General features: G+C 71.7%; 52 protein-coding genes and 1 pseudogene (2 of these 53 cut by a window edge). 28 read left to right on the top strand and 25 right to left on the bottom strand.

Annotated features, from left to right (window positions below; genetic code table 11):
- Both ACFVST_RS11420 and ACFVST_RS11415 read left to right on the top strand, forming a co-directional pair.
- Nucleotides 1–578: the 3' portion of a DeoR/GlpR family DNA-binding transcription regulator gene (locus ACFVST_RS11420; protein WP_390149229.1), read on the top strand. It extends 226 nt beyond the left edge of the window; the window shows 578 of its 804 coding nt (coding positions 227–804); its start codon lies beyond the left edge, outside the window; its stop codon occupies nt 576–578.
- A gap of 114 nt (nt 579–692) precedes the next feature.
- Entirely contained in the window at nt 693–2,171 is a 1,479-nt protein-coding gene (locus ACFVST_RS11415; RefSeq protein ID WP_390149227.1) for an FGGY-family carbohydrate kinase, read from the top strand.
- 25 nt (nt 2,172–2,196) lie between these two features.
- Here ACFVST_RS11415 and ACFVST_RS11410 read toward each other — a convergent pair whose 3' ends face one another.
- The 4 genes from ACFVST_RS11410 to ACFVST_RS11395 are packed head-to-tail and all read right to left on the bottom strand — an operon-like array spanning nt 2,197 to nt 6,151.
- Nucleotides 2,197–2,895 (bottom strand): glycerophosphodiester phosphodiesterase, encoded by a 699-nt coding sequence (locus ACFVST_RS11410; protein ID WP_390149225.1) that lies wholly within the window; start codon nt 2,893–2,895, stop codon nt 2,197–2,199.
- Between the two features lie 39 nt (nt 2,896–2,934).
- On the bottom strand, nt 2,935–4,296 hold the full coding sequence (locus tag ACFVST_RS11405; RefSeq protein WP_390149223.1) for an ABC transporter substrate-binding protein: 1,362 nt from the start codon (nt 4,294–4,296) through the stop codon (nt 2,935–2,937).
- Nucleotides 4,293–5,189 carry a carbohydrate ABC transporter permease gene (locus tag ACFVST_RS11400; RefSeq protein WP_390149221.1) on the bottom strand — a complete coding sequence of 299 codons (897 nt, stop codon included), beginning with the start codon at nt 5,187–5,189 and terminating at the stop codon, nt 4,293–4,295. The genes ACFVST_RS11405 and ACFVST_RS11400 overlap by 4 nt, the downstream gene beginning before the upstream one ends.
- A complete protein-coding gene (locus tag ACFVST_RS11395) occupies nt 5,186–6,151 on the bottom strand; it encodes a carbohydrate ABC transporter permease (RefSeq protein WP_390149220.1) in 966 nt (321 codons plus the stop codon). The genes ACFVST_RS11400 and ACFVST_RS11395 overlap by 4 nt, the downstream gene beginning before the upstream one ends.
- Before the next feature lie 349 nt (nt 6,152–6,500).
- Here ACFVST_RS11395 and ACFVST_RS11390 point away from each other — a divergent pair, with 349 nt between their 5' ends.
- Nucleotides 6,501–6,950, top strand: a complete 450-nt coding sequence (locus ACFVST_RS11390) for an SRPBCC family protein (protein WP_390149218.1) — start codon at nt 6,501–6,503, stop codon at nt 6,948–6,950.
- Between the two features lie 124 nt (nt 6,951–7,074).
- Here the strand turns inward: ACFVST_RS11390 and ACFVST_RS11385 are convergent, their stop codons facing one another.
- On the bottom strand, nt 7,075–8,541 hold the full coding sequence (locus ACFVST_RS11385; RefSeq protein ID WP_390149216.1) for an NCS2 family permease: 1,467 nt from the start codon (nt 8,539–8,541) through the stop codon (nt 7,075–7,077).
- A gap of 1,456 nt (nt 8,542–9,997) precedes the next feature.
- Here ACFVST_RS11385 and ACFVST_RS11380 point away from each other — a divergent pair.
- Both ACFVST_RS11380 and ACFVST_RS11375 read left to right on the top strand, forming a co-directional pair.
- Complete coding sequence (locus ACFVST_RS11380) at nt 9,998–11,704, top strand: PucR family transcriptional regulator (protein WP_390149215.1); 1,707 nt, start codon at nt 9,998–10,000, stop codon at nt 11,702–11,704.
- Nucleotides 11,705–11,862: 158 nt separating this feature from the next.
- A complete protein-coding gene (locus ACFVST_RS11375; protein WP_390149213.1) occupies nt 11,863–12,642 on the top strand; it encodes a hypothetical protein in 780 nt (259 codons plus the stop codon).
- Between the two features lie 67 nt (nt 12,643–12,709).
- Here ACFVST_RS11375 and ACFVST_RS11370 read toward each other — a convergent pair whose 3' ends face one another.
- Nucleotides 12,710–13,429 (bottom strand): GntR family transcriptional regulator, encoded by a 720-nt coding sequence (locus ACFVST_RS11370; protein ID WP_390149211.1) that lies wholly within the window; start codon nt 13,427–13,429, stop codon nt 12,710–12,712.
- A 185-nt stretch (nt 13,430–13,614) separates the two neighbouring features.
- Between ACFVST_RS11370 and ACFVST_RS11365 the strand changes: the two genes are divergently transcribed.
- Both ACFVST_RS11365 and ACFVST_RS11360 read left to right on the top strand, forming a co-directional pair.
- Complete coding sequence (locus ACFVST_RS11365; RefSeq protein ID WP_390149209.1) at nt 13,615–14,484, top strand: (2Fe-2S)-binding protein; 870 nt, start codon at nt 13,615–13,617, stop codon at nt 14,482–14,484.
- Nucleotides 14,485–14,688: 204 nt separating this feature from the next.
- Complete coding sequence (locus ACFVST_RS11360) at nt 14,689–15,807, top strand: DUF2637 domain-containing protein (protein WP_390149208.1); 1,119 nt, start codon at nt 14,689–14,691, stop codon at nt 15,805–15,807.
- A gap of 34 nt (nt 15,808–15,841) precedes the next feature.
- Here ACFVST_RS11360 and ACFVST_RS11355 read toward each other — a convergent pair whose 3' ends face one another.
- From ACFVST_RS11355 to ACFVST_RS11345, 3 genes are all read right to left on the bottom strand, one after another.
- Nucleotides 15,842–16,264 carry an ATP-binding protein gene (locus ACFVST_RS11355; RefSeq protein ID WP_390149268.1) on the bottom strand — a complete coding sequence of 141 codons (423 nt, stop codon included), beginning with the start codon at nt 16,262–16,264 and terminating at the stop codon, nt 15,842–15,844.
- A gap of 180 nt (nt 16,265–16,444) precedes the next feature.
- Nucleotides 16,445–18,187 (bottom strand): pyruvate dehydrogenase, encoded by a 1,743-nt coding sequence (locus ACFVST_RS11350; RefSeq protein ID WP_390149206.1) that lies wholly within the window; start codon nt 18,185–18,187, stop codon nt 16,445–16,447.
- Nucleotides 18,188–18,305: 118 nt separating this feature from the next.
- Complete coding sequence (locus ACFVST_RS11345; protein ID WP_390149204.1) at nt 18,306–20,009, bottom strand: protein phosphatase 2C domain-containing protein; 1,704 nt, start codon at nt 20,007–20,009, stop codon at nt 18,306–18,308.
- Between the two features lie 435 nt (nt 20,010–20,444).
- Between ACFVST_RS11345 and ACFVST_RS11340 the strand changes: the two genes are divergently transcribed.
- On the top strand, nt 20,445–21,452 hold the full coding sequence (locus ACFVST_RS11340) for a helix-turn-helix domain-containing protein (protein ID WP_390149202.1): 1,008 nt from the start codon (nt 20,445–20,447) through the stop codon (nt 21,450–21,452).
- Between the two features lie 70 nt (nt 21,453–21,522).
- Nucleotides 21,523–22,005: a DUF456 domain-containing protein gene (locus ACFVST_RS11335; RefSeq protein ID WP_390149201.1), complete on the top strand. Its 483-nt coding sequence runs from the start codon at nt 21,523–21,525 to the stop codon at nt 22,003–22,005.
- An 85-nt stretch (nt 22,006–22,090) separates the two neighbouring features.
- Here the strand turns inward: ACFVST_RS11335 and rsgA are convergent, their stop codons facing one another.
- The gene (gene rsgA, locus ACFVST_RS11330; RefSeq protein WP_390149199.1) at nt 22,091–23,122 is read right to left on the bottom strand and encodes a ribosome small subunit-dependent GTPase A; all 1,032 of its coding nucleotides are present in this window, start codon (nt 23,120–23,122) and stop codon (nt 22,091–22,093) included.
- A gap of 602 nt (nt 23,123–23,724) precedes the next feature.
- Here rsgA and ACFVST_RS11325 point away from each other — a divergent pair.
- Nucleotides 23,725–24,357, top strand: a complete 633-nt coding sequence (locus tag ACFVST_RS11325) for a carbonic anhydrase (RefSeq protein ID WP_390149198.1) — start codon at nt 23,725–23,727, stop codon at nt 24,355–24,357.
- Nucleotides 24,358–24,683: 326 nt separating this feature from the next.
- On the opposite strand, the gene ACFVST_RS11320 is transcribed toward ACFVST_RS11325, so the two are convergent.
- From ACFVST_RS11320 to ACFVST_RS11300, 5 genes are all read right to left on the bottom strand, one after another.
- Complete coding sequence (locus ACFVST_RS11320) at nt 24,684–25,034, bottom strand: hypothetical protein (protein ID WP_390149196.1); 351 nt, start codon at nt 25,032–25,034, stop codon at nt 24,684–24,686.
- A 128-nt stretch (nt 25,035–25,162) separates the two neighbouring features.
- Nucleotides 25,163–25,615 carry a hypothetical protein gene (locus tag ACFVST_RS11315; protein ID WP_390149194.1) on the bottom strand — a complete coding sequence of 151 codons (453 nt, stop codon included), beginning with the start codon at nt 25,613–25,615 and terminating at the stop codon, nt 25,163–25,165.
- A 243-nt stretch (nt 25,616–25,858) separates the two neighbouring features.
- Nucleotides 25,859–26,347, bottom strand: a complete 489-nt coding sequence (locus tag ACFVST_RS11310; protein WP_390149192.1) for a DUF1269 domain-containing protein — start codon at nt 26,345–26,347, stop codon at nt 25,859–25,861.
- A 105-nt stretch (nt 26,348–26,452) separates the two neighbouring features.
- Nucleotides 26,453–27,640, bottom strand: coding sequence for a cytochrome P450 (locus ACFVST_RS11305; protein WP_390149190.1), 1,188 nt, complete (start codon nt 27,638–27,640; stop codon nt 26,453–26,455).
- 288 nt (nt 27,641–27,928) lie between these two features.
- The gene (locus ACFVST_RS11300; RefSeq protein WP_390149189.1) at nt 27,929–29,275 is read right to left on the bottom strand and encodes a radical SAM protein; all 1,347 of its coding nucleotides are present in this window, start codon (nt 29,273–29,275) and stop codon (nt 27,929–27,931) included.
- Nucleotides 29,276–29,425: 150 nt separating this feature from the next.
- Between ACFVST_RS11300 and ACFVST_RS11295 the strand changes: the two genes are divergently transcribed.
- Complete coding sequence (locus ACFVST_RS11295; protein ID WP_390149187.1) at nt 29,426–29,824, top strand: VOC family protein; 399 nt, start codon at nt 29,426–29,428, stop codon at nt 29,822–29,824.
- Here the strand turns inward: ACFVST_RS11295 and ACFVST_RS11290 are convergent.
- Complete coding sequence (locus ACFVST_RS11290; protein ID WP_390149186.1) at nt 29,821–30,561, bottom strand: helix-turn-helix domain-containing protein; 741 nt, start codon at nt 30,559–30,561, stop codon at nt 29,821–29,823. The two genes, ACFVST_RS11295 and ACFVST_RS11290, sit on opposite strands and share 4 nt — an antisense overlap.
- A gap of 51 nt (nt 30,562–30,612) precedes the next feature.
- Nucleotides 30,613–32,067 (bottom strand): YihY/virulence factor BrkB family protein, encoded by a 1,455-nt coding sequence (locus ACFVST_RS11285; RefSeq protein WP_390149184.1) that lies wholly within the window; start codon nt 32,065–32,067, stop codon nt 30,613–30,615.
- 17 nt (nt 32,068–32,084) lie between these two features.
- On the opposite strand from ACFVST_RS11285, the gene ACFVST_RS11280 reads away from it, so the two are divergent.
- The 16 genes from ACFVST_RS11280 (at nt 32,085) to ACFVST_RS11205 (ending at nt 47,271) form a co-directional block, all read left to right on the top strand.
- Nucleotides 32,085–33,734: an acyl-CoA dehydrogenase family protein gene (locus tag ACFVST_RS11280; RefSeq protein ID WP_390149182.1), complete on the top strand. Its 1,650-nt coding sequence runs from the start codon at nt 32,085–32,087 to the stop codon at nt 33,732–33,734.
- A gap of 235 nt (nt 33,735–33,969) precedes the next feature.
- On the top strand, nt 33,970–35,283 hold the full coding sequence (locus ACFVST_RS11275) for a GAF domain-containing protein (protein ID WP_390149180.1): 1,314 nt from the start codon (nt 33,970–33,972) through the stop codon (nt 35,281–35,283).
- Nucleotides 35,280–35,846 carry a GNAT family N-acetyltransferase gene (locus ACFVST_RS11270; RefSeq protein WP_390149178.1) on the top strand — a complete coding sequence of 189 codons (567 nt, stop codon included), beginning with the start codon at nt 35,280–35,282 and terminating at the stop codon, nt 35,844–35,846. Before ACFVST_RS11275 ends, ACFVST_RS11270 begins: the two co-directional genes overlap by 4 nt.
- Nucleotides 35,847–35,936: 90 nt before the next feature.
- Nucleotides 35,937–36,089: a putative leader peptide gene (locus ACFVST_RS11265; RefSeq protein WP_390149176.1), complete on the top strand. Its 153-nt coding sequence runs from the start codon at nt 35,937–35,939 to the stop codon at nt 36,087–36,089.
- A gap of 158 nt (nt 36,090–36,247) precedes the next feature.
- On the top strand, nt 36,248–37,945 hold the full coding sequence (locus tag ACFVST_RS11260) for a nitrite/sulfite reductase (protein ID WP_390149174.1): 1,698 nt from the start codon (nt 36,248–36,250) through the stop codon (nt 37,943–37,945).
- Nucleotides 37,942–38,121 carry a hypothetical protein gene (locus tag ACFVST_RS11255; protein ID WP_390149172.1) on the top strand — a complete coding sequence of 60 codons (180 nt, stop codon included), beginning with the start codon at nt 37,942–37,944 and terminating at the stop codon, nt 38,119–38,121. Before ACFVST_RS11260 ends, ACFVST_RS11255 begins: the two co-directional genes overlap by 4 nt.
- On the top strand, nt 38,118–38,825 hold the full coding sequence (locus tag ACFVST_RS11250; RefSeq protein ID WP_390149170.1) for a phosphoadenylyl-sulfate reductase: 708 nt from the start codon (nt 38,118–38,120) through the stop codon (nt 38,823–38,825). Before ACFVST_RS11255 ends, ACFVST_RS11250 begins: the two co-directional genes overlap by 4 nt.
- Before the next feature lies 1 nt (nt 38,826).
- Nucleotides 38,827–39,411, top strand: a complete 585-nt coding sequence (cysC, locus tag ACFVST_RS11245) for an adenylyl-sulfate kinase (protein ID WP_390149168.1) — start codon at nt 38,827–38,829, stop codon at nt 39,409–39,411.
- A complete protein-coding gene (cysD, locus tag ACFVST_RS11240; protein WP_390149166.1) occupies nt 39,408–40,343 on the top strand; it encodes a sulfate adenylyltransferase subunit CysD in 936 nt (311 codons plus the stop codon). Before cysC ends, cysD begins: the two co-directional genes overlap by 4 nt.
- 2 nt (nt 40,344–40,345) lie before the next feature.
- Complete coding sequence (locus ACFVST_RS11235; RefSeq protein ID WP_390149165.1) at nt 40,346–41,695, top strand: sulfate adenylyltransferase subunit 1; 1,350 nt, start codon at nt 40,346–40,348, stop codon at nt 41,693–41,695.
- Nucleotides 41,696–41,928: 233 nt separating this feature from the next.
- On the top strand, nt 41,929–43,041 hold the full coding sequence (locus tag ACFVST_RS11230) for an aliphatic sulfonate ABC transporter substrate-binding protein (RefSeq protein ID WP_390149163.1): 1,113 nt from the start codon (nt 41,929–41,931) through the stop codon (nt 43,039–43,041).
- Between the two features lie 59 nt (nt 43,042–43,100).
- Nucleotides 43,101–43,889 carry an ABC transporter ATP-binding protein gene (locus ACFVST_RS11225; protein ID WP_390149266.1) on the top strand — a complete coding sequence of 263 codons (789 nt, stop codon included), beginning with the start codon at nt 43,101–43,103 and terminating at the stop codon, nt 43,887–43,889.
- Complete coding sequence (locus ACFVST_RS11220) at nt 43,876–44,793, top strand: ABC transporter permease (RefSeq protein WP_390149161.1); 918 nt, start codon at nt 43,876–43,878, stop codon at nt 44,791–44,793. Before ACFVST_RS11225 ends, ACFVST_RS11220 begins: the two co-directional genes overlap by 14 nt.
- A 50-nt stretch (nt 44,794–44,843) precedes the next feature.
- Nucleotides 44,844–45,590 (top strand): sirohydrochlorin chelatase, encoded by a 747-nt coding sequence (locus tag ACFVST_RS11215; protein ID WP_390149159.1) that lies wholly within the window; start codon nt 44,844–44,846, stop codon nt 45,588–45,590.
- Between the two features lie 51 nt (nt 45,591–45,641).
- Nucleotides 45,642–46,364 carry a hypothetical protein gene (locus ACFVST_RS11210; protein WP_390149157.1) on the top strand — a complete coding sequence of 241 codons (723 nt, stop codon included), beginning with the start codon at nt 45,642–45,644 and terminating at the stop codon, nt 46,362–46,364.
- An 88-nt stretch (nt 46,365–46,452) separates the two neighbouring features.
- On the top strand, nt 46,453–47,271 hold the full coding sequence (locus tag ACFVST_RS11205; RefSeq protein ID WP_390149155.1) for a hypothetical protein: 819 nt from the start codon (nt 46,453–46,455) through the stop codon (nt 47,269–47,271).
- Nucleotides 47,272–47,299: 28 nt separating this feature from the next.
- Here the strand turns inward: ACFVST_RS11205 and ACFVST_RS11200 are convergent, their stop codons facing one another.
- The 3 genes from ACFVST_RS11200 to ACFVST_RS11190 all read right to left on the bottom strand — a co-directional run bounded on the left by ACFVST_RS11200 (nt 47,300) and on the right by ACFVST_RS11190 (nt 50,238).
- A complete protein-coding gene (locus ACFVST_RS11200) occupies nt 47,300–48,094 on the bottom strand; it encodes an SDR family NAD(P)-dependent oxidoreductase (protein ID WP_390149153.1) in 795 nt (264 codons plus the stop codon).
- 55 nt (nt 48,095–48,149) lie between these two features.
- Nucleotides 48,150–48,974 carry an aldo/keto reductase gene (locus tag ACFVST_RS11195; RefSeq protein ID WP_390149151.1) on the bottom strand — a complete coding sequence of 275 codons (825 nt, stop codon included), beginning with the start codon at nt 48,972–48,974 and terminating at the stop codon, nt 48,150–48,152.
- Between the two features lie 130 nt (nt 48,975–49,104).
- Nucleotides 49,105–50,238 (bottom strand): MFS transporter, encoded by a 1,134-nt coding sequence (locus ACFVST_RS11190; protein WP_390149149.1) that lies wholly within the window; start codon nt 50,236–50,238, stop codon nt 49,105–49,107.
- A gap of 205 nt (nt 50,239–50,443) precedes the next feature.
- Between ACFVST_RS11190 and ACFVST_RS11185 the strand changes: the two genes are divergently transcribed.
- A complete protein-coding gene (locus tag ACFVST_RS11185) occupies nt 50,444–50,911 on the top strand; it encodes a MarR family winged helix-turn-helix transcriptional regulator (protein ID WP_390149147.1) in 468 nt (155 codons plus the stop codon).
- Nucleotides 50,912–51,077: 166 nt separating this feature from the next.
- Here the strand turns inward: ACFVST_RS11185 and ACFVST_RS11180 are convergent, their stop codons facing one another.
- The 5 genes and pseudogenes from ACFVST_RS11180 to mgt form a co-directional block, all read right to left on the bottom strand.
- Nucleotides 51,078–52,115, bottom strand: coding sequence for a ketopantoate reductase family protein (locus ACFVST_RS11180; RefSeq protein WP_390149145.1), 1,038 nt, complete (start codon nt 52,113–52,115; stop codon nt 51,078–51,080).
- A 35-nt stretch (nt 52,116–52,150) separates the two neighbouring features.
- On the bottom strand, nt 52,151–52,552 hold the full coding sequence (locus ACFVST_RS11175) for a DUF4440 domain-containing protein (protein WP_390149143.1): 402 nt from the start codon (nt 52,550–52,552) through the stop codon (nt 52,151–52,153).
- Nucleotides 52,545–53,117, bottom strand: a complete 573-nt coding sequence (locus ACFVST_RS11170) for a DUF1697 domain-containing protein (protein WP_390149141.1) — start codon at nt 53,115–53,117, stop codon at nt 52,545–52,547. The genes ACFVST_RS11175 and ACFVST_RS11170 overlap by 8 nt, the downstream gene beginning before the upstream one ends.
- Before the next feature lie 268 nt (nt 53,118–53,385).
- Nucleotides 53,386–54,582, bottom strand: a pseudogene (locus ACFVST_RS11165) (S8 family peptidase); the annotation flags it as partial.
- A 530-nt stretch (nt 54,583–55,112) separates the two neighbouring features.
- Nucleotides 55,113–55,862, bottom strand: partial view of a macrolide-inactivating glycosyltransferase gene (mgt, locus tag ACFVST_RS11160; protein WP_390149139.1) — the 3' portion only. It continues 450 nt past the right edge of the window; the window shows 750 of its 1,200 coding nt (coding positions 451–1,200); the start codon falls outside the window, past its right edge; it ends in the stop codon at nt 55,113–55,115.

Genomic DNA, 55,862 nt, shown 5'->3' with positions numbered 1-55,862 from the left:
ATCTCGACTACCGTCTCGGCGCCCACACCGCCGCCAAGGAGGCCATCGCGGCCGAGGCGCGGACCCTGGTGGAGCCCGGGATGTCGGTCCTGCTGGACGACTCCACGACCGCGCTGGCCCTGGCGAGACTGCTGGTGGGGCAGGCCCCGCTGACGGTGGTGAGCAACGCCCGCCGGGTGGTCGACGTCTTCGCCGGGGTCGACGGGATCCGGCTGATCGCCCTGGGCGGCGAGTACTCGCACACCCATGACTCGTTCCTCGGGGTGCCCTGTGTGGAGGCGGTGGAGGCGCTCTCGGTGGACCTGGTGCTGGTGTCGACCTCCGCCATGGACGCCCGGATGACGTACCACCAGGAGCAGGACGTGGTGCTGGTGAAGCGGGCGATGCTGGCCTCCGGGACCCGGCGGGCGCTGCTCATGGACCGCTCCAAGCTGGCCCGCACGGCCCTGCACCGGCTGGCCCCGCTGGCCGACTTCGACCACCTGGTGGTGGACGGCGGCGTCGACCCCGAGCTGCTCGTCGAGTTGGAGGAGCGGACGGACGTACGGGTCGCCGCCCCCGTGGCGCCCGGCCGCTGACACCGGGCCGCAGGGCCGGTCCTTCCGCGTGAAGTCCCGTGTTAATTTCACATCCTTGATGTGTGCAGGCCTCCTTGGTGGGGGTGCGTCCTCGGTGCGCGGGTGAGGTGTGAGATGCCGACAGGGAGCAGTGGGACGGACACCGGCGCCGGGCGGGAGCTGGTCGCGGGCGTGGATGTGGCGACCGCCGCGGTACGGGTGGTCTGCGCCGACGCCCGGGGGCGGGTGCGTTCCGAGGGGCGGGCGCCGCTGCCGCCGCCGGAGCGCGGCCCGGACGGGCGCAGCGAGCAGGACGCACGCACCTGGTGGCCCGCCGTGTCGGCCGCCCTCCGGCAGGCCACCGGCGCCCTGCCCGGCCGGGGCCGCGAGGTGCGCGCGGTCGCCGTCAGCGCCACCTCCGGCACCCTCGTCCCCCTCGGCGCCGACGACCAGCCACTGGGCCCCGCCCTGATGTACGACGACCGCTCCGCCGCCGACCTCAACGCGCGGGCCCAGCGGGCCGGGGAGCCGCGGTGGCGCGCCCTCGGCCTGCACGTCGGCCCCACTGCCGCCCTCGGCCGCCTCGCCCGCTGTGTGCACGACCACCGAGGGCGGCTCCAACTCGTCGCGCACACAGCCGAGTTGGTGGGCCGAAGGCTGACTGGCGGCCCCGTCCCCGCGGACTGGAGCCACACCCTGAAGACGGGCTACGACCCGCGGGCCGGCACCTGGGCGTACGAGGTCTTCGCCGCGCTCGACGTGCCGGAGCGGCTGCTGCCGCCGGTACGGGCACCCGGCACGGAGGCCGGCACGGTGTGTGCCGCGGCGGCCGCGGAGACCGGCCTGCCGCCCGGCTGCTCGGTGCGGCTCGGGATGACCGACGGCTGCGCGGGCCAGTTGGCCACCGGCGCGGTACGCCCCGGCCAGTTCGTCGGGGTGCTCGGCACGACCTATGTACTCAAGGGCGTGGCAAGGGAGTTGCTGCTCGATCCGGCGGGCGCGCTGTACAGCCACCGGCATCCGGACGGCTGGTGGCTGCCCGGCGGGGCGTCCAGCACCGGCGGCGAGGCGGTGTCCACCGCCGACCGCGGGGAGCTGGCCCGGCTGGACGAGGCGGCCCAACGCCGCGGCCCCGCACGGCAGTTGTGCTATCCGCTGCGCCGGGCGGGCGAGCGGTTCCCCTTCGTACACCCGCAGGCCCACGGGTTCGCGCAGGGGCCGGCGGGGGATGCGGTGGACCGGCATCGAGCGGTGCTGGAGGGGGTGGCGTTCGTGGAGCGGCTGGCGCTGGAGCGGGTGGTGCGGCTCGGCGGGCGGGTGGCGGGGCCGCTGTTCGCGGCGGGCGGCGGGGCCCGCAGCGCGGTGTGGTCGGCGGTGCGGGCCACCGTACTGGGGCGTGAACTGCGGGTGGTGGAACGGGCGGAGACCGCGTTCGGGGCGGCGCTGCTGGCCGCCTGCGGCACCCTGCACCCCGGGGTGACGGAGGCGGCCGCGGCGATGGCGGGCACCGGCCGCACCGTGGAACCGGTGGCCCGGGAGCGGGCGGCGCTGGACGAGTCGTACGGGCGCTTCGTGGCGGAGCTGCGGCGGCGGGGGTGGCTCACCGGGGAGTGAGTGAGGGCCGGGCCGCCCAACTGCCTTATGCGGCGGGCCAGTCGGCGATCGCGGCCGGGAAGTCGGTGGTGACTGCGTCGGCGCCGATCCGGACACACCGCAGATAGCGCTCGGGGTCGGCGGCCGGCCAGGCGTCCACCTTCAGGCCTGCCTGACGGCACTCCTCCACCAGCTCCGCGGTAAGCTCCGGCTTCAACTCCGGACACACCCAACTCGCCTTCAGATCCTGCGCGTTGGCGATCATCTCCGGGCCTGGGTGGTGGGTGATGACACCGCGCGGGATGTGCGGCAGCAGCCGGGCCGCGGCCTCCACCGCCGTCAGGCTGAACGAGGTCAGCACCACTCCCGGCCCGAGCGGCTCCTCGCGGTCCCGGTCGGCGAGGGCCTGCACCGCCTCCAGTGCCTTGATCTCGACCTGCACCAGGTCCGGGCAGACCGCCATCGCCGCGTCGAAGGTGGGAACGGACTCGCCCTGACCGGCGTCCAGGGCCTGGATCTCCGCGAGGGTGAGGGCGGCGATCTCACCGGTGCCGTCGGTGGTGCGGTCCACCTTCGCGTCATGGATGACGACGAGATGGCCGTCCGAGGAGACCCGTACATCGAGTTCGACGCCGTCCGCGCCGTCCCGGGCCGCGCGGCGGAAGGAGCGCAGGGTGTTCTCGGGTTCATCGGCCCGTGCCCCCCGGTGGGCGTACACCGTGGGGCGCGTGACGGGGTGGTTCACAGATGCTCCTCGCTCGTGGTGTGCACAGACCTCTGGCGCTCAGAGGTGGGCCTCGATGGTGGCCCGGTAGTGGTCGACGTTCTTGCGCAACTGCTCCGCCGTCTCCGAAAAGGCCTCGTGGGCCGGGGTGTTGGCGGTCCAGATGCGCTGAAGGGCAGTGTAGATACGGACGTTGGCGTTGGGGATCATCATCCGGACCTGGTCGCAGTGCCGGGTGTGCTCCAACTGCCGTACCGCGGTGGTGAAGTTGGGGTCGGCGCGCATCAGCCGGGCCAGTACGGGTTCCTTGACGGCCGCCGGATTGACGGGCAGGTATCCGGTCTCCACCGACCACCGGGCCGCGTTGTCGGGCCGCGCCAGGAAGCGTACGAAGCGGGCCGCGGCCTCCTTGCGTTCCGCGGGCACACGGCGGAACATGCCGAGGCCGCCGCCCCCGGTGTTCACCGCGAACCGCTTCTGCCGGGGCAGGAATCCGGTGCCCAGCTCCCAGCCGTTGGCCTTCGCCATCTCACTGATCTTCTGCAAGGCGCCGGTGGAGGTGACGAGGGTGGCGACGAGCTGGTTGCCGATGTCGACGGTGGGCTCGTCGGCCATGTACGCGACGCGGTCGCGGAAGATCAGCCGCCGCTGCCACTCCCCCGCCTCCACCGCGCCTCCCCGGTCGAGGGTGACGTCCAGCCCCTTGGAGTACGCCCCGCCGAACTGCCAGGCGCTGCACTGGAATTGCCAGTCCCCGTCGGTCTTCTGGTACGCCTCCAGGCCGACCCGCTTGCCGTGCAGCCGCAGCCGGGTGATGCGGTGCGACCAGTCGTACAGCTCGTCCCAGGACTCGGGGGCGCGGACCGGGACGCCGGCCTTCTTGAAGAGGCTGCGGTTGTAGTAGAAGAGCGGCGTGGAGCGGGCCAGGGGGAGCCACCAGGTGCGGCCCCTGAGGCGGCCCTCGCCGAGGAGTTTCGGGTGGTAGGTGGCGTCGAGTTCACCGGGCCGGAAGTAGTCGTCCCAGGGCTCCAGCGCGTCCCCGAAGCAGAACTTGAACCACTTGACGTCGGACAGTACGCACAGGTCGGGGGCCTGCGCGCCGAGCAGGCTGATCACCGCCTTCTGCGCGCACTGGTCGTAGGTGCCCTGGAACTGCACCTCCACATACACCTCGCGCTGCTCCCGGTTGAAGGCGTCGGCGAGCTTCTGGAGGGCGGTGCCGGGGATGTCGGCGAAGGTGGACCACAGGACGACCCGGGTGCGGCCGCGGTAGCGGGCAGGCAGGCCGCCACCGGGCTGGGAGACGGCGCCGGTGGTACGTCCGCAGGCGGTGAGCGCGGCACCGCCGGCGAGGGCGGCGGTGCCGGTCAGCAGGGTGCGCCGGGCGGGTGGGGTGTGCCGCGGTCCGGCCGTCGGGGTCATTTCCCGGCTCCCTGGGTCAGTCCGGCGATGATGTACCGCTGGGCGAGGAAGAAGACGACGAGCACCGGCACGATCACCATCACGGTGCCGGCCAGGATCGCGCCCCAATTGGCGTATGTCTCCTGGTCTCTGAGGAAGAGCAGTCCGATGGGCAGGGTGCGCATGTCGTCGCTGCTGGTGATGATCAGCGGCCAGATGAAGTCGTTCCACTTGGTGACCAGCACCACCAGCGCGACGGTGATCACCATGGGCCGGGACATCGGCAGCACGATACGGGTGAGGATGCGCAGATGCCCGGCGCCGTCGATGCGGGCGGCGTCCATCACCTCGGCGGGCAGGGTCAGCATGTGCTGGCGCAGCAGGAAGGTGCCGAAGACGGAGCCGAGGCCGGGCGCGATCAGCCCGGCCCAGGTGTTGACCCAGCCGAGTTGGGCGACGGTGAGGAAGTTGGGCAGCAGGGTCACATGGCCGGGCACCATCATCGCGCCCAGCAGGAAGAGGAACAGCCACTTCTTGCCGGGGAACGGCAGGAAGACGAAGGCGTAGGCGCAGAGCAGCGCGGCGGCCAGCTCGATGACGGTGCCGACCACGGACACCACCAGGGAGTTGAGGAAGAAGTGCCCGAACGGTGCCGCGCGCCAGGCGTCGGCGAAGTTCGACCAGCGCAGCTCGGTGGGGATCCAGTGCGGCGGATAGCTGTAGATCTGCGGGTTGGTCTTGAGCGCCGAGGTGATCAGCCAGTACAGGGGGCCGCCCGCGATCAGCGCCACGAGCACCAGCAGCAGGTAGAGGCCGAGGCGGCGGGCACGGGCGGCGAGGGTACGGCGGGGGCGGTGCGGGCGGGGAGCCGGGGTGCGGTGGGGGTGGGCGGCCGGGGCGTCGAGTGCGGTCACTGGTAGTGCACCTTTCGCTCTAGGAAACGCGCCTGGAGGCCGGTGATGAGCAGCAGCACCACGAACATGACGAGCGCGGAGGCGGCGGCGCGGCCCGCGTCGAAGGTGCGGAAGCCTTGGTCGTAGATGAACCAGCTCAGGATGGAGGTGGAGGTGCCGGGGCCGCCGCCGGTCATCATGGCGATCACGTCGAAGGCCTGGAAGGTGCTGATGGTGCAGGTCACCAGGAGGAAGAAGGTGACCGGCGAGAGCAGCGGCAGGGTGACCGACCGGAGCCGCGTCCAGGGCCCCGCGCCGTCCAGCGCCGCCGCCTCGTACACCTCGCGCGGCAGCGACTGGAGCCCCGCCAGATACACCACCGCGACGAACCCGGTGTTCTTCCACAGGTAGACCAGGATCAGCCCGGTGAGCGCCCACCGGGAGTCGGTCATCATCGCCGGCGCGGTCAGCCCGAGCGGCGCCAACAGGGGCCGTAACAAACCGTAGTTGGGGTCGAAGACGAACAGCCAGAGGGTGCCGATCGCGGCGCCGGAGAGTACGTACGGGGCGAAGGTGAGGGTGCGGACGGCGCTCTGGCCGCGCAGCCGCTGGTTCAGCAGGAGCGCGGTGCCGAGGCCGAGGACGAGTCCCCCGGCGACCACACCGACGACGAAGAGGACGGTGGTCCAGAGGGTGCCGAGGAACTCGGGGTCGGTGAGCAGGCTCCGGTAGTTGTCCAGGCCGACCAGGTGGCGGACCGGGGAGATCATGTCCCAGTCGGTGAGGCTGAGATAGCCGTTGTAGACCACCGGCCAGTAGGCGAAGACCAGCAGGAAGAAGAAGTTGGGGGCGACGAAGGCGGCGAAGAGGAGCCGGTCGCGGCGACGGCGCCGGGCGCGGAGCCGGCTACCGGACGCGGAGCTGCCGTCCGGACCGAGCCGGGGGGCCGCGGCGCCGTCCTGCTGCACATCGGTGGCGGTCAAGGCAGCGGGTCCTTTCCGTCGTGTGGAGATGGACCGTGCGGCGCCCCGGTCGGGTGCGTCCTGGCTCAACAGATAACAACAACAAGCACGAGAAGAGAACAGTCTTGCGTGTGATGAATTGGCCCGGCTGTGCGGGCTGGGTGGGGTGCGGATTGGCTTGAATCACTCTGAACCCGCTTGCTGGGCTGTGCTGTTGACTTCTCGGGGTGGGCTCGGCAACTCCTCACATGCCGATGTGATGTCCGGATCTCGTCGCCTGGCGGTGGGGGCGGAGGTACGGCGGGCGGCGGGGCTCGGGATGGGGCGGGCGCCGGTGCGGAGGGTGTTGGTGGCTGCCTAGGATCGGGGCATGGCGATCTTCCGGTTGCGGCGGGATGTGGCGGTGCCGGTCGCGGAGGCCTGGCGCCGGATGACGGACTGGCCGCGGCACGGCACCGCGGTCCCTCTCACCCGGGTCACCGTCGGCACCCCGCCGCCCACCGCGCCCGGTACCCGCGTCACGGCCCGTACCGGCGTCGGACGGCTCGGTTTCGCGGACCCGATGGAGGTCACCGTCTGGGAGCCACCGGAACCGGACCGCCCGGACCGGCCGGCGCGCTGCCGGCTGGAGAAGCGGGGCGCGTTCGTACTCGGCTGGGCGGAGATCGCGGTGACCGCACACGGCACCGGGGCCCGAGTCGAGTGGCACGAGGAACTGCGGGCACGGGGCCTCCCCCGCTGGGCGGACCCCCTGCTGGCCGCCTCGGGCCGACTGGTCTTCGGCCGGGCCGCCCGCATCCTCCTCCGCGCCGGGGGCTGAAGTACCGGGGCGGGTACGGGAGTTGGCGGGCGTGGGCGGGCAGGCCCGAGCCCGCGTGCTTCGGCGGTGGTCGGCCCCCGTAGGGCGACCGCCGGCAGCACGCGGGCTCGGTGGAGGTACCTGCTCAGTGGACGCCGAGCCAGCCCTCCACCGGGTTGAGCGCGAAGTACACCAGGAAGATCAGCGCCAGCACCCACATGAAGGCACCGATCTCACGGACCTTGCCCTGGGCGACCCGGATCGCGGTGTACGAGATCACACCGGCCGCGACACCGGGTGTGATCGAGTAGGTGAACGGCATGATCACCACGGTGAGGAAGACCGGGATGGCGGTGGCGCGGTCGCCCCAGTCGACATGCCGGGCGTTCATCATCATCATCGCGCCGATCACCACCAGCGCCGCCGAGGCGACCTCCTGCGGCACGATCGCGGTGATCGGGGTGAAGAAGAGGCAGAACACGAAGAGGACCCCGGTGACGACCGAGGCGAACCCGGTCCGCGCCCCCTCGCCGACACCGGTGGCCGACTCGACGAAGACGGACTGCCCGGAGCCCCCGGCGACGCCGCCGACCACACCGCCCGCGCCGTCGATGAACAGCGCCTTCGACAGTCCCGGCATCCGGCCCTGCTCATCGGCGAGTTTCGCCTCGGTGCCGACCCCGATGATGGTGGCCATCGCGTCGAAGAACCCGGCCAGCACCAGCGTGAAGACGATCATGGTGACGGTCATCACGCCGACGTCGCCCCAACCGCTGAACGACACATGCCCGAAGAGCGAGAAGTCCGGCATCGAGACGGGACTGCCGTGCAGTTCGGGCGCACCGTTCACCCACTGCTTGGCGTCGATCACGCCGGTCGCGTTGAGGGCGGCCGAGACGACGGTGCCGGAGATGATGCCGATGAGGATGGCGCCGGGCACATTGCGGGCCTGGAGCATGAAGATCAGGAGCAGGGTGGCGGCGAACAGCAGCACCGGCCAGCCCGCCAACTCCCCACCGGGGCCCAGCACCACGGGACCGCCGCCGGGATTGGGGTTGCGCCCGACGAAACCGGCCTTGACCAGTCCGATGAAGGCGATGAACAGGCCGATGCCCATGGTGATGCCGTGCTTGAGCGCCAGCGGGATCGCGTTCATGATCATTTCGCGGAGGCCGGTGACCACCAGCAGCATGATGACCACGCCGTAGGCGACACACATACCCATCGCCTGCGGCCAGGTCATCTGCGGTGCGACCTGCGCGGCCACCACCCCGGACACCGAGAGCCCGGCGGCCAGCGCCAGCGGCACCTTGCCGACGAAGCCCATCAGCAGAGTGGTGAAGGCCGCGCCCAGAGCGGTCGCGGTGATGAGCGCCTTCTGCCCGAGCGTGTCCCCCGCCACGTCCTTCCCCGACAGGATCACGGGGTTGAGCAGCAGGATGTACGCCATCGCCATGAAGGTGGTGATGCCGCCGCGCACCTCACGCGGAACGGTGGATCCTCGCCGGGAGATGTGGAAGTACCGGTCGAGCCAGGACCGCCCGGCGGGCTGACGCGAGCCGTTGCCGGCGTCCTCCGCGGTGGTCCTCGGCTCCACTGACGACTGGGTCATGGTTGCCTGCTCCCAAGGTTCATAGGGGCGCCCGCGAAGCACTGCCGCGGGATTTGGGATGGTGTGGGCTGCACGACCCGGGGGACGGCCCGAGACGGTTCGCTACTACTTGCGGTGCGGGCCTTGTCGGCCGTCTTGGCGGTGGTGGGGGTTTTGGCGGTGGCGGTGGGAGGGGGTGTTGGCGCATTGGCGGTGGTGGGGGTGTTGGCGCATTGGCGGTGGTGGGTGTCTTGGTGGTGGGTGTCTTGGTGGTGGTGGGTGTCAGGTCGGGGGCGACTGTCGGGTATCGGCTGCTGTTGTTCGTTGCGTGGCCCGACGGAGAGAGCAGTGCTCACGGGCGGGAGCGGTGTTCACGAACGGGAGCGGTGCTCGCGGTTGTGGGCAGCGCTCTCGGGGCGGAGCGGCGCCCACGGACGGGAGCGGTGCTCTCGGGTGAGAACGGTGCTCGCAAGGTCGGAGCGGTGCTCACAGAAGTGATCGGTGCTCGCCGAAGTGAGCAGCGCTCTCCTGCGTGATCGGTGGTCACAGTCCTGAGCGGTGCTCACACTGCTGAGCGGTGCTCACGATCAAGAGCAGTGCTCACCGCCCCTCGGACCCGACGCCCGGCATCCCGCACCCCGCATCTCGCACCCCGCTGCCGCCCCGGCCCACGCGCCTGCTCCGGGCGGACCCGGCCCACATCAAACGCACGCCGCCGACCGGGTCCAAGTCGCCGACGCACCACGCGCCGAACTCCCGTGCCGTGGCTGGGTGTTGGTCGGCCGGTGGCCCCAGAGGCCGCCCTTGTGCGGGGCCGCCGTCAGGAACCGCGCCGCCTCCCAGGCTCGGTCAGGGGCGAGGGTGGGGACGGAGGCGGGGGCGCCGGAGCCCACGCCGGACCGCGCGGCGGCGGGTAGCCGGGCGCGCCGCAAGGCCGAAGCCCCATTGGGACGCGGGAAGTCCATGCTCGGCTCTCTTCCTCGTCGCTCTCGTAGCTCTCGTCGCTGCTGCGGGACCGGCCGGGATGTGGGGCCGGGGTGTGGGGCCGGATTGTGGGGCCGGGGCGCCGGTCCGGGCGGTGCGGTGGGTGCAGGTGGGCTCGGCGGGTGCCGGTGCGGGCCGGCTGTGCGGGGCGCCTAGTCGTCACCGCCGGGGGGTGGTCCGGGTGGAGGTGGTCTCGGCGCTCGTTCATGTGCTGTTCACATGCGGTGCGGTCAGTAGACAGGGGGCCGCGGGGCCGGGGTCAGTCACCGAAACCATGAAGGAGTTGGCTGGCCAGATGTTCCATCTTGTAGATTCATATGAAGGCTGACCCTCATCAGGCCTTGTGGGCTCCTCCTCCACAGCACTCCTCTGCACTCCACAGCGCCCACTGCACCAAGGCACCACCGCCGTACGGCGAGTACCGCGCGGCGCGACCACTTCACGGGACGACTGACTGCGTCACGGCAGTACAAGAGAACGGGGGCGACGACACATGCGGCTGCGCGCACTGCTGGACATGGACTCGCTGGGCCTGAGCCTGCTCGGCGGGGAGGACGAACTGGACCGCACGGTGCGCGGGGTGATGACCACCGACCTGCGGGACCCGAGCCGCTATCTGGCCGGCGGTGAGCTGGTGCTGACCGGGCTGGCCTGGCGGCGGGACGCGGCCGACTCCGAGCCCTTCGCGCGGATCCTCGCCGCGTCCGGGGTGGCGGGCCTCGCGGCGGGCGAGGCGGAGTTGGGTTCCGTCCCGGACGATCTGGTCGAGGCGTGTGCACGGCACCGGTTGCCGCTGTTCTCGGTGCACACCTCGGTGGCGTTCGCGACCATCACCGAGCATGTGGTGCGGCAGGTGTCCGGGGAGCGGGCCGGGGATCTGGCCGCCGTCGTGGACCGGCACCGGCGGCTGATGACCTCCGGCCCGTCCGGCGGCGGCCCCGGTGCCGTACTCGATCTGCTCGGGTCGGATCTCGATCTGCGGGCCTGGGTGCTGTCGCCCACCGGTCGTACCGTCGCCTCCGCCACCGGTTCCGGTGCCCCCGAGCTGCCGCGGCCGACCGCGGCCCGGTTGGCCGCCGAGCATCTGGCCGCGGCCCGCACCGGCCGCCGCGGCCCGCACCGGGTGACCGTCGCCGGCACCGCCTACTCCCTCTTCCCGGTGCGCGGGAGCGGGACGCGGCCGCCGAAGGCCGCCGAAGGCGCAGCGGGCGCAGCGGGCGCCGAGGCGCGGGCCACCGTCCTGTCCGGCTGGCTGCTGGCGGTGGAGGCGGACGCCGGGGACTGGCCCGCGGAGCGGCTGGATCTGCTGCACGGTGTCACCCAGCTCATCGCGGTGGAGCGGGACCGGCGGGACGCGGCGCGTACCGTGCGCCGCCGTCTGGCGCAGGAGGTGCTGGAGCTGGTGCAGGCGGGTGCGGCGCCCACCGAGATCGCGGCCCGGCTGCGGGTCGCCGCTCCGGTGCTGCTGCCGGGTCTCGGCGCCGCTCCGCACTGGCAGGTGGTGGTGGCCGGGTTGGAGTGGGGGGACGCTTCGGTGGACGGCGGGCGGACCGCGCAGTCCGTACTGGAGGAGGTGCTGGTGGCGCCGGGGGCGGGCGATGACGGGCTGGATCGGATCGCGGTGGCGCACACCGGGGGTGAGGCGGTGGCGCTGGTGCCGCTGCCCGGTCTGGCCGGTGACGGGCAGGAGGCCGCTCCGGAGCCGGAGTTGCAGGCGGAGAGCCTGCTGGAGTCGGTGCGCGGGCCGCTCTCCGCGGGCCTCGCGGAGGACGGGCGGCTCACTCTGGGGGTGAGTGCCGCGGTGCACTCCGCGGAGGGCCTGCGCGGCGCCCTGGAGGAGGCGCGGCACGCCCGCCGGGTGGCGGCGGCGCGCCCCGGCCGGGTGTGCGCGGCGGGCCATCAGGAGCTGGCGTCGCACGTCCTGCTGCTGCCCTTCGTCCCCGACGACGTGCGGCGGGCGTTCACGGCGCGGCTGCTGGATCCGCTGCGTGCCTACGACAAGCGGCACCGGGCCGAGTTGATCCCCACCCTGGAGGCGTTCCTGGACAGCGACGGTTCCTGGACGCGCTGCGCGGGCCGTCTCCATCTGCATGTCAACACGCTGCGGTACCGGGTGGGCCGGATCGAGCAACTGACCGGCCGGGATCTCTCCCGGCTGGAGGACAAACTGGACTTCTTCCTTGCGCTGCGCATGAGTTGACCCAGGTTGCCCGCCTCGGACGGTCCGGCGGCACGCCCGGGGCGGGTGGCTTGGACAGGACTTTGTGAAATACTTCACCCATCCTCTTGGCCCGGCCCGCCCATTCGTGCTGAGATTCCCGCACTACTCAATGGCGAAGAGTGTTAGGGGAGGCCAACGTGGCGCATACCGCCATGTCTGGGACCGGAACGACTAACGGGGACGATCCACTCCAGACCGCGGTATGGCGGCTGCGCTCCCGGGCCTGCTGGAACGACGCGGCCGCGCTGCTCCAGGAACGCGCGGCGCACGAGGCGGGCGCGGCGCTCCAGCGGGTGGCGCTCCTCGTGGAGCGCTGCCTCTACACCGAGCAGGGCTGGGCGGAGGCGGAGGACGCGCTGCGTACGGCGGAGGCTCTGGCCCAGGACGACGACGAGCGGGGTGCGGCGGCCTGCGAACGGGGCCATCTCGCCTATGCGGCCACGCTGTTGCGGGTGCGGGACCGGTCCGACGAGGCCCGGTCCGCGTTGGGGCGGGCCGCCGCGCTGATCGCGCCGGGTGCCGCGGGCCGCGCCCTGCTGGATTTCCGGCGGGGGCAGGTCGCGGAGAACGTCACCGGTTCCCCGCAGGCCGCGCGGGCCGCGTACCGCAGGGCGCACGAGGGGGCCGCGGCGCAGGGGGACGCGCTGCTGCTGTCCTGCACCTGGCGGCAGTTGGCGGGTCTGGCGCTGCGGGACGGCGAGCAGGCGGAGGCCCGTCGTGGTTTCGCCGAATCACTGCGTATCCGCGAGGAGTTGGGCTTTCTGGTGGGTACGGCTCCGGCGCTCGCCTCGCTGGCGGAGACCGAGTCGGAGCCGGAGGCGAACCGGTTGCGTACCGAGGCGGCCCGTCTCTTCCGTCTGCTCGGCGGTGTCCCGACGTGGCTGGCTCCCCGGTTGAGTACCGTTCCGGCGGCCTGATCCGGCTCGCGGGGTGGTGAACTGGCCGTTCCCGCCGGGGTGTTGGTCCCCGGCGGGTGGCGCGGGTTCAGCGGCCTGCCGAGCCCGCCAGATGGCCCCGCAGCAGGGACTCCACGGCTTCGATGTCGCCCGCCTCCAGCGCGTCCAGCAGTGCGGCGTGCTCCCCCGCGTCCGCGAGCAGCGCGGATCTGGGGCAGGTGCGGGGGCCGCTCACCAGGGGCCACTGGGCGCGGCGGTGCAAGTCGTCGGCGGTGCGCACCAGTTGGCAGTTGCCGGCGAGTTGGAGCAGGGCGCGGTGGAAGGCGCGGTCGCACTCGGCGTATCCGGCGCGGTCTCCGGCCGCCGCGATCCGCACCGTGTTCTCGGCGAGCGGACGCAGTTCGGCCCAGTGCCCGGCGGGCAGCGTACGGGCCAGTTTCAGCACCACGGGCACTTCGAGCAGGGCGCGTACCTCGGCGAGTTCGGCGAGTTCGGGGACGGTGTGGGTGGCGACCCGGAAACCGCGGTTGGGGACCACCTCCACGGCGCCGTCCAGGGCGAGTTGCTGCATGGCCTCGCGGACGGGGGTGGCGGACACTCCGAGGCGGTCGGCGAGGGCGGGGGCCGAGTACACCTCGCCGGGGCTGAGTTCGCCGCCCACCAGGGCGCCCCGCAGCGCGGCCAGCACCTGCCCGCGTATCGAGGAGCGCCGCACCGCGGGGTGGACGTCGGGGGGTGGCCCGGCGGCCGGTTGGGCCGGGATGCTTCCCGCGGGCGGTCCGGCGTCGTGAAGGGTGGGCTGCTCCACTGGCGCTCTCCTCTTGCGCTCGGCCTGGTCGGGGCCTGCCGGGCGGCCCTTCGGCGAGCCCCCCGGCACGGGTGGGTACAGCACCACCCGTCAGCACCATAGGGCGGCTTGCGGCCGACTCAAACTCCGAGCACATCAGCTAAGGTAAGGCTTACCTGCAATCGATCAGATGCGGCGGTGCCCGTATGTCGGCTCCCACCCTGGTCACCGGTGCCGAAACCACTGGTGGCGCCCGGTCCGAGTCACCTGTCACGGCGGCCTACGCCCGCCTGGGCGAGGTGTTCCCGGGGCTGCGGGTGGACGAGTTGCGGCCGGGCGAACCGGACCCGGTCGGCGAGGGCTGGGTGAGCGCGGCCCAACTGGCCGCCGCCGGACCCGAGTTGGACGCTTTCCTCGACTGGGACGACGCACAGGTCCGCCGGGACTACGGGCAGGCGGCCCGCCCCGACGTGGTCGCGAGTTTCGCGTTGCACCGGTACGCCTGGCCGGCCTGCCTGCTGTTCACGGTGCCCTGGTTCCTGACCCGCCGGGTGCCGCGACTGCTCCCGGCCGAGGTGTCGTACCACCGGACGGCGGGCAGGATGGCGGTGCGGGTGGGGGACTTCGCCTGTCTGCCGGACGATCCGGCGGCGGGCCGGCCGGGGGCCCGGGTGGTGGCCGGTGAGGAGGAGCTGCGGGCCGAGGTGCGGTCGGCGGTGGCCGGGCATCTGGAGCCGGTACTGGCCGGTTTCGGCCCCCGGATGCGGCGCCGGGGCCGGGCCCTGTGGGGTATGGCCACGGACGAGATCGTCGAGGGCCTCTGGTATGTGGGGCATCTGCTGGGTGAGGAGCAGCGGGCGATGGCCGCTCTGGAGGGGCTGCTGCCGGGCGCCACCCGTCCGTATGTGGGCTCGGCCGGTTTCCGCGAGCTGACCGGTCCGGCCGGTCAGGTACTCACCACTCGGGACCGGGCGAGTTGCTGCATGTTCTACACGCTGCGCCCCGAGGACACCTGCGTCACCTGCCCCCGCACCTGCGACCCGGACCGGGTGGCCCGGCTGACCGCCACCGGCTGACCCATCTTCGAACGCAACTCCCTTTCCCCGTGCGGAAGTTCGACTTCTGCGGGCTCGACGTCCCTCCTGCGGCGCTCCTTTGCGTCGTCTTGCGGCGAAAGGCCGGGCGGGCGGCTCGCGTTGGGCCACGATGTGGCGCGAAACGCCCGTATGAGGCACACGCCCACCGGGGCAGGCACCCGCACCCGAGGCAGGGGACCCACGATGAGAATGACCGATATATCGCTTGACTGGCTGCTGCCGGGCGCGGTCCTGATCCTGGCGATGCTGGCGGCGGTCGCGGTCCTGGCCCGGGGCAGGCGCGGCGGGGAGAGTGGCGCGGACGACTCGTGGGAGCGCAGTGAGGAGCGCCGCCGCCGCAAGGAGGCCGTCTACGGCACCGCCTCCTATGTGCTGCTGTTCTGCTGTGCCGCGGTGGCCGCCGCGCTCTCCTTCCACGGCCTGGTCGGCTTCGGCCGGCAGAACCTCAATCTGTCCGGCGGCTGGGAGTACCTGGTGCCGTTCGGTCTCGACGGGGCCGCGATGTTCTGCTCGGTGCTGGCGGTGCGGGAGGCCAGCCACGGTGACGCGGCGCTCGGTTCACGGCTGCTGGTGTGGACGTTCGCGGGCGCCGCCGCCTGGTTCAACTGGGTGCACGCGCCGCGCGGCCTCGACCACGCGGGCGCCCCGCACTTCTTCGCCGGGATGTCCCTGTCGGCGGCGGTCCTCTTCGACCGCGCGCTGAAGCAGACCCGGCGTGCCGCGCTGCGCGAACAGGGCCTGGTGCCGAGGCCGTTGCCGCAGATCCGCATCGTCCGCTGGCTGCGCGCCCCGCGGGAGACGTACGGCGCCTGGTCGCTGATGCTGCTGGAGGGGGTGCGCACCCTGGACGAGGCGGTGGACGAGGTCCGTGAGGACCGCCGCACCAGGGAGCAGGACCGCGTCCGGCGGCGGGACCGGCAGAAGCTGGAGCGCGCCCGGCTGAAGGCGCTGAGCCGCAGCGGCCGACGCGGACTGCTGCGGGGTGGCGGTCAACTGCCTCCGGACGCCGTGGAGTTCGCGATGGAGCGCGCCACGGCGGAGGTACCCGCTGTCGGTGACGGGGCGGCGGCCGGCACGGCGCGGGCGGCCGCGGTGGAGCCGCCGGCGCAGCCCGGGAGGGCGGTGCCGGAGGCGTCCGGGCCGGAGCAACTGCCGCTGCGTACCCGCCCGTCGTTGCAGGCGGTGCCGGACGGCGGCGAGCAGTCGCGGACCGGGCCCGTCGCCGAGGACGACACCGAGGCCCTGCCCCGGCTCGACTCGCTGGAGCAGAAACTCAAGGACCTGGAGCAGCAGTACAGCTGACGCCGCTTCCGCGTCTGCCGCCGGAGGCGCCCAACTACCCTGCTTCGGCGGCCAGTTCGAACCAGATCACCTTGCCGGCGCCCAGGGCGCGCACCCCCCAGGCGTCGGCGAGGGACTGCACCAGCATCAGGCCCCGCCCGTGCGTACCGTCCTCCGGTGCGGCCTGCGGCCGGGGTGGTGGGCGGCGGCCCGCGAAGTCACGTACCTCGACGCGCAGGGTGCCGGAGCCGAGGGTGGCGGTGAGGACCGCGTCGTGTTCGGTGTGCACCAGGGCGTTGGTGACCAGCTCGCAGGTGAGCAGTTCCGCCGTGTCGCATCGGCCCGGTTTCCCCCAGTCGGCCAGGAGTTCCCGCAGGGCGTGCCGGGTCTCCGGCACCACCTTGAGGTCCTGCCGGCCCAGCTTGCACCGTAATCTCGGCCCTTCGCACCCGGCGTCGCGCCCGGCCTCGTCGTCCATGGCCACCCGCCCGGTCGTGTCCCCCGTCCACACGTGCGCCCGACTCCCCTCCGTGTCCCGTCCGGCCGGCCCCGTCGGTCCGGTCTCCCATCGCACAGGTACACGGAATTCATGCCCCACCGGTTCGGCGGCACTCATCCGCTTTTTCGAAGCCGTGCCCGGCCGGTCCCGCCAACTCGCTTACGGCCGGGGCACGTTGCGCAGATTGGAACGCGCCATCTGCACCATCCGGCCCACGCCGCCGTCCAGCACCATCTTGGACGCGGAGAGGGCGAAACCGGTGACCATCTCGGCGCTGATCCGCGGCGGGATGGACAGCGCGTTCGGGTCGGTCACCACATCGACCAGGGCCGGACCCCGGTGCCGGAAGGCGTCCTTGAGGGCGCCCGCCAACTGCTTGGGCTTCTCCACCCGCACCCCGTACGCGCCGCACGCGCGCGCCACCGCCGCGAAGTCCGGGTTGCGGTTACTGGTGCCGTACGAGGGCAGGCCCGCGACGAGCATCTCCAACTCGACCATGCCGAGGGAGGAGTTGTTGAAGAGGACCACCTTGACCGGCAGGTCGTACTGGACCAGGGTGAGGAAGTCGCCCATCAGCATGGTGAATCCGCCGTCCCCGGACATCGCGACGACCTGCCGGTCCCGGTCGGTGAACTGGGCGCCGATGGCCTGCGGCAGCGCGTTCGCCATCGAGCCGTGCGAGAACGAACCGATGATGCGGCGGCGTCCGTTGGGCGAGAGATAGCGGGCGGCCCACACATTGCACATGCCGGTGTCGACGGTGAACACCGCGTCGTCCGCGGCGAGTTCGTCCAGGACGGACGCCACATACTCGGGGTGGATCGGCACATGCCTGTCGACCTTGCGGGTGTAGGCCTTCACCACCCCTTCCAGGGCGTCCGCGTGCTTCTTCAGCATCCGGTCCAGGAAGCGGCGGTTCGTCTTCGGTGTGACCCTCGGGATGAGGCACCTGAGTGTCTCCCGCACATCGCCCCACACCGCGAGATCCAGCGTGGAGCGCCGCCCCAGATGCTGGGGCCGTACATCGACCTGCACGATCTTCACATCGTCCGGCAGAAACGCGTTGTACGGGAAGTCCGTGCCGAGCAGGATCAGCAGATCGCACTCGTGCGTCGCCTCATAGGCGGCGCCGTAGCCGAGCAGCCCGCTCATGCCCACGTCGTACGGGTTGTCGTACTGGATGAACTCCTTGCCGCGCAGGGCGTGCCCCACCGGGGACTTGACCTTCTCGGCGAACTCCATCACCTCGGCGTGCGCCCCGGCGGTGCCGCTGCCGCAGAACAGCGTCACCTTGTCCGCGTCGTCGATCATGCGGACCAGGGCGTCGATCTCCGCGTCACCGGGGCGCACGGTGGGCCGGGACGTCACCATGGCGTGTTCCAGGGGGCGTTCGGGCGCCGGCTGGTCCGCCACGTCACCGGGCAGCGTCACCACACTGACGCCGCCCTGGCCGACGGCGTGCTGGATCGCGGTCTGCAGCAGCCGCGGCATCTGCTTCGGGTTGGAGATCATCTCGCAGTAGTGGCTGCACTCGCGGAAGAGGATCTCCGGATGGGTCTCCTGGAAGTAGCCCAGGCCGATCTCGCCGGACGGGATATGCGAGGCGAGCGCGAGGACCGGCGCCATCGAACGGTGCGCGTCGTACAGGCCGTTGATGAGGTGCAGATTGCCCGGCCCGCAGGAACCGGCGCACGCGGTGAGCGCCCCGGTGATCTGCGCCTCGGCACCGGCGGCGAACGCGGCGGTCTCCTCGTGCCGTACATGGATCCAGTCGATGTCCGGATTGCGGCGGATCGCGTCCACCACCGGGTTGAGGCTGTCGCCGACCACCCCGTACAGGCGCTTGACCCCGGCCCGTACCAGGATGTCGACGTACTGCTCCGCGATGTTCTGCTTCGCCATGGCGCACGCACTCCTCGATGGATTCCGCCGGACCCGCCGAGCCCGGGTGTCGCGTCGTCCGTCTCACGGCGGGCGCCCGCGGGCACCCGCCGTGTCCATGAAGTCACAGCAGGCGCGGTTACGCCTCTCCGCCCTCCCAGATCGCGGCCGCCGTCCGATCGTCCGCATAGCCCTGTACCCGGGCCTGCGCCTGCACCAGGAACGCGGCCAGGCCGGGCGGCTCCGCGCCGGACCACCGGTCCGCGAGATGTGCGGCGAGCGCCGGCTCGTCCCGCATCGGCGCGGCGAGCCCCTCCGTGCACAGCAGCAGCACATCGCCCGGACGAGCGACGGAGGCCCGGAACACGAACGGCGCCCCCGGTGCCGGCTCCGTCCGCCCCGGCCCGACCCGCGGATCCGGCGGATACGGGGAGCCCGGAGTGGTGACACCGAGGCGCATGGTGAGCAGGTCCCCGTCCGGCCCGAGCCCCTGCGGTACCGGCGCCAGGTCCTCCCACGCGCCGTCCCGCAGCCGGAACGCGCCGCCCTCGCCCGCCCCGAACACGACCCGGTTCCGGCACTGGGGATCGCCGGGCAGCAGCAGGCAGCGCAGTGCCGCCGCGTACTCCTCGGGCGGCAGGCCCAGATCGGCGGCGCGGGCGCGGAGCCGGCCCAGGGCGCGGTCGGTCAGCCGGTGCAGGCCCGCCTTCAGATCGCCGCGGCGTCCCGCCCGCAGATCCTCCGCGAGCCGCGCCCGGCTGCGCCCCACGGCCCGCGCCATCCCGGTACAGGCGTCGGCGGCCGCCCGGTACGCCCCGGCGGTGGCCCGGGTACCGGTGGCGACGGCGACCAGCACCAGCGCGTCGGGTCCGGTGCCGAAGCGGGCGGTGAGCAGATGGTCGCGGCGCGGCTCGCCCCGGTAGCGCGCCGAGTCGCCCCGTACGGACACCGCGCGCAGGGTGGCCGGGCCGATCCGCGCCCCGTCGAGCACGGTGTCCGTCCCGCCGGCCCCCGGATCCTCCGGGTCCGCCTCGGGCAACGCGACCGGCTCCGCCTCGTAGGTGGGCGCCCCTCCCCCGATCTGCGCCACGGCCTCCGGCTCGGTGACGGCTACGGGGGCGGTGGCCGTGGCGGGCTCGGGGGCCTCGGCCGGATCGTCGGGCGCGGTGTCCGTCTCCGACGCCGGGCGTCCTGCCGAGGGGAAGGACCGCGGCGCGACCGCCTCCGGCCGCTCCTCCCAGGGCGCGGCCACCCGCAGGACGGGGGGCGAGGGGCGCGCGGCGGCCGGATCCTCGGCCAGGGCCTCGACCGGGTCCTCGTCGCCGGTGCCGGTCGGCTCCGGCGGTGGCGCCTGCCGGGGCTCGGGCCGTGAAGTCCCGGGCTCGGCAGGCCCGTTGTGCCCCGGGCCGGGTCGCGCGGGCGGTGCGGCCGGTGCCGGGTGTTCGGGGACGCCCGGCCGCGGCCCGCTGATCCGCTCGCTGATCTGAAGCGTCTCGTTCTCGCGGTGCGCCTCGTCCTCCCGCAGCACCTCCTCGTACCGGAACGCGCCGCCCCGCTCGCCGGACCCCTGCGGGGAATCGGGCGCCGGCTCGGTCTCCGGCTCGGGTGTCTCGTCCCCGGCGTCCGCCGCCTCGGGTGCGGTGTCCTCGGGTTCCGCGTCCTCGGCGCCGCCGGTGCCGGTCGGTGGTGCGGGTGGTCTGCGGAGTGCCGTCGCCGCGGAGGCGAAGCGGTCGTCGAGGGTGTCGGCTGCGCGGGACGGTCCGGTGTCGGAACCGTCCTCGTCGTACAACTGCCGCCACCAGTCGTCCTCTTGGCCGGCGTGCCGGTCCCCCTGCTGGCTCATGCCTCTCATTGTCCATGCCGCGGCGGCCGGGATCCGGGCATCGGGAAAAACCCACCGTAGAACCGCAGAGGGGACAACGGCCGCCCGCCGCCCACGAGTTGCGGGACCGCCGGACGGCTCCACCCCCCACGGGAGAGCCGCCCGGCGGTCGTCGCGGCGGCCCGTCGGGTACCCGGGCCGCGTCCGGGAGCGGAACGGGCCGGGCCCGTCCGCTCCCCTATTGCGCCACAAGCACCGCCCACCGCGCAGCCCCACGGCCCGTACAAGCGTTACGGGATCGTTCCTGCACCGCGTATCGGACAGCCGACTGCACCACCATGGCAGACAAGTTGGGCCTCCGGGGATGATGGGGGCGGGGCGGGTTTGCGCCGTGGCTGCTTTCCGCCATGGCGCGGGGGCCTGCGTGGCGTACGGCTCTGGGAGGGATGCCACCGGATGCTCGGTGCGATAGGTCTGAACGAGGTCGAGGAGTCCGTGTACCGCGCGCTGGTGTCGGTGGGCGCGGCCGACATACCTGATCTGGCGCGGCGGTTGACGCTCGGCGAGTACGACACCGAGCGCACCCTGCGGGGACTGGAGCGGCACGGGCTGGCCGCGCAGTCCTCCGCCCGGCCCGGCCGCTGGGTGGCGGCTCCGCCGGGGGTGGCGCTCGGCGCGCTCCTCACCCAGCAGCGGCACGATCTGAAGCGGGCGGAGCTGGCGGTGGCGCTGCTCACCGAGGACTACCGGGCGCAGGCCGCGGAGCCCGCCGTCCACGACCTGGTGGAGGTGGTGACGGGTACGGCGGCTGTCGCCCAGCGTTTCGACCAGCTCCAACTGGGCGCCTCGGACGAGGTGTGCGCGCTGGTGACGGGCCGCCCGGTCGCGGTGACCGGTATGGACAACGTGGCGGAGGAGCAGGCGGTGGGCCGCGGGGTGCGGTACCGGGCGGTGCTGGAGCGTTCCGTGCTGTCCGCTCCCACGGGCCTGGTGGAGTTGGCCGCGGCGATCGGGCGGGACGAGCAGGTGCGGGTGGTGGACTCGGTGCCGACGAAGCTGGTGGTGGCGGACGGCGCGCTGGCCATGGTGCCGCTGACCACTCGCGACGCGGTGGAGCCGGCCGCGTTGGTGGTGCACGCCAGCGGACTGCTGGAGTCGCTGACCGGGCTGTTCGAGGCGGTGTGGCGGGCGGCGCTGCCGGTCCGGCTCGGGGCGGCCGGCGGCGCGCTGATCGAGCAGCCGGACGGGCCCGACGGCACCGATCTGGAGATCCTGTCGCTGCTGCTCGCGGGCCTCACCGACGCCAGCGTCGCCAAGCAGCTCGATCTCGGACTGCGCACCGTGCAGCGGCGGGTGAAGCGCCTGATGGAACTGACGGGCGCGACGACCCGCCTCCAACTGGGCTGGCACGCCTACGAACGCGGCTGGGTGGCCCGCGAGCGCGGAGCCCGCCCCGGCGGCTGAGGCCTCCCTCTGCCGGGGGGCGGCCTGCCCGTACGCTGCGGGTTCGTCGCCGGTCCGGCACTCTGGGCAGATGGGAGTCTGGGAACTCCTGCTGGTCGCAGTGGTGATGCTGCTGGGCCTGTGCGGAGTGCTGGTGCCCGGGGTGCCGGGCTCGTGGCTGGTGTGGGCCTCGGTGCTGTGGTGGGCGCTGGAGGTTCCGCAGAAGCGGTCGGCGGTCGTCCTCGGCGGCGCCACCTTCGTCCTGCTGGTGGCGCAGGCGGTGCGCTGGCAGTTGCCGCCGCGCCGGCTGCGGGAGTCCGGCGGCGGGCACCGGGTCACGGCCGCCGCCGGGGTGGGGGCGCTGCTGGGTTTCTTCCTGGTGCCGGTGGTGGGCGCGGTGCCCGGTTTCCTGGGCGGCGTCTATCTGGTGGAGCGGCTGCGGCTCGGCCGGCACGGGGAGGCGGTGACCTCGGTGCGCGCGGTGATGCGCTCGGGCGGCTGGAGCGTCCTCACCGAACTCTTCGCCTGCCTGCTGATCGCCGGCGCCTGGCTGGGCGCGATGATCTGGGGCTGAGCTGCGGCCGCGGGTGCCGTACGCGGGCGGGGGCGGGCGGCGTCCGGGGCTCCGGGGGCACAGGCCCCCGATGCCCCGGATTCCGTTACGGCTGCAGGCCCTTCTTGACGCGCATCGCGGCCCGGCCCTCCGCACCACGGCGCTTGAACTCCCGCCGCAGCTCGGCACGGACCCGCGCGTCGGTCTTGGCGACGATGCGCTGATTCTCCCGGACGAGCTTGCGGTAGCTGTCCAGACGGCGCTCCGGCAGCTCACCGGCGTCGATCGCGGCCAGCACCGCGCACCCCGGCTCCCCCTCGTGGGCGCAGTCCTGGAAACGGCAGTCCGCGGCCAGCTCCTCGATCTCGGCGAAGACCTGCCCGACCCCGTCCCCCGCGTCGAAGAGGCCCACTCCGCGCAGCCCCGGGGTGTCGATGAGGACACCGCCGCCGGGCAGCAGCAGGAGATTGCGGGTGGTCGTGGTGTGCCGGCCCTTGCCGTCGGCGTCCCGCACCGCCTGCACCTCCATGGCCTGCGCCCCGTGCAGGGCATTGGCCAGCGTGGACTTCCCGGCGCCCGACTGCCCCAGGAGCGCCGCGGTACCGCCCGTGACCAGCGCCCCGAACTCCGCCAAGCCGTAACCGGTCCCGGCACTCACCGCGTGCACCGGCACCCCGGGCGCCGCGGACTGCGCGTCCTGCACCAGATGCGCCAGCACGGCGGCGTCCGGCACCAGGTCGGCCTTGGTCAGCGCCAGCACCGGCTGTGCACCGGACTCCCAGGCCAGCGCCATGAAACGCTCCACCCGGCCCAGGTCGAGATCATTGCCGAGGGAGACCGCGATCACCGCCTGGTCCACATTGGCGGCGAGCACCTGCCCCTCGGAACGCTTCGAGGAGGTGGACCGGACGAAGGCGGTCCGCCGCGGCAGCAACTGCCGCACATACCGCGGATCGGCGCCCTCCGGATCGACCGCGGCCCAGTCCCCGGTACACACCACCCGCATCGGATCGCGGGGCACCACGAACTCGGTGTCGGCACGGACCGTCCCGCCCACCGTGACCAGGTCACACAGCCCGCGGTCGACCCGCACCACCCGCCCGGCCAGCAACCCCCGCTCCCTGTACGGGGCGAACACCCGCGCCCACTCCTCGTCCCAGCCATAGGGAACGAGCGGATGAGCGGCGTCCGGCGCGACGGAAGCAGAGGAAGTGGACGGGGCAGAGGAAACGGCTGAAGCGGAGAAACGCGAAGAACCCGAGGAACTCGAAGAAGACGAAGAAGACGAGAAAGACAAGGGGTGACCCTTCACAGAGCGGCCTCGGATCCGAGGTGCGCGCCCGTACGGGCGGCGGTCGGTCAGCCGGTGGCCACGGAGGTGGACGTGAGGAACCTGTTCGTGCGGGCAGCGCCCAGCGCAATGACAGCCATCGGTCGACACCTCCTCTCCCACAACCTCGATCACACCGCAGGTCACACGCGATATGCGCAGCCCCTGCGACAGGTCGTCCGTCGGTCGTTCTCCCTACATACGCGACGGGCTCGGCAAGATCACACCCGTCCGCGACACCCAGACCCTAGCGCCCCTCCACTCCACTCCGCCACGGGTTTTCACAGCACCGCGAACACCCCGAAACTCCTTCCCCTTCCCGACATCTTCCCGGCATCGGCGACGCCCCATCAGCAACAAAAGGCATCCTGCATACCATCAGCGCCCCCGCACGCCGTTACCCTTCGGGCATGAACGAATTCGTGACTCCCCAAGACGCCTACGGGCTCCTGGTGGCCGGCAACGCCCGGTTCGCCGCAGGCACCCCGCAGCGCCCTCATCAGGACAGTGTCCGCCGAGCAGCCACCACCGACGCCCAGAACCCGTTCGCCGTGGTGTTCTCCTGCTCCGACTCCCGCGTCCCCGCCGAGATCATCTTCGATCAGGGCCTGGGCGACCTCTTCATGGTGCGCACCGCCGGCCATGTGATGGGCCCCGAGGTCATCGGCAGCATCGAGTACGGCGTCAGCGTGCTCGGCTGCCCGCTGGTCGTCATCCTCGGCCACCAGCGGTGCGGCGCCGTCGCCGCCGCCGTGTCCGCCCTCGACAACGCCGACCTGGGCACCACCGGATATGTACGGGACGTCGTCGAACGTGTCACCCCGCATGTGATCGCCGCCCGCGCCCAGGGCGTGACCGACCCGCGCGACCTGATCTCCGCCCACACCCGGTGCACCGTCGACCAGCTCCTCGACCGCTCCCGCGCCCTCACCGACGCCCTCGGCGAAGGCCGCATCCAGGTCGTGGGCATGACCTACGACATCCGGGAAGGCATCGCCAGCCCCGTGACCGGGGCGGACGTCCTGGGCGGCGCCGCCGCCTGACCCGTCGCGGGCCCCCTGCCGGCCCGCACCCTGCCGACGTCCCGGAGGGCGCTCTCCGGGGCCGCACGGCACACGGCCTGACCGGGCCGGCCCGATGGGCGACCGGGCAGTACGGCTGCCCGAGGCGCGGTTCGCTGACCGCGCCGATTTTTTTGAAGTTTCTGCCCGATTCCGCGTGACGTTTCCGCGGCCGACGGGTCCAAGGAAGTGACACACCACCTCACACCACCACGGACCCCGCCAAGGAGACGCCCACCATGCACACCATCCCGACCACCCCCCGCTCCCCCGTCAAAGGTCTTCGCTGTACGAGGGCGCCCGGCCCGTCAGAAGCGACTCCCCTTGGGGTGACCACGCTGGTCCGGAGTGCCGTGCGGCGGCGGCCCCTTGGGGTCAGGAGAGGAATGCGGAGAGACAGCGGAGCCCGAGCGGTGCCTGCGGTGCTCCGGCTGAATGCCCCGCGGATCACCACGGGTGGGGCGGGCACCGGCATCAAGCTCCCCCATCCGGTGAACAAGCGCCTCCACCACCGGCACCCGTCGGGCATGGCTGCGCTCATGGTCGAGCAACTCCCTCACCTGACCTGGCCGCAGCGTACGGATACGGCTCTCCAGGGCGCCGAGCGGAAGCTCGTCATAGTCGGGCAGCGGCAGCCCCCGCCCGTCATGCGCGGTCATGGGTCCTCCTAGGTGCCGGTCACACAGAGCTCTGCGGGCCCCGCGGAGGTGGCCGAGACGCCGGGCCCGGATCACGAGTGGCCCCTGCCGCCCAGGACAAACGGCGCGGGACCGGACAGCGCGCCCGCTCAGTAGCGCTGCGCCTTGCCCAGCTTCGGGCTGAGGCCAGCGGTGTCGGTACTGCGGCTGATGGCGAGGGGCTCGGCACGCCCGCCGGGCTCCAGTTCACGGGCACCGACGTACTGGGTCTCGGCTACCTTGCCGTCGGGGTCCACGAAATCCACCTGCACCGCGTAAGACGCCGTCTGGTCGGTCTTGTTGGTGATGGAGACCAGCGCGACCAGATGACCACCGGTGTCCCGGCGGGGCTTGCCGGTCAGGGCGACATCGGAAAGGGCGTTGCCGCGTCCCTCGACGCCCTTCAGCGCGTCCTGCGCCTCCTTCCGGGCGCGCTCCGCCTCGGCGCCGACGGACGCCCTGCGGGACGCCTCCCGGTCGGAGGCGGGAGGCAGCGGGGCTGCCGTTGAAGGAACCAGTGGCGGGAGCGGACGGGGTCCGGGTGTGGTCGGCGCTGCCGCCACTGTCGGAACCGCAAGCCGTCAGGGCGGCCGCACCGAGCACACAGAGGCCGGCGGAGGCTGCGGCGACGGTCACGGCCCGGCGGGGTCGAACTGAGGGACGGTGCACGCCAAGGCCTCCTTCACAGGCGGGGCGTAAGGCAGCGCGGAAGCAGCACGGCCGTACGAGAACGGACGCGGGAGGGGAGAGCGGAAGGCCAGGAGGACGGGAGTATTGGGAGGGGGAGGGGCCCCAGGGTGGTGTGGTTACTGTGCCCCGGCGAGGTGCTCCGCGAGTTCCCGCTCGTTGTCGCTGGAGAGGGAGGTCTTGAGGATGGTGCCGCCGTGGGTCTGCATGGCGGTGGCGAACTTGTCCTCGGTGATCTTCGAAGCCATGATCACGACGGCGGAGGAGCCTGGCTGAAGCAGGTCGCGTACCTGGCCGCGGAATTCATCGTCGATGCCGGACTTCCCGAGTTTCCCGAAGAGTCCGCCGACGGCCGCGCCCGCGAGCATCCCGACGCCCGGCACCAGGAAGAGCATCCCGAAGATCGCGCCCCAGAGGGCTCCGGAGGCTGCCGAGACGCCGACGATGGGGCTCGGCGTATCGACGTGGGTCTTGCCCTCGCGGTCCACATTGACCACGGCGAGACCGGTGAGGTCCACGATGTGGTCCCGCTGAAGTTCCTGGACCGTGCCGTAGGCCTGTTCCGCGGTGGGGTGATCGGTGTAGCCGATCACGATGAGTTCGGACATCCGTGCCTCCAGTGGGAGTTACAGCGCGTGTCGCATACCACGCACACGGTAATTCGATCCATGCTCACGGGCATTTCGGACCGGCCCCCGTCGACCCGGCGCGCTCTACCCCCGCTGCCCCGCCGTCTGGACGGTGACCTCAAGGTGTTCCAGGCCACGGAGGCCGTTGTTGATCAGCGGGGTGGAGGTGATGGTGTCGAATCGGCTGACCCGGTCGGCGAGTCGGTCCAGCAGGGTGCCCATTTCCAGTCGGGCGAGGTGCATCCCGACGCAGACGTGTTCACCGCGGCCGAACGCCAGATGGTCGGAGGGGCGGCGGGTGATGTCGAAGCGTTCGGGGTCCGGGTAGTGGCGCTCGTCGCGGTTGGCGGAGCCGTAGAGGAGGGCTACTCGGGTGCCGGCGGGGAGGGGGACGCCGTCGATCGTGTGGTCTTCGGTGAGGACGCGGCTGAACTGCGGGACGGGGGTCTCCAGTCGCAGCGATTCGTTGATCGCGTGCGGGATGAGTGAGCGGTCGGCTCGCAGCAGGTCCCACTGGTCCGGGTGTCGGGCGAAGAGGGCGATGGTGTTGGTGATCGCCAGGATCGTGGTGTCGAGGCTGGGGGTGATGTAGTCGAGCATCAGCGCGGGGCACTTGTCGGGGGCCAACTCGCCGCGGTCCGCGGCCTGGTGGAGGTGGGTGGCCCAGCCTTCGGGGTGGATGCGGCCGGGTACGGCTTCCTGGGCGACGTAGTCCATGAACTCGCCGACCATGGGTGCCGCGGCTTCGAAGCGTTCGTCGGCGGGGCCCTGCATGTCCCACATGGCGGCGGCCCATTCCAGCATCTTGGCGCGGCCGCGGTCGGGGAGGCCGACGAGGTCGGAGACGACGGCCATGGGGAGGTGTTCGGCGAGTTCGGTGGCGGCGTCGAAGGTGCCGCGGTCGACGAGTTCGGTGACGATCCGTTCGGCTTCGGCCTCGATGGTGGGGGTGATGTCGCGCATCCGGTCCTGACGCAGGGGGCGGCCCAGTACCGCGCGCATCGCGGTGTGTTCGGGCGGGTCGCTGCACAGGGTGATGCCTTCGAGTTGTGCGTTCATCCCGGGGTCGACGAAGACTCCGCGGGCCGAGGAGAAGGTCCGCCAGTCCATGAGTGCGGCGCGTACGTCGTGGTAGCGCGGGAGTGCGTAGAGGTCGTAGCGGGAGAGGTGGACGACGGGGCCGAGGGCTCGTAGTTCCCGGTAGATCGGGTACGGGTCGGCGCGTGCCCCGGGGGTGTAGAGGTCGGCGTCGCTGACGGGTATGGCGGACACACTGGCTCCAGGGAGGGGGCGAACTGCGGGCGGCGCGGGCCCGGTTCGGCTCGGGCGCGGTAGGTCCTGGGGATCCTCGCATGGTGCCCGTGGTGGCCGCAGTGGTTGGTGTCGTCGGCGTGGTGCGGTGGTGCTTCGGCCCCGGTGCCGGTCAACTCGCCCTGGTGGGGCGGTGGTTCGGGGCGCCGGGGCCTGGTGGATCAGGTTGCCGCAGGTGATGTGAGGGCGGTCGCACCGGTGTTGGGGATCGGCGGCCTCAACTGCACGCGCACGCACGGCTGTTGCGGGTCAGGAGACGGTGGTGCCCTCTTCGGCGATGGTGGTGTCGGCGGGGAGGCTGTCCATGAAGGAGCTGACGGAGAAGACGGCGTTGCCGGCGCCGGGCGGGCCGTATCCGGGCGGGGAGGCGAGGCCGTGTTCCTCCATGGTGGCGCGGTAGGCCTGGAGGAGGCGGATGTGGTATTCGAGGGGGGCGCCCTGGGGGTTGGCTTTGCCGAGGGGGGTGGTGGGTTCGGGGCACCAGGTGGTGAAGCGGGGGGTGATGCCGCGGGACATGAAGAAGTGCAGGCCTTCGGTGGTGGAGGCGATGGCTTCGTCGACGGTGGTGAAGCCGAAGGGTTCGGCCATTTCGACGCCTGCGACGAAGTTGGGGATGACGTTGCGGGGGCCGAAGATGTCGGCGGAGTCGAGGATGCGGCGGTGCCATTCGTCGCGGCCGACGTAGCGTTCCTTGCCGGGGCAGTACAGCTCGAAGAGGCGCTGGTCCCACACTTCGAAGTTGGGGTGGTAGATCTGCACGCCGTAGTCCTTGAAGCGCTGCACATCCGCTTTGGGGAGGGCTTGGGCGACGACTTTGCCGATCCAGCGGCCGGGGAAGCGTTCTTCGATGGCCTGGGCGTACTGGCCGTAGAACTCGGCTTCGTCCTTGCCGCCGATGTGGGAGGTGATGGCGCCGCCGGTGAGGGTGTAGGCGGTGGAGGCCTTGGCGGTGTCGTAGCGGTCGATGATCTCCAGGGCTTCGAGCACCTCCTCTACGGGTTTGACGCCGGTGTAGGGGCGGCCGGCGGCTTTGTGCTGGCGCCAGTTGTGGTTGATGTCGCAGTACTGGCACTCCTCCTTGGCTCCGAAGTACTGGCAGACGCGGAAGACGGTGAGGTAGATGAGGTAGCCCCATTGGATGGTGGGGGCGACTTCCATCACGGATTTTCCGCCGGCGAGGGTGTGCCGGTAGTAGTCGGGCATGGGGGGTACGCCGACGTCGGCGATGCGTCGTCCGTCGAGGTACAGGCCGAGGACGCCGTCGTCTCCGGCGGCCACGCGGTAGGGGGAGGCGGGGTTGACTCGTACGGAGACGACGGTGCGGCGGAGGTCGTAGGGGCCGCCGGTGAGGATGATCTCCTCGGGTGGGCGGCGTAGGGCGGCTTCGCCGAGTTCGGGGAGGGTGCTGTGGTCGAAGGAGAAGATGAAGTAGGACTTCGGTTTGACCTCTCCGTTCTCGTTGTCGCTGAGGGCGGACTGGTCGAAGGCGACGCCGCCGCGCAGGAGGTCCTCTTTGATGACGGCTTCCCTCGGTACTTCGGGGAATCGGTCCATCAGGTCCTCGACCAGCTCGGTGCGGCTGCCCGTGTTGCTCATCGCTTCTCCTAGCCCTCGCGGCGTGAGCGCTCCTTTGCTCCGGGCCCACGGTATGCCCCGGGTCCGTGGGGTGTGGTGCAGGGGTGGCGGTGGTGGGGGGTATCTGTTTCGTTCAAGACGGGTGGGTGGGGGGTGTCTAGCGTGCGGGGTATGAGTCCACGACTTGATGTGTTCGGTTTGGTTGTTTCCGATATGGCTGCGTCGCTGGCGTTCTATCGGCGGCTGGGTCTTGAGTTCCCGGCGGGTGCGGAGGGGGAGCCGCATGTGGAGGCCGGTTTGCCGGGTGGTGTGCGGTTGGTCTTCGACACCGAGGACGCTGTGCGTTCGTTCCATCCGGCGTGGGAGCGGCCGTCCGGGTCCGGCCGGGTGGGGTTGGCGTTCCGTTGCTCCTCGCCTGCCGAAGTGGACGCGGTGTACGGGGAGTTGGTGGGGGCCGGGTATCGGGGGGAGTTGGCGCCGTGGGACGCGGTGTGGGGGCAGCGGTATGCGCAGGTGGCTGATCCGGACGGCAATGGTGTCGATCTGTACGCGGCGCTGCCGGGAGGTTAGGGATGGTCGTGGGGTGGGCGGAGTTGGGCCGGGGTGAGGCCGGTGAGGGTGCGGAGTTCGCGGGTGAGGTGGGCCTGGTCGGCGTATCCGGTGCGGGTGGCGGTGGTGGCGGGTGGGGTGCCGTTGCGGAGGTGGGTGAGGGCGCGCTGGAGGCGGAGGATGCGGGCGAGTGTCTTGGGGCCGTAGCCGAAGGCGGCGAGTGAGTGGCGGTGCAGGCGGCGGGTGCCGAGTCCGAGGGTGTGCGCGGTGTCGGTCACCGAGCGGCCCTCGTCCAGCATTCGGACGATCTGTCCGAGTACCGGTCGGGGTGGGTCGGTGGCGGCGGCCCATTGCAGGGCGAGGTGTTCCAGGGCCGCGGCGGCTCGGGCGGTGGGGGCGGTGGGGGTGTCGGCGGCGGCGTCGATTCCGGCGGTGAGGCGGCGGGCTTCGGCGGCGGGGAGGAGTTCGGTCAACTCCACACGCCGGTCGCGTAGTTCATGGGCGGGGATGCCGAGGAGGGCGGGTGCGGTGCCGGGTGGGAAGCGCACTCCGGCGAATCGGTCCGGTCCGCCGGCGCCGTCTGCGGGGCCGGGTCGGAAGGCGCGGGTGTCGGGTCCGGCGATCAGCAGTCGGCCGTCGGTCCACAGCAGGTCCATACAGCCGTCCGGCAGTACCAGCGGCAGTTCGCCCGCGGTGGGTGGCCCGCCGCGCCGCCACACCACCGCGCCCGGCAGCCGTCCGGCCCGTTCCTGGTACACGCCGGCCAGGCTACGCGCCGCCCCCGCCGACCGGCGCCCGTACCTGTGGGGCTATCGGCGGTGGTCGGGGTGGTGGTGTTCGTGGTGCGGTGGGCGGCCGTGGTACGGGGTGGGGCCCGCGGGTGGTGGGGGCGGCGGGGCGAGATGGCTGCCGCCGCCGCGCCGCGGGGCACTTCCTGGGGAACCCTCCCCCGCGTCCCGTGAAGGTGACGCCGGGACTGACGACTCCCCCGAGCCCGATCCCGATCCCGGCGGCCGCCCGCCCCCGTCCTCTCCCCCGTCCCCCTTCACGTCCCGGTCCTCGTCCCCTCCGGTCTCCGGCGTCGGTGGTTCGGTGTCGGGTGGGGTGGGGCGGTGGGTGCGGAGGCGGGAGGTGACGTCCTCGGGGGGCAGGAACTTGGACCAGCGTTCGGGGAACTCGGACGGCATGTCGGTTCCCGTGCCCGCACTCGCGGCCCAGTCGCCGTCCTCGCCGAAGGCGTCCTCGTCCCAGTCGTCGTCGGTGTCCTCGTCCGTGCCGTGCAGGGCGGCCTCGTACTCGGCGGCCTGGGCCTGGCGGGCGCGGTCCTGGGCGGCGCGGGCGGCGGCGGTGGCGACGGAGGGCCAGACGCGGTCGACGGCCGCGTTGACCGCCGCTCCGACCAGGACGGCGAAGGCGGCCACCCCGATCCACAGCAGTACCGCGACGGGCGCGGCGAGGGAGCCGTAGATGGAGGGGCCTTCGACGGTGCTGGTGAGGTAGAGGCGGAGCAGGAGGCTGCACACGACCCACATGGCGAGGGCGACGAGGGCGCCGGGTACGTCTTCGATCCACGGTGAACGCACGGGTACGGACACGTGGTAGAGGGTGGTGAGGAAGACGATGGAGAGCAGGGTCACCACGGGCCAGTAGAGGACCTGGACGACGGTGGTGGACCAGGGGACGATCTCGACGACGAGGTCGGGTCCGGCGATGAGCAGCGGGAGTGCGACCGAGCCGATGAGCAGTCCGACGAGGAAGAGGCCGAAGGCGAGGAGCCGGGTGCGGACGATGCCGCGGGTGCCGTCGAGGCCGTACATGACGGTGATGGTGTCGATGAAGACGTTCACGGCGCGGGAGCCGGACCAGAGGGAGATCAGGAAGCCGAGGGAGATGATGTCGGGTGGGCCGCCCTTGGTGACGGCGTCCAGGATGGGTGCGGCGATCTGCCGTACGCCCTGGTCGGAGAGGAAGGTGCGGGAGGCCTGGAGGATGTTGGTGCGGAGGCTGGCGATGGTGTCGGTGCCGGTCCAGGCGTCGACGTAGCCGAGGAGGCCGAGGAGGCTGAGGAGGAGGGGGGGTACGGACAGCAGGGTGAAGAAGGCGGCTTCGGCGGCGAGGCCCAGGATGCGGTACTCCATGCAGGAGTTGACGGTGTCCTTGAGGAGCAGCCAGGCGGTTCTGCGCTTCGACATGTTCCGGTAGAGGGCGCGGACACGGCGCAGTCGGCCGGTTGGCCGGTCGGGTGTTTCGTTTGCCTGGTGCACGTCCTTACCGTATCGGCATGGCAGCGAGCACCCGCACTGTGATCAATCAGCCTCCGCCCCTGGTGGGATATGACGTGTTCGGCGCGGATCGGGTGCTGGTGGAGGCGGTGAAGCGGCATCTGGATCCGGTGCTGCGGGGTGGGGTGTGTGCCGAGTTGGGGGAGTTGGGGCGGAGTGCGGGGTCGGTGCAGGCGCTGGAGTGGGGGGTGCTGGCCGATGCGTGTCCGCCGCGGCTGCGTAGTCATGATCGTTTCGGGCGGCGGGTGGATGAGGTGGAGTTCCATCCGGCGTGGCATCGGCTGCTGGGGCGGGGTGTCGCGGCGGGTTTGACGGGGGGTTGGTCGGTGCCGGGTGGGTCGGTGCGGCGGGCGGCGGCTTTTATGGTGTCGACGCAGGTGGAGGCGGGGCACTGCGGTCCGTTGTCGATGACGCACGGGGCGGTGCCGGTGTTGCGGTCGGATCCGGAGTTGGCCGCCGAGTGGGAGCCGCTGCTGACGTCGCGGGTGTACGAGGCGGGGCTGAGGCCGCCGCTGGAGAAGGCGGGGGTGTTGTTGGGGGTGGGGGTGGCGGAGAAGCAGGCGGGCAGTGATGTGGGGGCGGTGGCGACGTGGGCGGAGCCGTTGGCGGAGTCGGGTGCGTATGCGTTGACGGGGCACAAGTGGTTCTGTTCGGCGCCGATGTCGGACGGTTTTCTGGTGTTGGCGCGGGTGGGGCGGGGTTCGGTGGGTGGGTTGACGTGTTTTCTGGTGCCGCGGGTGCTGGGGGACGGTGGGCGCAATGTGTTCGCGATCCAGCGGCTGAAAGACAAGTTGGGGAATCGGTCGAACGCGTCGGCGGAGGTGGAGTTCGAGGGGACGTGGGCGCGGCGGGTGAGTGAGGAGGGGCGGGGTGTGGCGGTGTTCGGGGGGTTGGTGGCGGCGGCGCGGTTGGACGGTGTGCTGGGGGCGGCGGCGTTGATGCGGCAGGCGGTGGCACAGGCGGTGCATCACTGTGCGTTTCGGATGGTGTCGGGTCGGAGGTTGGTGGAACTGCCGTTGATGCGGGGGGTGTTGGCGGATCTGGCGGTGGAGTCGGAGGCGGCGACGGTGTTGGGGATGCGGTTGGCGGCGGCGTGTGACGAGGGGGGTGTGCGGGAGGGTGCGTTGCTGCGGTTGATGGTGCCGGTGGCGAAGTTCTGGGTGGCGAAGCGGTGTACGCCGCTGGTGGCGGAGGCGTTGGAGTGCCTGGGCGGCAACGGGTATGTGGAGGAGTCGGGGTTGCCGCGGCTGTTGCGGGAGGCGCCGTCGTACGGGGTGTGGGAGGGCGCCGGGAATGTGCTGGCGTTGGAGGTGCTGGGGGTGTTGCGGCGGGAGCCGGAGGCGTTGGACGCGTTTCTGCGGGAGGTGGGGCGGTCCCGGGGGGTGGATCGCCGGTTGGATGCGGCGGTGCGTGAACTGCTGTTGGAATTGGGTGAGTTGGAGGGTGTGGAGGGGCGGGCGCGGCGGTTGGTGGAGCGGTTGGCGGTGGTGTTTCAGGGGGCGCTGCTGGTGCGGTTCGCGCCGCCGGCGGTGGCGGACGCGTTCTGTGCGTCGCGGCTGGGCGGGGAGGGCGGTGTGTCGTTCGGCACGTTGCCGCGGGGGCTGGATGTGGCGGCGGTGGTGGAACGAGCGCGGCCGGTCGCGGTGTGAGGGGGGCCGCGGGAGTGGTGCCGCGCCGACACGGCACCACTCCCGCGGTCTGGCTCCGTTGCGGAGACCGGGTGCCGCCGGGCGGCACCCGGTCATGTTTCCCCGGCGTCCGGCCTGTTCACCAGGGTTGCAGGGGGTTGCAAGTCATGGCACCTTGCTGTCGGCTTCCCAGCGCGGCGGCCGTGGTCGTGTCCGGCGCGTGCCGTGGGACCACTCGCCATCGGGGGAGGACGGGGTGACGCCGGTGCCACGGCCGGATCTGGACCGACTGGTCGCGACGGACGCGGTGCGTGCCGCGCGGGTGTTGCAGGAGGTTCGGGCGGCGGTGCTCGCGGGGCGGCCGGCTTCGCCGGGTCCGCGGCCGGTGATCGGGGCGTCGTGGGAGCGGATGCGGGAGCACGGTGTCGACCCTGAACGGGACGTGCGTTCGGGCCTGTTGAGTGTGGAGGACCTTCAGGCGCGGCGGCGGGCGTCGCCGTTGCGGGACGTGCTGGAGGTGTTGCGGCGGGGGTTGCTGCGGATCGCGGATGCCACCCGGCACATCATGGTGGTGTGTGACGCGGAGGGCCGGGTGCTGTGGCGGGAGGGGAGTGCGCCGGTGCTGCGCCGCGCGGACGGTCTGGGGTTCGAACTGGGCGCGGACTGGGCGGAGTCGGTGGTGGGCACCAATGGGGTGGGGACGTCGCTGGTGGTGCGGCGGCCGGTGCAGGTGTTCTCCGCGGAGCATTTTGTGCGCAGTCATCATCCGTGGACGTGTGCGGGGGCGCCGATCACCGATCCGCGGGACGGCCGGCTGCTGGGTGTGGTGGATGTGAGCGGCCCGCTGGACACCCTGCATCCGGCGGTTTTGGCGCTGGTGGATTCGGTGGCGCAGCTCGCGGAGGCCCGGTTGCGGGAGCGCCATGCGGTGGCGTTGGAGGGGTTGCGGGCGATGGCGGCGCCGTTGCTGGCGCGGGTGGGTGGGCGTGCCGTGGTGGTGGATGCGCAGGGGTGGACGGCGGCGGTGTCGGGGCTCGCGCCGGTGGACCGGGTGGTGTTGCCGCGGTCGTTCGGTGCGGGTGAGCGGTTGCTGCCGGGGTTGGGGCCGAGCACGGTGGAGCCGTTACCGGGGGGTTGGTTGATCCGGGTGGCGTCGCGGGAGGTGGAGGAGGTGACGGGTCTGGTGCTGGATGTGAGTGCGGCGCGGCACTGGTCGGTGACGGTGACGGGTGGGGCCGGGGTGTGGACGCAGGAACTGAGCCCGCGTCACGCGGAGTTGCTGTATCTGCTGGCGGTGGCTCCGGAGGGGCGGACGGCGGGTGAGTTGGCGGGTGAGGTGTTCGGGGATACGGGGCGGGCGGTGACGGTGCGGGCGGAGTTGTCGCGGATCCGGCGGTATCTGGGCGGGGTGCTGGCGCATCGGCCGTACCGGTTCCGGGAGGGGGTGGTGGTGCGGGTGGTGCGGCCGGGGCGGCCGGGGGATCTGCTGCCGCACTCGCGGGCGGCCGCGGTCCGCGGTGGGGGTTCGGGCGGGGCGCCCGGGAGCGGGTGTGGTTCCCTGGGCGCATGAGCCTGACTGTGACGACCTGGTGGCTGGAGCAGACCTCGCCGGGTGATCTGGTGCCCGCCGCCGTTCCCGAGGGTGATGTGCGGGTGGTGCGTGCGGAGCAGCCGTCTCCCGAGTTCAGCCGCTTCCTGTACACCGCTGTCGGTCAGGACGTCACCTGGACCGACCGGCTGGGCCTGGACTACGCGGGGTGGCAGGGGCTGCTGGAGGTGCCGGGGGTGGAGACGTGGGTGGTGTACGAGCGGGGTACGCCGGCGGGTTTCGCGGAGTTGGCGGCGCGGGGCGAGGGTGCGGTGGAGTTGGTGTACTTCGGGTTGCTGCCGGCGTTCCGGGGGCGGCGTCTCGGGGGGCATCTGCTGTCGTGTGCGGTGGCGCGGGCCTGGGATCTGGCGGAGCGGTGGCCGGGCCGGGAGCCCACGAAGCGGGTGTGGCTTCATACGTGCAGCAAGGACGGTGACCATGCGCTGGCGAATTACCGGCGGCGGGGTTTCACCCTGTACGACACCCGGGTCGAGGAGGAGCCGGAGGTGGCTTCGCCGGGTCCGTGGCCCGGGGCTGCCCGCTGACGGCGGGGAGTTGGCGGGGTCAAGGGGGTGGGCGACCTGGTGCGGGTGGGGCGGGGGCGGTTGTGACGGAGACCACTCCTATCCCATGAAATGAGACAGTTCCGTCCATATTTTGGATGGCGGTGGACTGGCCCGAGATCTCCGTGCCACGCTTCCGTCATGTCCAGAGCTGGAGTTGCCTTGGTGAGTCGGCGCCACGTCGACCTCGGCCGCATGTCCAGCGCCATGTGTCGGCCGCACTGACCGCCCGGCACCCTTCTGGTTCTCCTCTTTCCTTTCTGCTCTTTCTGTCTTCCCTTCCCTGCGCAGCGCCGCGCCACCGTACGTACGCACGCCCCTGCCCCGTGCCCGTATGCGCAGGTCAGAGCCGCTTACCTGCCTGTCCTAAGGACTCATCCACCATGGCCGCCACCCCGTCGAAGCCCGCTGCCGCCACGCCCCGCCGCAAGGCGGGACGCCACCGTGGTGAGGGTCAGTGGGCCATGGGCCACTTCACCCCGCTCAACGCCAACGAGCAGACCAAGAAGGACGACGACGGTCTCAATGTGCGGACACGCATTGAGACGATCTACGCGAAGGGCGGGTTCGACTCCATCGACCCCGCCGACCTCCGCGGCCGCTTCCGCTGGTGGGGCCTGTACACCCAGCGCCGCCCCGGCATCGACGGCGGGCGCACCGGCGTACTGGAGCCGGAGGAGCTGGACGACCGCTACTTCATGCTGCGGATCCGGATCAACGGCGGCCGTCTCACCACCGAGCAGCTCCGTGTCATCGGGGAGGTCTCCGAGACCTACGCCCGCGGCACCGCCGACATCACCGACCGGCAGAACATCCAGCTCCACTGGGTGCGCGTCGAGGACGTCCCCGCGATCTGGCAGAAGCTGGAGGCGGTGGGCCTGTCCACCACCGAGGCCTGCGGAGACACCCCGCGCGGAATGCTCGGCTCCCCCGTCGCCGGGGTCGCCGAGGACGAGATCATCGACGGCGGGCCCGCGCTCGCCGAGATCGCCCGCCGCTACCTCGGCGACCCGGCCTTCTCCAACCTGCCGCGCAAGTTCAAGACCGCGGTCTCCGGCTCCCCCCAACTCGACGTCGCCCATGAGATCAACGATGTGTCCTTCGTCGGTGTCGTCCACCCCGAGCACGGCCCCGGCTTCGACCTGTGGGTCGGCGGCGGCCTCTCCACCAACCCCAGGTTCGGTGTCCGCCTCGGCGCCTGGGTACCGGAGGACGAGGTGCCCGACGTATGGGCCGGCGTCATCTCCATCTTCCGCGACTACGGCTACCGCCGGCTCCGCAACCGCGCCCGGCTGAAGTTCCTCGTCGCCGACTGGGGCCCGGAGAAGTTCCGCCAGGTCCTCCAGGACGAGTACCTGGGGCGGGAGTTGACCGACGGGCCCGCACCCGAGGCACCCACCAGGCCCTGGCGCGACCACATCGGGGTGCACCGGCAGAAGGACGGCCGCTACTACGTGGGCTTCGCACCCCGCGTCGGCCGGATGGACGGCTCGCTGCTCACCAAGGTCGCCGAACTCGCCACCGAGCACGGCTCCGGCCGGCTCTCCACCACCGTCGAGCAGAAGCTGATCGTGCTGGACGTCCCCGAAGACCGCGTCGACTCCCTGGTGGACCGGCTGGAAGCACTCGATCTGCGGGTCACCCCGTCCACGTTCCGCCGCGGCACCATGGCCTGCACCGGCATCGAGTTCTGCAAGCTGGCCATCGTGGAGACCAAGGAACGCGGCAGCGACCTCATCGACGAACTGGAGCGCCGCCTCCCCGAGTTCGGCGAACCCCTCACCATCAACATCAACGGCTGCCCCAACGCGTGCGCCCGTATCCAGACCGCGGACATCGGTCTCAAGGGGCAGTTGGTCACCGACGCCAACGGCAACCAGGTCAGCGGCTACCAGGTGCACCTCGGGGGCGCCCTCGGACTTGAGCCGTCCTTCGGCCGCAAGGTCCGCGGACTGAAGGTCACCTCCGCCGAACTCCCCGACTACATCGAGCGGGTGCTGCGCCGCTTCCTCGCCCAGCGCACCGAAGGCGAACGCTTCGCCGTCTGGGCGGCCCGCGCCGACGAGCAGGACCTGTCATGAGTGAGCGCGCCGCCCCGTTCCACTGCCCCTACTGCGGCGAGGAGGACCTGCGGCCCGGGACGGACGGGCACGGCAGTTGGGAGTGCGGGGCCTGCAACCGGGCCTTCCGGCTCACGTTCACCGGGCTGCTGGCCCGCGGTCTGAGCACACCAGGAACAGGAGGGGAAGCGATATGACCGCCGTCCGGGACGCCGGGCCCGCCGAGCTGCGGGCCCTCGCCGAACAGGCCGGGCGCGACCTGGAGGACTCCTCCGCGCTCGACATCCTCCGCTGGGCCACGGACACCTTCGGCGACCGCTTCTGCGTCACCTCCTCCATGGAGGACGCCGTCGTCGCCCACCTCGCGTCCCGCGCCCGGCCCGGAGTCGACGTGGTGTTCCTCGACACCGGCTACCACTTCCCCGAGACCATCGGCACCCGCGACGCCGTCGAAGCCGTACTGGACGTCCACGTCATCACCCTCACCCCCCGGCAGACCGTCGCCGAACAGGACGCCGAGCACGGGCCGAAGCTGTACCAGCGCGACCCCGACCTGTGCTGCTCACTGCGCAAGGTCGCCCCCCTCGAAGAAGGCCTCACCGGATACGACGCCTGGGCCACCGGGCTGCGCCGCGACGAGTCCCCCACCCGCGCCGGCACCCCCGTCGTCGGCTGGGACGAGAAGCGGCAGAAGGTCAAGGTCTCCCCCATCGCCCGCTGGACCCAGGACGACGTCGACGCCTACATCGCCGAACACGGCGTCCTCACCAACCCGTTGCTGTCCGACGGCTACGGCTCGGTGGGCTGCGCCCCCTGCACCCGCCGCCTCCTCGCCGGGGAGGACGCCCGCGCCGGACGCTGGGCAGGCAGCGGCAAGACCGAGTGCGGACTGCACGGCTGACATGACCTCCACCCACCACCCCCGCCAGGGGCACTCCCCGCAGGAGAAGGACGTGACCGGAGCCACCGTCTGGCTCACCGGCCTGCCCAGCGCCGGCAAGACCACCATCGCCCGCGAACTCGCCGGGCGCCTCAGCGCCGGCGGCCACCGCGTCGAGGTCCTCGACGGCGACGAGATCCGCGAGTTCCTCTCCGCCGGCCTCGGCTTCAGCCGCGAGGACCGCCACACCAACGTGCAGCGCATCGGCTTCGTCGCCGAACTCCTCGCCCGCCACGGCGTGTTGACCCTCGTCCCGGTGATCGCGCCCTACGCCGACAGCCGGGACGCGGTCCGCAAACGGCACCAGTCCGAGGGCACCCCGTACCTGGAGGTGCACATCGCCACCCCCGTCGACATCTGCTCCCGGCGTGACGTCAAGGGCCTCTACGCCCGGCAGGCCGCCGGTGAACTCAGCGGCCTCACCGGCGTCGACGACCCCTACGAGGAGCCCGCCGCACCCGATCTGCGGATCGAGTCGCAGCACCAGACCGTGCAGGAGTCCGCAGCGGCCGTCCACGCGCTGCTCACCGAGAGGGGCCTGTCATGACGACCGCGACCACCCCCGCCGAGGGAACGGGCAGCCCCTACGCGCTGAGCCACCTCGACGCCCTGGAGACCGAGGCGGTGCACATCCTCCGCGAGGTGGCGGGCGAGTTCGAACGGCCGGTGATCCTCTTCTCCGGCGGCAAGGACTCCATCGTGATGCTGCACCTGGCGCTCAAGGCGTTCGCACCCGCACCGGTGCCGTTCTCCCTGCTGCACGTCGACACCGGGCACAACTTCCCCGAGGTACTCGACTTCCGCGACCGCACCGTCGCCCGCCACGGCCTGCGGCTCCATGTCGCGTCCGTACAGGAGTACATCGACGCCGGCACCCTGCGCGAGCGGCCCGACGGCACCCGCAACCCGCTCCAGACCGTGCCGCTCACCGAAGCCATCCAGCAGCACCGCTTCGACGCCGTCTTCGGCGGCGGACGGCGCGACGAGGAGAAGGCCCGCGCCAAGGAGCGGGTGTTCTCCCTGCGCGACGAGTTCTCCCAGTGGGACCCCCGCCGCCAGCGCCCCGAACTCTGGCAGCTCTACAACGGGCGGCACGCCCCCGGCGAACACGTCCGCGTCTTCCCCCTGTCCAACTGGACCGAGCTGGACGTGTGGCAGTACATCGCCCGGGAGCAGATCGAACTCCCCGCGATCTACTTCGCCCACCGCCGCGAGGTGTTCCAGCGCGCCGGCATGTGGCTCACCGCCGGCGACTGGGGCGGCCCCAAGGACGGCGAGACGACCGAGAAGCGGCAGGTCCGCTACCGCACCGTCGGCGACATGTCCTGCACCGGCGCCGTCGACTCCGACGCCGCCACACTCGACGCGGTGATCGCCGAGATCGCCGCCTCCCGCCTCACCGAGCGCGGCGCGACCCGCGCCGACGACAAACTGTCCGAGGCCGCGATGGAAGACCGCAAGCGCGAGGGGTACTTCTAGAGATGACCAGCACCGCCACCTCCGGGCCACTGGACGGCCTGTCCGCCACCACCCTGCTGCGGTTCGCCACCGCCGGCTCCGTCGACGACGGCAAGTCCACCCTGGTGGGCCGCCTGCTGCACGACTCCAAGTCCGTCCTCGCCGACCAGTTGGAAGCCGTGGAGCACGCCTCCCGCAACCGCGGCCAGGACACCCCCGACCTGGCGCTCCTCACCGACGGCCTGCGCGCCGAACGCGAGCAGGGCATCACCATCGACGTCGCCTACCGCTACTTCGCCACCCCCCGCAGGCGCTTCATCCTCGCCGACACCCCGGGCCATGTGCAGTACACCCGCAACATGGTCACCGGCGCCTCCACCGCCGAACTGACCGTGATCCTCGTCGACGCCCGCAACGGCGTCGTCGAGCAGACCCGCCGGCACGCCGCCATCGCCGCCCTGCTGCGGGTGCCGCATGTGGTGCTCGCCGTCAACAAGATGGACCTGGTGGACTACGCGGAGCCCGTCTTCGCCGCCATCGCCGAGGAGTTCACCGCCTACGCCACCGAACTCGGCGTCCCCGAGATCACCGCCATCCCCATCTCCGCGCTCGCCGGGGACAACGTGGTGGAACCCTCCGCCACCATGGACTGGTACGGCGGGCCCACCGTCCTCGAACACCTGGAGACGGTGCCCGTCAGCCACGACCTGACCGCCTGCCACGCCCGGCTCCCCGTGCAGATCGTGATCCGCCCGCAGACCGCGGACCACCCCGACTACCGGGGCTACGCCGGGCAGATCGCCGCCGGCACCTTCCGCGTCGGCGAGCAGGTCACCGTCCTGCCCTCCGGCCGCACCACCACCGTCACCGGGATCGACCTGCTGGGCACCCCCGTCGACGTGGCGTGGACACCGCAGTCGGTGACGCTGCTGCTCGCCGACGACCTGGACATCTCCCGCGGCGACCTGATCGTGCCCAGCGACGACGCGCCCGCCACCAGCCAGGACGTCACCGCCACCGTCTGCCATGTCGCGGACCGGCCGCTCACCGTGGGCCAGCGGGTCCTGCTCAAGCACACCACCCGCACCGTGAAGGCCCTCGTCAAGGAGATCCCCTCCCGGCTCACCCTGGACGACCTCTCCCAGCACCCGGAACCGGGGCGGCTCGACGCCAACGACATCGGCCGGGTCACGGTCCGCCTCGCCGAACCCCTCGCCGTCGACTCCTACGCCGACTCCCGCCGAACCGGCTCCTTCCTGCTGATCGACCCGGCCGACGGCACCACCCTCGCGGCCGGGATGGCCGGCGACGCCTTCGCCGACGGCCCGGCCCCGGCACCCGCCGACGCCGACGACGAGGCCTGGGACTTCTGACATGACGGCCTCCGACGCCTACTCGACCTTCGCCAAGGAAGGCGGCCGCATCGGCAGCGGAGCTCTGGGCGCGGGGCAGGGCGGGGTCGCGCGATGTGTGCGATGACGTACGCGCACCGCACGCGCGCCCCGCGCACCACCACACCCCGTCCGTCAACACGCCCTTCCCGCCCGGCAGTTCCCCCGATTCACGCAGGGGGGACGTGAACCGGGCCGACGAGAGGAACCCTCCCGTGCCTGCCCTCCCGACACCCCTGCGCCGCGGACTCGCCGCCGCCCTCGCCCTGCCGCTGCTGGCCCTGGCCGCCACCGCCTGCGGCTACGGCTCCGCCGCCGACGACGGCGCCTCGGCGACCAAGCCCGCCAAGGGCGCGAAGAAGCTCTCCGCGGACCGGGTCCGGATCGGCTACTTCCCCAACCTCACCCACGGCACCGCCCTGGTCGGCGACCAGAAGGGCTTCTTCCAGCAGGAACTCGGCGCCACCAAGGCCGAGTACGCCCAGTTCAACGCGGGCCCCGCGGAGATCGAAGCGCTCAACTCGCACTCCATCGACATCGGGTACATCGGCCCCTCCCCCGCCGTCAACGGCTACACCCGCTCCGGCGGCAAGGACCTGCGGATCATCGGCGGAGCGGCCTCCGGCGGCGTCAAACTCGTCGTCAACCCCAAGAAGATCAAGTCCCTCAAGGACGTCAAGGGCCACAAGATCGCCACCCCGCAACTCGGCAACACCCAGGACGTGGCGCTGCTGCACTGGATCGCCGAGCAGGGCTGGAAGGTCGACGCGCAGAGCGGCAAGGGCGATGTGTCGGTGGTCCGCACCGACAACAAGATCACCCCGGACGCCTACCGCTCCGGCTCCATCGACGGCGCGTGGGTACCGGAACCCACCGCGTCCAAACTGACCGCGCTCGGCGCCAGGACCCTCCTGGACGAGAACGACCTGTGGCCCGGCGGGAAGTTCGTCATCACCAACATCGTGGTGTCGCAGACCTTCCTGAAGCAGCACCCGGACGTGGTGGCGGCGGTACTGCGCGGCTCGGTCAAGTCCACCGCCTGGATCAACGCCCACCCCGGCGAGGCCAAGCAGGCCGTCAACACCAAACTGAAGGAACTCTCCGGCAAGGCACTCCCGGCCGAGGTGCTGGACCCGGCGTGGAAGTCGGTCCGCTTCACCGACGACCCGCTGGCCCGCACCCTCGACGCCCAGGCGAAGCACGCCGTGCAGGCCGGACTCCTCAAGTCCCCGAAGCTGACCGGCATCTACGACCTGGCGCCCCTCGACCGGATCCTCAAGGACCGGGGCCGGCCCGCCGTGGACGACGCCGGACTCGGCACCACATGACCACCGCGCCTCCCGCACCCGGTGCGGGAGGCGCCCCCCGCTTCCAGGAGGTGACCGACATGGCGACCACCCTCGCCACAGCCGCGGACGACGCCGTCGCGGTCCAGAGCGCCGCGCGGCTCTCGCACGTCTCGAAGTCCTTCGCCGGGCCCGCCGGACAGCAACTCGTCCTCGACGACATCAGCCTCGATGTCGCCCCCGGCGAGTTCGTGACCCTGCTCGGCGCCTCCGGCTGCGGCAAGTCCACCCTGCTCAATCTGGTCGCCGGACTCGACCAGCCCACCGGCGGCACCATCAGCACCACCGGCCGGCCCGCGCTGATGTTCCAGGAACACGCCCTCTTCCCCTGGCTCACCGCCGGCAAGAACATCGAACTCGCCCTGAAACTACGGGGCGTGCCCAAGCAGGACCGCCGCGCCAAGGCGGACGAACTGCTGGAGCTGGTACGGCTGAAGGGCGCCCACGGCAAGCGGGTGCACGAACTGTCCGGCGGGATGCGGCAGCGGGTGGCGCTGGCCCGCGCCCTCGCCCAGGACAGCCGGCTGCTGCTGATGGACGAGCCGTTCGCCGCGCTCGACGCCATCACCCGCGACGTGCTGCACGACGAACTGACCCGCATCTGGCGCGAGACCCGGCTCTCCGTGCTGTTCGTGACCCACAACGTGCGGGAGGCGGTACGGCTCGCGCAGCGCGTGGTGCTGCTGTCGTCCCGGCCGGGCCGGGTGGCGCGGGAGTGGACCGTGGACATCGAGCAGCCGCGCCGGATCGAGGACACCGCGGTGGCGGAGCTGTCCGTGGAGATCACCGAAGAACTGCGTGGGGAGATCCGCCGCCATGGCCAGCACTGACACCACACCCGCGGCCCGGCCCGAGCACGCCGGCGACAACGGCGACAACGGCGACCTGGCCGGTCTGGAAGCGGGCCTGGACGCACTGGAGACGGTGCAGTCCGGGCGGCCCCCGCTGCGCGAGACCCTGCTGCGCAAGGTGCTGCCGCCCGCCGTGGCGGTGGTACTGGTGCTGGTGGTCTGGCAGTTGCTGGTGTGGGCGAAGGTCACCGACGCCTACAAACTGCCCTCGCCGTCCGCGGTGTGGGGCGAGATCCACGACGCCTGGCTCCGGGGCACCCTCCTCGGCTACATCTGGACCAGCGTCTCCCGCGGACTGCTGGGCTTCGCCCTGGCCCTGGTCATCGGCACCCCGCTGGGACTGCTGGTGGCGCGGGTCCGGTTCGTCCGGGCGGCGATCGGGCCGATCCTGTCGGGCCTCCAGTCACTGCCGTCGGTGGCGTGGGTGCCGCCCGCGGTGATCTGGCTCGGCCTCAACGACTCGATGATGTTCACGGTGATCCTGCTGGGCGCGGTGCCGTCCATCGCCAACGGGCTGGTGTCCGGCGTCGACCAGGTGCCACCGCTGTTCCTCCGGGCCGGCCGCACCCTCGGCGCGACAGGCCTGCGCGGCACCTGGCACATCGTGATGCCGGCGGCGCTGCCCGGCTATCTCGCCGGCCTCAAGCAGGGCTGGGCGTTCTCCTGGCGGTCCCTGATGGCCGCGGAGATCATCGCCCAGTCCCCCGATCTCGGCATGGGCCTCGGCCAGTTGCTGGAGGCCGGACGCACCAACAGCAGTATGTCCATGGTGTTCCTGGCGATCCTGCTGATCCTCGTCGTCGGCATCGCCATCGACCTGCTGATCTTCAGCCCCCTGGAACGGTGGGTCCTCCGCAACCGCGGCCTCATCGGCCGCACCTGACCCCGCCCCCTCTCCTCTCAAGTCCCGTCCCCCGCCCCGGAGTTGGTCCCATGAGCCAGAGCCCGAGCCCGGCCCTGCTCCTCATCGCGCACGGCAGCCGCGACCCGCGGCACGCCGCGACCGTGCACACCCTGGCCGACCAGGTCCGCACCCTGCGCCCCGGACTGCGGATCACCACCGGCTTCCTCGACTTCAACCTGCCCTCGGTGACCGGCGCCCTGGAGTCACTGGCCGCCGACGGGGTACGGGAGGTGGTGGCCCAGCCGCTGCTGCTGACCCGCGCCTTCCACGCCAAGGCCGACATCCCGGCCGTACTGCGGACGGCACCGCCCTCGCTGCGCATCCGGCGGGCCGAGGTGCTGGGCCCCTCCCCACTGCTCCTCGCGGCCCTGGAACGGCGGCTGTACGAGGCGGGGCTCGACCCCGCCGACAAGTCCTCGACCGGGGTGGTCCTCGCCTCGGCGGGGTCCTCCGACCCGGAGGCGATCGCAGTGATCGCAGAAATCGCGCGGGAGTGGCGGCGTACCGGTTGGTGCGCCGTGCGGCCTGCGTTCGCCTCCGCATCCCTCCCCACCACCGAACAGGCCGTCACCGCACTCCGGGCGAGCGGCGTCCGTCGCGTGGCGGTGGCCCCCTACGTCCTGGCCCCCGGCCGCCTCCCGGACCGCATAGCCCACGGCGCCACCACCGCCGACCACCTCGCCGACGTCCTCGGCCCCGCCCCGGAAATAGCCCAACTCCTGCTCCAACGCTACGAGTCGGCCCGCCTGCCACGGGTCTGCGCGGTGGGCGCTTGAGCCCAACGTTATTGCGGTGACTGAACACACACCCAGGGGTAACCTGTCGAGGTGACGGGGTCCTTACTCGAACCACTCCTCAACACCACCAGAGACCAAGCGATTTCACTTCTCGCGGGCAGTCTCGCCACCACCACAACCGCCTATGCCCGATGGCAGTTGTCCAAACGCCTACCGGCCCGCCGCACATGGCGTTTCTCCATAAGCGGCCGCCTGATCATGGTGGTGTCGGCGTCGGCGCATTTCCACACCGGTGTCTACACACGTCCCACGACCGGCGTCGGCCAGGTTCGCGCCATGTCCCTGCTCGTCCCCCTGCTGACGCGGGCATATCCGGGAATCGACCTTGAGCAGGTGAACCTGTCGTCCGATACACCCGGACGGGACCTGGAAGCCGATCTCCTCACCATCGGCGGCCCCAAAACCAACGAGATCACCGCCTGCTTACTGCCACGCATACCGCAACTGCCGTTCCGGGTGGACGGAACGGCAATCCACTGGGGCGACGACACCTATGAAGGGCTCGTCCAAGACGGCCATGTGACAAGCGACTTCGGGTACGTGGTACGCACCGTCAACCCGTTCGCGTCGGACCGCCGGGTGGTCATTCTGGGCGGATCCCACACCTACGGCACGATCGCCGCGGCCCGCTGGCTCCGAACACATGGCGGGGCGCGGCGCCTTCCCGCGGACGTGGCCGTCCTCGTACAGGCAGACGTACTTCAGGGCAGACACGTCGGCATTCCGCGCATCGTCCAACACAAGCCCCTGTAAGCAGACTTGCGGACATCCCCGATGAACCCTTATGAATCACGGCGAACCCCTACGAACCACGGTCGCATTCTGCTGTCATGCTGTGAGTGTGCTGACTATCGAGTGCTCGGTCATTCCCAAATCGGGGGACGCTGACCTGTGTGAGGACGGTTTCACCACAGGCTCGCACTTCGCGGCCGTGGTGGACGGTGCGACCGACAAGACCGGTGCCAGATTCGACGGGCTCACCGGTGGACGCTTTGTCATGCGGACCATTACCGATGCCATCCCGAGCCTTTCGCCGGACAGTGATGCGCAAACCGCGGTGACCGCGTTGACCCGGGCAGTGGCGGCTTCCCTGCCCGAGGAACTACCGGCGGACATCCGTCCCAGCGCTTCGGTCACGATCTACTCGGCGCTACGCCGTGAGGTGTGGCAGGTGGGCGATGTGGGCTTCTGGTTCAAGGGACTTCCGCATCAGCAGCCGCGCAAGGAAGTGGACCGCATCAACGCGAGTATGCGTGCGGCCGTTCTGAAGGCGGAGTTGCTCCGTGGCACCACCGAGCAGGAATTGGCGCGCACCGATCCCGGACGTTCGGCGATTCTTCCCCTGCTCCGCAGACAGTCCTCGTTCGCCAACAACCCGAAGGCCGGCCGCCTCGCCCACGCCGTCATCGACGGTCGCCCGGTGCCCGGGAAGCTGGTCACGGTGCGGCAGGTACCCGACCACATCACCGAAGTGGTCCTGGCCAGTGACGGGTACCCGGCGATCCTGCCCACCCTCGCCGACGCGGAAAGCCACCTGGACACGCTCCTGGCTCAAGACCCGCTGTGCATGGGGGAGTTGATGGGCACGAAGGGAGTGTCACCCGGGAACACCGGGTTCGACGACAGGACCTATCTGCGGCTCGCCGTCCAGACGACGTGAGACTCCTCCCCCCTGCACCGCCACGGGCCTACGGAAGGATCGAGTCGACGTAGCCGCCGTCCACCCGGACCGCGCCGCCGGTGGTGGCGGAGGCGTAGGGGGAGGAGAGGTAGACGACCAGGTGGGCGATCTCCTCGGGTTCGATCAGGCGCTGGATCAGGGACTGCGGGCGGTGCTTGACCATGAACTCGTGCTGGGCCTCGTCCCAGGGCAGTTCCTCGCCGACGAGTTCACGGACGAAGGTCTCGACGCCACCGGTGTGGGTGGGGCCGGCGATCACGGAGTTGACGGTGACTCCGGTGCCGGCGGCGTCCTTGGCGAAGCCGCGGCTGACGGCGAGCAGTGAGGTCTTCGTCATGCCGTAGTGGATCATCTCGGCGGGGATGACCACGGCGGAGTCGCTGGCCAGGTTGAGGACGCGCCCCCACCCGCGTTCCTTCATGCCCGGCAGATGGGCGCGGATGAGGCGGACCGCGGAGAGGACGTTGACCTCGAAGTAGCGGCGCCACTCGTCGTCCTCGATGTCCAGCGGCGGGGCGGAGCCGAAGATACCGAGGTTGTTGACGAGGATGTCGACGTCCGGCACCGCCTCCCGTACGGCGGCCGCGCCTTCCTCGGTGGCCAGGTCGCCCACCGCCCCGGTGACCTGGTCGCTGCCGGAGTCTGCGGCGACGGCGCGGACCGCCTCCGCCACCCGGTCGGCGCCGCGGCCGTTGACCGCCACCCGGGCGCCGGCCCGGGCGAGGCCGGTGGCGATGGCCTGGCCGATGCCCTGGGTGGAGCCGGTGACGAGGGCGGTACGGCCGGTGAGGTCGATCTGCATGGGTGCTTCTCCCGGGTCGATGGAGTGGGGCGGAGCAAGTCCGGTGTGGTTGGGGTCAGTTGAAGGTGTCGGGGTCGGGGCCGGTGCGCAGGTCCCGGTCGAGGCCCGCGAGGGCGGTCAGTTCGGTGTCGGTGAGGTCGAAGCCGAAGACGTCGAGGTTCTGCCGGATGCGGTCGGGTGTGACGGACTTGGGGATCACGATGTTGCCGATCTGAAGGTGCCACCGCAGCACGACCTGCGCGGGGGTGGCGCCGTGGGCCTGCGCGATGTCCGCGATCACCTCGTCGCCGAGGACCGCGCCCTGCGCCAGCGGGCTCCAGGCCTCGGTGGCGATGCCGTGCTCGGCGTGGAAGGCGCGCAGTTCCTTCTGCTGGAGGCCGGGGTGCAGCTCGACCTGGTTGACGGCGGGGACGACCCCGGTGTCGGCGATGAGCTGCTCCAGGTGCGCGGCGGTGAAGTTGGAGACGCCGATGGCGCGGGTACGCCCGCCGGCCAGGATCCGCTCCAGCTCCCGGTAGGTCTGGCGGTACAGGTCGCGGGCCGGGGTCGGCCAGTGGATGAGGTAGAGGTCGACGTGGTCGAGGCCGAGGCGGTCCAGGGAGGCGTCGAAGGCGGCCGCGGCCTTGTCCCGGCCCTGGTCGTCGTTCCACAGCTTGGTGGTGACGAACAGTTCCTCGCGGGGGATGCCGGAGGCGGCGAGGGCCTTGCCGACGCCGCGTTCGTTGCCGTAGACGGCGGCGGTGTCGATGCTGCGGTACCCGGCGTCCAGTGCGGTGGCGACGGCGGCGGTGGTCTCCTCGTCGGGGACCTGGAACACCCCGAAGCCGAGCTGCGGCATGGTCACATCGTTGTTGAGCGTCACATTCGGTACGGAGGTCATGGGAACGCCTTTCTCTGGCGGGGTGTGTGGTGAGGTCGCTGGTGGTGCGGTACGGGTCGGGTGGGTACGGGGTTCCCCGGTGGGCGCGGTGGTATCGCGGTGCCGGGTCACGGTGCCCGGTCGGGTGGGGTCAGGGGCCGGAGGTGCGGGCCGAGCAGGCGGCGGTGTCGGGGGTGCCGGCGGCGATGACGGGGCTGGGTGCGGCATAGCCGAGGCCACCGGAGATCACCAGGCCGCCGAGCCACGCGGCCAGCGCGTTGCCGAGGTTGAAGGCGCCGATGTTGGCCGCGGAGGCGAGGGTGGGCGCACCGTGGGCGTGGTCCAGGACGCGCTTCTGGAGCGGGGGGACGGTGGCGAAGCCGAGGGCGCCGACGAGGAAGACGGCCACCACGGAGGCGGGCTTGCCGGATGCCAGGAAGGTGAACAGCAGCAGCACCAGGGTCAGGCCGCCGAGCGCGGTGAACAGCATCGGCATCAGCGCCCGGTCGGCGAAGCGGCCACCGATCAGGTTCCCGGCGACCATGCCGAGGCCGAAGACCACCATCAGCCAGGTGACGGAGGACTCGGCGAAGCCGCTGACCTCGGTCATCATCGGCGCGATATAGGTGACGGCGGCGAACACCCCGCCGAAGCCCAGCACCGTCATCCCCATGGCGAGGACGACCTGCGCGTTCCGGAAGGCGGCCAGCTCGTGCCGTAGCCGTACGCACTGCGGTCGGGGCAGTTCGGGGACGAGGAGGGCGACTCCGGCCAGGCCGAGTACGCCGAGGGCGGCGACGAGCAGGAAGGCGACCCGCCATCCGGCGTGCTGCCCGACGAAGGTGCCGAGCGGGACACCGACGACATTGGCCACGGTCAGGCCGGTGAACATCAGGGCGATGGCACCGGCCCGCTTCCGGGGTGCCACCAGGTCGGCCGCGACGACGGAGCCGATGCCGAAGAAGGCGCCGTGCGCGAGCGAGGCCACCACCCGGCCGATCAGCATGACGGCGAAGACCGGGGCGACGGCGGAGACCAGATTCCCCAGGATGAACAGGCCCATCAGCAGCATGAGCATGGTCTTGCGGGAGATCCGGGTGCCGAGGGCGGTCATGATCGGTGCGCCGATCACCACGCCGAGGGCGTAGCCGGTGACGAGGAAGCCGGCGGTCGGTACGGACACATCGAGGTCCGCGCCGACCTGGGGCAGCAGCCCGATCATCACGAACTCGGTGGTGCCGATTCCGAAGGCCCCGATGGCCAGGGCCAGCAGTGCGAGCGGCATGACAGGTTCCTTTGGTGTTCAGGCGTTCAGGGAGAGGGAGTTCAGGAAGAGAAGGGGGATGGCGGGGAGGCAGGCGGAGCGGCACCCACGGGAAGATGCGTGAGCGCCTTAACCTGCACACGCAATAGTTGCATACGCGGGCTATCTGCAAACGCGGGTACCCTGGGACATGTGTCCCCGCCCGCCCCGACCGAGGGAGCCACCGATGACCGCCACCGACCCGGCGCTGACCGCCCTGGCCCATAGCTGGTCGGCGCTGTCCCTGCTGCACGGCCGTATCGAGAACCGGGTCGAGCGCGCACTCCAGTCCCGGCACCGGCTGAGCGCACGCGAGTACTCGCTGCTGGATGTGCTGAGCCGGCAGCACGACGGGGAGGGCGGGCACCTCCAGATGCGGCAGGTCGCGGACTCCGTGGTGCTCAGCCAGAGCGCCACCACCCGGCTGGTGACCCGCCTGGAGGACCGCGGGCTGCTCGCCCGCTACCTCTGCCCCACCGACCGCCGCGGTATCTACACCGATGTCACCGAGGACGGCCTGCTGCTGCTGGCCGACGCCCGCCCCACCCACAACCTGGCGCTCCGCGAGGCCCTGGACGAGGCAGCCGACGAACCGGCACTCGCCCCGCTGGTGCGCGCCGTCGAGCAGTCGCAGGGGGCGACGACCACCCCGTGATCCAGGGGGTGCCTCCCCGATCTTCGTGGATCAGGCCGCGGCGTCTGGAACGTGCTCTCGGTGTGCCGGTCAAGCGCCCTCGTACTGGACGTACTTGGGCGTTTGGCTCGTGCAGCGAGAGTGCGTGCCAGGGGTCGCGGGCCCGCGAAGATCGGGGAGGCACCCCCTAGAGCTCCGGCCCCCGACCCGACGTTCCGTCAACTGCCCTGTCCACGGCCTCGGTCAGCGTGGTGAGGGGGACGGAGGCGGCGGGGCGGTGCAGTCGGGCGAGGCCGTCGGCGGTCTGCTGAAGGGTGTCGTTGACGGGGGTGGGGACTCCGAACTCCCGTCCCAGCAGGGCGATTTCGCCGTTGAGGTAGTCCGTCTCGACGGTGCCGGTGCCGCGGTGCAGCGACTGCCAGGTGGAGCCGCCGCCGCGGGGTGCGCCGGGCAGCGGTTCCAGGGTGATGCGGTCGCCGCGCGCGGCTCGTTCCTCCGCGGACCGGGTCCAGGCGATCCCGGCCGCGGTGAGCACCGCCTCGCCCTCGGCGCGGGCCCGGACGTAGAGCGCCTCGCCCGCACCGCCGGGGGTGACGGGGCCGGTGGCGGCCTCGATGGCGTTGCCCAGATTTCCGAGGAGTTTGGCGTACTTCCAGCGCATCACGTCCGCCACCACGGGCGCCGCGAAGTGGGATCGCTCCAGATCGGCGGCGAGGGCGCGGGCGGTGTCATCAGTGCCGCGGGGGTAGCGGCCGAGGTGCAGGATGCCGGTGAGTGGGGCGCCCGCAGCGGAGACGGCGCCCGGTTCGACGAAGGTGCACGGCAGCCAGACGCACATCCCGTACACCCGGTGGAAGCGGCGCAGCGCCATCCGTTCGCTCGCCACGCCGTTCTGGGCGCAGACCAGGGGCAGCCGGGCGGGCGCGGCGCCGCCGCCGGCCACCGGGCGCGGGCCCCAGGCGTCCAGGGCGGCGACGGTGTCCTGGGTCTTCACGGCGAGCAACAGGACGTCGTCGGGGCGGAGTTCACCGAGCTGGGCCGGGTCCCGGACGACGGGCAGGCGGTGGGTGCGGGTGCCTTCGGGGGTGGTGAGGTGCAGTCCGCTGGTGTGCAGGGCGTCGTGGTGGGCGCCTCGGGCGGCCAGAACCACCTGGTGCCCCGACTCGGCCAGGCGGCCCCCGACGGTGGCGCCGACCGCTCCCGCTCCGATGATGACGTAGCGCATGGGCCGAGACTGCCACAACTGCCCGGCGGGGGCGGTCAGTCGGCGTCCGGGCGGTACGGGGTGCCCTGGTGGTGGTAGAGGCGCCAGCCTTCGGGAGTGCGGCGCCACAGGGAGCTGCGGTGCACATGCCGCTCGCCGTCGAAGGTGTCGTAGACGAGGTGGACCAGGTCCTCGGCGAGTCGCACTCCGTGCAGATCGGTGACGGTGGCGGCGCCGCCCTCGGGGCGGTCCTCGGCGGCGAGCAGGGCGAGGATCGCGGGGCGGTCGTAGCGGCGGCCGGAGGCGCCGGTCTCATGGAATTCGGGGTGCAGCAGTGCCGCGGCGCGGGCCGGGTCGCGGCGCAACCCGGGCTGGAGCAGGGCGAGTTCGGCGGCGGTGGCGGCGGCGACCGGGTCCGTGTCGGGCTCGGCGGGGAGGCGGTGTGCCGGGTCAGTCACGGGTCATCTCCACGAGGCGGGTCACCGTGTTCCAGTTGCGGCTGGTGGCGACCAGGGGGCGGACGAGACCGGGCCGGGAGAGGGCGGCGGCCAGGTCGGAGCGCCCGACGCCGTCCGGGGCGTAGAGGTAGAGCACCCGGTCGCCGAGGCGGAACTCCTCGGGCAGATAGGCCTGTTGGTCCAGGGTGGCGAAGCGTTCCGGGGTGACGGGGCCGGAGAAGAAGGTGGCGTGGAGCTGGCGGCCCTCCAGTTCGGCGGCCGGGAAGGGGCAGGCCTCGGCGACGGCGGCGAGGTAGGCGTGGTCGCGGACCAGGCAGTCCACCGGGAAGCCGAAGTGCCGTTCCAGAGCCTCGGCGAGTTCCGCGGCGAGCGCGTCCTCGTCGTGCCGGTCGCTGGTGAAGACGGCGTTCCCGCTCTGCAGATGGGTCCGTACGTCCTGGTGGCCGAGGCCCGTGAGGAGGGTCCTCAGCTCCGCCATGGGGACGCGCTTGCCGCCGACGTTGATCCCGCGGAGCAGCGCCGCGTACGGGGTGCGGGCGCCTTGGGCGCGCCGGGTGGTGGTCATGGGGCCAAGAGTAAGGCGGCCGGCGCGGACGGCCGGGGCGGCCGCCGTGCCCCGTGGGGGCGGGCACGACGGCCGCGGCCGGGTGCGGGTGCACCGCCGCACGGGGACCCGTACGACGGTGCGCCTGCGAACTCACTTACCGCTCAAGGGTGTTGAGCAGCGGGAGAGGGTGTCCCCTCCGGGTGTGCTACCAGGGCCAGTCCCAGCCACCGTCGTCGTCGCCGTCACCGTCGTCGTCACCGTTGTCGCCGCCGCCGGCCGCGTCACCGACGTGGAGCAGCAGGTTCGGGGTGTCGCCGGTCGGGTTGGAGATGGCGTCCTTGACGGCACCGTCGGTCAGCGCCTTGGACACGTCCTCCGGGGTGGCGTCGGGGTTCTCGCCCACGTAGATGGCTGCCGCACCGACGACGTGCGGGGTGGCCATCGAGGTGCCGGAGATGGTGTCCGTGGCGTCGTCGCTGGTGTTCCAGTCCGAGGTGATGTCCTGGCCCGGAGCGTAGATGTCCACGATGCTGCCGTAGTTGGAGAACGAGGCCTGCTGGTCGTCCTTCGTGGAGGCGGCCACCGTGATGGCCTCCTCGACGCGGGCGGGCGAGCTCTGGCTGGCGTCGGCGGTCTCGTTGCCGGCCGCGACACCGTAGGTGACACCGGACGCGATGGAGCTGCGCACGGCCTCGTCCAGGGCCTCGTCGACGCCGCCGCCGAGGCTCATGTTGGCGACCGACGGGCCCTGGTGGTTCTTGGTCACCCAGTCGATACCGGCGACGACCTGCTCGGTGGTGCCGGAGCCGTTGTTGTCGAGGACGCGCACGGCGACGATCTTGGCCTTCTTGGCGACACCGTGGGCGTCACCGGCGATGGTGCCGGCGACGTGGGTGCCGTGGCCGTAACCGTCGTCCGCGTTGTCGTCGTTGTCCACCGCGTCGTAACCGTACGAGGCGCGGTCACCGAAGTCCTTGTGGCTGATGCGGACACCGGTGTCGATGACGTAGGCGGTGACGCCCTCACCCGCGCTGTCCGGGTAGGTGTAGGCGTTGTCGCCCTGGGCGTCCTCCTGGTCGAGCCGGTCCAGGCCCCAGGACGGCGGGTTGTCCTGCGTCTCGGAGACGTGGAAGGTCTTGCTCTGGACGACCTTGGCGACGGACGGGTCCGCGGCGAGCTGGCGGGCCTGCTCGGCGCTCATGCCGGAGACCGAGAAGCCGTTGATGGAGGAGAAGTTGCGCTTGACGGAGCCGCCGTACTCCTTGGCGAGGTCCTTCTTCGCGCTGAACTGGGCCTTGCCGTCGAGCATCACGATGTAGCTGCCGGCCACGGCGCCCTTGGCGTCGGCACCGTAGACCTTGCCCTCGGCGTGGGAGGCGGCACCGGCGGCGGGGCCGGCGAAGATGGAGACGCCGACGGCGGTGGCGACGGCGGCTATCGCGGCGGTGGTCCGAAGGGAGCGGGCACGCTTGGGAGTTGCCATGGAGAGGGGCTCCTCGTTTGTGGGGGGATCTATGGGTTTTGTACGCTCGTCTGCTGCGTGGGGTCGCAAACTCAGATCGATCTACCCCCGTAGACCCGGAGGGCATCCGGGGGTTGGCACGAAACCCTGACGGATTGACACGGTCAGATCAAGACCTTCATGCGCCTGTGACTTGTTCAACAAAAATTCTCAACACCAAACCGCCATCAACACGGCGGAACGGGCGTGGAGTTCAAGCCGTTCGCGACGGAGAGTCGCATACGCGGGCCGACTTCCGGGCACACGAGGAGGAGCGGCGGACCCCACCGGAGACGGCGGGCCCGGCAGCATCGGGCACTCCTGTGCCTGTGACCTGTCGGCGGGCGATCGTCCCCACCCCCGGCCGCGGACCACGGGCAACAGGGCACCCCGCCCTCGGCGTTGGCCCGGTGGGGGTGTGCCGATGACGGGGCGCCGAGCGGGACGGGGAGAAGGTTCGACTAAAACCGCGGGCGCGGGCCTCGACCGATCCCCCGGCCCGCCGCCGCGGCTCAACTCCTCGGCAACCGGGCCTCGATGAGGTCGGCGGCGCGACGGGTGCCGCCCTCCGCGGCCATCCCGTCCCGGATCCCGGCGAATCGATGGGCCACCTCCGGATCGTCCGCCACCGCCAGTACCGCCTCCCGCAGGGCCGCCGCATCGGCCTGTTCGGCCGGCAGTCGGCGGGCCACCCCCAGCGACTCCAGCAGTGCCGCGTTGCCGAACTGGTCGGCCGCCTGCGGCACCGCGACCATCGGGGTGCCGGTCGCCAGCCCCTCCTGGCAGCCCCCGGCCCCGGCATGGGTGACGAAGGCGTCGGCCTGCCGCAGCACGGAGAGCTGCGGCACCCAGGGATGCACCTCGATGTTGTCCGGTACATGCCCCAGCTCCGTCGGGTCGACCTGGCGGCCGATGCCCAACACCACATGCCAGCCCGGGAGTTCACCGAAGGCCTCGACACAGGCGCGGTAGAAGGCGGGCTGCTTGGTGAAGGCGGAGCCGAGGGAGACCAGCAGCACCCGCTCCGCGTCCGCCGGGCGCCGCCACCGCCCCTGCGCCGCCCGCTCGCCCTGGCAGGCGCCGACGAAGGTGTACACCGACTCGTCGACCCGGTCGGCGTTCGGCTGGAGGACCTTGGGCACCAGCACCAGGCAGCGCGGCGGATGCCCCATGAACTCCTCCACGGTGAGGCTCATCCCGTGCTCCGCGATCCACCCGGCGAAGGTCTCCAGGAAGGCCCTGCCGCGCTCCGTCCGCCGCAG

It is taken from the genome of Streptomyces sp. NPDC058045 (assembly GCF_042885635.1).
Lineage (GTDB): Bacteria > Actinomycetota > Actinomycetes > Streptomycetales > Streptomycetaceae > Streptomyces.
The sequence above is the reverse complement of the archived record's forward strand: the minus strand, read 5'-3'. Positions and strand labels throughout refer to the sequence as shown.

What these genes read in the sequence shown, in the direction of transcription:
- ACFVST_RS11350 (WP_390149206.1), bottom strand. Translation starts at nt 18,187, where the DNA reads ATGGCGAAGCAGAACATCGCGGAGCAGTACGTCGACATCCTGGTACGG.
- ACFVST_RS11310 (WP_390149192.1), bottom strand. Translation starts at nt 26,347, where the DNA reads ATGTCCGAACTCATCGTGATCGGCTACACCGATCACCCCACCGCGGAA.
- ACFVST_RS11185 (WP_390149147.1), top strand. Translation starts at nt 50,444, where the DNA reads ATGACCGCCACCGACCCGGCGCTGACCGCCCTGGCCCATAGCTGGTCG.
- ACFVST_RS11260 (WP_390149174.1), top strand. Translation starts at nt 36,248, where the DNA reads ATGGCCGCCACCCCGTCGAAGCCCGCTGCCGCCACGCCCCGCCGCAAG.
- ACFVST_RS11390 (WP_390149218.1), top strand. Translation starts at nt 6,501, where the DNA reads ATGGCGATCTTCCGGTTGCGGCGGGATGTGGCGGTGCCGGTCGCGGAG.
- cysC (WP_390149168.1), top strand. Translation starts at nt 38,827, where the DNA reads ATGACCTCCACCCACCACCCCCGCCAGGGGCACTCCCCGCAGGAGAAG.
- ACFVST_RS11170 (WP_390149141.1), bottom strand. Translation starts at nt 53,117, where the DNA reads ATGACCACCACCCGGCGCGCCCAAGGCGCCCGCACCCCGTACGCGGCG.
- ACFVST_RS11250 (WP_390149170.1), top strand. Translation starts at nt 38,118, where the DNA reads ATGACCGCCGTCCGGGACGCCGGGCCCGCCGAGCTGCGGGCCCTCGCC.
- ACFVST_RS11365 (WP_390149209.1), top strand. Translation starts at nt 13,615, where the DNA reads ATGTCGGCTCCCACCCTGGTCACCGGTGCCGAAACCACTGGTGGCGCC.
- ACFVST_RS11220 (WP_390149161.1), top strand. Translation starts at nt 43,876, where the DNA reads ATGGCCAGCACTGACACCACACCCGCGGCCCGGCCCGAGCACGCCGGC.
- ACFVST_RS11320 (WP_390149196.1), bottom strand. Translation starts at nt 25,034, where the DNA reads ATGACCGCGCATGACGGGCGGGGGCTGCCGCTGCCCGACTATGACGAG.
- ACFVST_RS11255 (WP_390149172.1), top strand. Translation starts at nt 37,942, where the DNA reads ATGAGTGAGCGCGCCGCCCCGTTCCACTGCCCCTACTGCGGCGAGGAG.
- ACFVST_RS11295 (WP_390149187.1), top strand. Translation starts at nt 29,426, where the DNA reads ATGAGTCCACGACTTGATGTGTTCGGTTTGGTTGTTTCCGATATGGCT.
- ACFVST_RS11190 (WP_390149149.1), bottom strand. Translation starts at nt 50,238, where the DNA reads ATGCCGCTCGCACTGCTGGCCCTGGCCATCGGGGCCTTCGGAATCGGC.
- ACFVST_RS11195 (WP_390149151.1), bottom strand. Translation starts at nt 48,974, where the DNA reads ATGACCTCCGTACCGAATGTGACGCTCAACAACGATGTGACCATGCCG.
- ACFVST_RS11405 (WP_390149223.1), bottom strand. Translation starts at nt 4,296, where the DNA reads ATGACCCCGACGGCCGGACCGCGGCACACCCCACCCGCCCGGCGCACC.
- ACFVST_RS11380 (WP_390149215.1), top strand. Translation starts at nt 9,998, where the DNA reads ATGCGGCTGCGCGCACTGCTGGACATGGACTCGCTGGGCCTGAGCCTG.
- ACFVST_RS11270 (WP_390149178.1), top strand. Translation starts at nt 35,280, where the DNA reads ATGAGCCTGACTGTGACGACCTGGTGGCTGGAGCAGACCTCGCCGGGT.
- ACFVST_RS11340 (WP_390149202.1), top strand. Translation starts at nt 20,445, where the DNA reads ATGCTCGGTGCGATAGGTCTGAACGAGGTCGAGGAGTCCGTGTACCGC.
- ACFVST_RS11215 (WP_390149159.1), top strand. Translation starts at nt 44,844, where the DNA reads ATGAGCCAGAGCCCGAGCCCGGCCCTGCTCCTCATCGCGCACGGCAGC.
- cysD (WP_390149166.1), top strand. Translation starts at nt 39,408, where the DNA reads ATGACGACCGCGACCACCCCCGCCGAGGGAACGGGCAGCCCCTACGCG.
- ACFVST_RS11360 (WP_390149208.1), top strand. Translation starts at nt 14,689, where the DNA reads ATGAGAATGACCGATATATCGCTTGACTGGCTGCTGCCGGGCGCGGTC.
- ACFVST_RS11415 (WP_390149227.1), top strand. Translation starts at nt 693, where the DNA reads ATGCCGACAGGGAGCAGTGGGACGGACACCGGCGCCGGGCGGGAGCTG.
- ACFVST_RS11300 (WP_390149189.1), bottom strand. Translation starts at nt 29,275, where the DNA reads ATGAGCAACACGGGCAGCCGCACCGAGCTGGTCGAGGACCTGATGGAC.
- ACFVST_RS11345 (WP_390149204.1), bottom strand. Translation starts at nt 20,009, where the DNA reads ATGAGCCAGCAGGGGGACCGGCACGCCGGCCAAGAGGACGACTGGTGG.
- ACFVST_RS11385 (WP_390149216.1), bottom strand. Translation starts at nt 8,541, where the DNA reads ATGACCCAGTCGTCAGTGGAGCCGAGGACCACCGCGGAGGACGCCGGC.
- ACFVST_RS11225 (WP_390149266.1), top strand. Translation starts at nt 43,101, where the DNA reads ATGGCGACCACCCTCGCCACAGCCGCGGACGACGCCGTCGCGGTCCAG.
- ACFVST_RS11200 (WP_390149153.1), bottom strand. Translation starts at nt 48,094, where the DNA reads ATGCAGATCGACCTCACCGGCCGTACCGCCCTCGTCACCGGCTCCACC.
- ACFVST_RS11325 (WP_390149198.1), top strand. Translation starts at nt 23,725, where the DNA reads ATGAACGAATTCGTGACTCCCCAAGACGCCTACGGGCTCCTGGTGGCC.
- ACFVST_RS11355 (WP_390149268.1), bottom strand. Translation starts at nt 16,264, where the DNA reads ATGGACGACGAGGCCGGGCGCGACGCCGGGTGCGAAGGGCCGAGATTA.
- ACFVST_RS11280 (WP_390149182.1), top strand. Translation starts at nt 32,085, where the DNA reads ATGGCAGCGAGCACCCGCACTGTGATCAATCAGCCTCCGCCCCTGGTG.
- ACFVST_RS11180 (WP_390149145.1), bottom strand. Translation starts at nt 52,115, where the DNA reads ATGCGCTACGTCATCATCGGAGCGGGAGCGGTCGGCGCCACCGTCGGG.
- ACFVST_RS11265 (WP_390149176.1), top strand. Translation starts at nt 35,937, where the DNA reads ATGAGACAGTTCCGTCCATATTTTGGATGGCGGTGGACTGGCCCGAGA.
- ACFVST_RS11335 (WP_390149201.1), top strand. Translation starts at nt 21,523, where the DNA reads ATGGGAGTCTGGGAACTCCTGCTGGTCGCAGTGGTGATGCTGCTGGGC.
- ACFVST_RS11235 (WP_390149165.1), top strand. Translation starts at nt 40,346, where the DNA reads ATGACCAGCACCGCCACCTCCGGGCCACTGGACGGCCTGTCCGCCACC.